The following is a 55,482-nucleotide window of genomic DNA, read 5'->3' as shown; positions in this document are numbered from 1 at the left end:
TATTGGGCAAGACCGGCGGTCTTGATTCAGTGCGCTACATTATTCAGCGGGTGCAGGCATTTTACCTGCCGGCGCGTTGCGTTCTGTCAGATGCTTCTCAAAATTGGCATTGAACTGTTTTTTCTGCTCTGGGGTCAGAATGTTGTAGATCTTGTTCTGCGTTTCCAGGCGGGACAGCGCCATCGCTTTGTGCTGCGCTTCCATCTTATCGATCTGCGCTTCCGCTTTCGCCTTGTCGAAGGTATCGCTGGCGATCAGCTCGTGCATCGCGCGACGTTCGTCAAGGGACGGACGCTTCATGTTTTCGCGCTGGCTCTTCATGATGTCGCGGATCTGCTGCTTCTGCGCATCGGTCAGGTTCAGCCCTTTAAACATCATGTCATGCTGACCCGGGCCGCCTTTATGATGCATCATCATCGGCTTGCTGTCGCTCGGCGCGGTGGTGGTATCGGCGGCGTGTGCCAGGTTAGCCGCGCCCAGAGCCAGAGTAGAGGCAACAAACAGTGCAGTGAGTTTCTTCATCATTCAATCCTTACTTTACGTTATTCTTACGGCGCGTTGCCGTGTTGACGAGATTAACTTTACGACGTTAATCGTCAATTAGTCAGAGCAAGAGTAAAACAATGAAAGTGTAAAAAACGGTTTCTCACCAATTATGGAGAAAATAAGGAATTTGACGGAAGAATTGCAATAAAAAATAAATAACTTACTGTTTTGAAGAGTAATTACGGAGAGTATAAAGAAGAGGAGATTAAAAACAAAGCATTTTACCAGGAATAATCTGCAAATTTACACTGGCGCACGAAAAAATAAGAAGATGAATAACGACGCGCGAAATAAAGCAGGCCGCCCGGCGGACGGCTTGCCCTCAGGATAATTTTTCCAGCATCAGGCCAGCGCGCAGCCCCCTGGCCACCGCCGGATTGGGAAACAGAACATACTCCGGCTCTGCCCCCACCACATACCGCGTCTCCCCCTCCTCCGCCAGCAGCGTGCCTGGGGCGAAGGGGGTGAAGTTCAGCGTCTGTTCCGCCATATGCAAGCGGAAATCATCGCTATGGCGGGTGATCTGCTGCACCACCCGGTAGCGCAGCGGCGCCGGGGCGTCGGCAATGGCCAGATCCCCCACCAGCAACCGGGAGATAGCCCCCTCGGCGGCGGCAAACTGCGTTAGATCGTTTTCCCCCAACGGCAGCGCTTTGCCCAGTTCAAGAGTGCAGGCCAGCGCCGCGAACCGTTCGCAGCTGAAATGGGTGAAGGTCCCGCCCGGCTGGCGATGAAACACCAGCGCCTCCAGCCCGGCGCCGCCCAACCAGTGAAGAAAATCCTCCTCCCAGGGCGTATCGCGGGCCGGGAGCACGCCGAAGCGCGGATGCAGCGACCCGCGGATCGCGGTATGCAGATCGAGGTGCCAGCGCGGACCATCATGGTCGCGATAGAAGCGGGCCACCGCCTGCTCCAGCCGCTGCGCCCGCTGCGTCTCCTCGCTGGCCGGGAACTGCCGCCAGCGCTCGCCAAACATCCGGTTCATATCGCTGTGCAGATAGCGTTTATTCGCCCGCAGCGCCGGCGGGTTACCGACGATCACCAGCAGCCGCCAGCGCAGGGGGAGTGCCTCCCGGACCAGCCGCTGCACCAGCCGGTCGACAATCTCCACCGGCGCCGTTTCGTTGCCATGGATGGCGCAGGAAAGCACCAGCCCGCGCTCGCAGCGCGCATGCGGCGTCAGCTCGAGGATCCCCTCGCCGAGCCAGTGCCAGCGGAAATGGGCCGTCTCGCCGTGAAAGTGATGGGGCAATCGCCCCGCCAGGGTTAATGCCAGAAAGTGTTCCACCGCGCCCCCTTATTGCTGAAATGGATAAACCGAACCGAGCTGCAGGATCTGGGTCAACCGATCCAGCGCATCGCGCCCTTCCCGCAGCAGCTGTGGGTCGGCGAGGTCGGCCTGGGTGAGGCGGTCGCGATAGTAGCGATCCACCCAGTCATTGAGGGCGGCAAACAGCGTATCGTTCATCAGGACGTGCGGATTGACCGCCTGATACTCCTCGGCCGTCAACACCACCCGCAGGCGCAGGCACGCCGGACCGCCGCCGTTGGCCATACTCTCGCGCAGATCAAACACCTGCAGCGCGGCGATGGGGTTATCTGCGGCCAGCAGCTCATTAAGATAGTTCCACACGCCCGGATGCGCCTGGGCTTCCTGGGGCAGGATCAGCGCCATGCTGCCGTCCGCCCGGCTCAACAGCTGACTGTTGAACAGATATGTAGCAACCGCCTCTTCCACCGTGACCCGGCTGGCGGGAACCACCAACGGGGTAAAGCCCGGCACCTGCTGCGCAAGCTGCTGCAAAACCGCGTCCTGGTCGGCAAAGGCCTGCTCATGGCAGAACAGGACCTGACGGTTGCTCACCGCGATGACGTCGTTATGAAAAACCCCCTTGTCGATCGCCGCCGGATGCTGGCGGGCGAAGATCAGCTGGCGGGGATTGACCTGATTGAGGCGCGCCACCGCCTGGCTTGCCTCAAGGGTTTGCCGCGCCGGATAGCGACGTGGCGCCTCCTCGCTTCCCCGACGGCGGCCATAGACAAATAGCTGGACGCCGGGGGCGCCATATTCGCCGCCGAGACGGTTATGGTTCGCCGCCCCTTCGTCGCCAAACCAGGCAGAGGCAGGCAGCGCCGGGTGGATGGCAAATCGCGTGCGGTCCGGGAATATCGCCTGCAGCAGCGCCCCGGTGGTGGGGGCTTCACTGGCGCGGTGGAATTTATCCTGCAGATTCGCCACCGTCAGGTGCACCAGGCCATCCAGCGAATCGGCGGAGGGACAGACGGTCGCGGCGTTCGCCACCCACATCGCCGAGGCCGAACTCACCGCCGACAACAGATCCGGATCCTGCTGGGCCGCACGGGCCACCACCTGCTCATCGCTGCCGCTAAAGCCCAGCTGACGCAGGAGCGGCACGTTGGGTCGTTCCTGAGGGGGGATCACCGCCTGCGGATAGCCGGCGTCGGCAAGGGCTTTCATTTTTTTCAGCCCCTGCTTCGCCGCCAGCTGCGGATTCGACACCTGATAGCGGTGCCGGGTGGAGGCCTCATTGCCAAAGGAGAGCCCTGCGTAGTGATGGGTCAGTCCGGGCAGACCGTCAAAGTTGACTTCGCGGGCGGTCATAACGCCTCCCCGGCCCGGAAGTCGAGCCCCGGATTGAGACTGGCGGGCAGCGTCAGGGTCGGCGATTCGAGACTGGCCATCGGCCAGGCGCAATAATCTGCGGCATACCAGGCCCCGGGGCGATGATTGCCTGAGGCTCCGGTGCCGCCGAACGGCGCGGTACTCGCCGCCCCGGTCAGGGGTTTGTTCCAGTTGACTATCCCGGCCCGTGCCTCAAGCAGCAGCCGATCGAACTTCTCTCGTTCCGGGGAGATTAACCCGCAGGAGAGGCCGAAGCGGGTGGCGTTGGCCAAGGCAATCGCCTCTTCGAAAGTATCGTAGCGCCAGACCCCAAGCAGCGGGCCGAACACCTCTTCATCCTCGACCTGGGCCATGTCGCTCATGTTGACAATCCCCGGCGTCAGCAGCGACGTCCCGGCCTGCAATAACCGCGGCTCCAGCAGGGTGACCGCGCCAGTAGCGACCCGCTGCAGCCAGGCCTGATGCACTTTCTGCGCGGCCTGTTCAGAGATAAGCCCGCCGAGAAACGGCTGCGGCTCAGCGTCCCACGCCGCGGGGATCAGCCGTTGGCTGACCGTTACCAGCCTGGAGAGGAAGGCATCCCCCGCCTCTCCGCGCCGGACCAGCAGACGTCGGGCGCAGGTGCAGCGCTGGCCGGCGGTAATAAAGGCGGACTGGATGGTCAGATGCACCGCGGCATCGACGTCCCGTGGGTCGTCAACGATCAGCGGATTATTGCCGCCCATCTCCAGCGCGAGGATCTTTTGCGGCTGCCCGGCCAGCTGGCGATGCAGATGAAAACCGGTGGTCGAGCTGCCGGTAAACAGCAGCCCATCGATGTCCGCCTGGCCGCTGAGCGCCTCGCCGGTTTCCCGACCGCCCTGCAGCAGGTTGAGCACGCCGGCGGGCAGGCCAGCTTGCTCCCACAGCTTCACCACCGCTTCGCCGCTGTGCGGGGTTAATTCGCTGGGTTTAAATACCACGGTATTGCCCGCCAGCAACGCCGGCACGATATGCCCGTTCGGCAGATGGCCGGGAAAGTTATAGGGACCAAAGACCGACAGCACGCCATGCGGCCGGTGACGCAACGTCGCGGCGCCATCGGGCAGATCGCTGTGCTGTTCACCAGTGCGGGTGTGATACGCCTTCACCGAGATCGCCACCTTGTTGATCATCGCCGTCACTTCCCCGGCCGCCTCCCAACGCGGCTTTCCGGTCTCGGCGCCGATAATCGCCGTCAGCTCCGCCTTGCTGGCCTCCAGCAGGCTGGCAAACTTTTCGACGATGGCCTGGCGGTCGGCAAACGGCAGCCGCGCCCAGGCCGGGAACGCCTGGCGGGCAGCCGCGACCGCCTCGGCAACCTGCCCGGCATCCGCCGCCTCGCCCTGCCAGACAATCTTCAGGTTGACCGGATCCTGTTTGCTGAAGCGCGGCCCATCGCCGGGCCGCCATTCGCCGTTAATCCACAGACTCATGCGGTTTTCTCCTCAGGGATCAAGCGCACCATGCGCACCTGGTCGCCAGCATGACACTTCAGCATATCCAGCTCGCGGGCGCTGAGGGTCAGGGTGTCGCCATCCGGGTCGGCATGCACCAGCAGGGCGCGGAACTGGTGATACTGTTCGTTCGCCACGAGGCACAACGGCCAGTCGCCGGGTGGCGTTTCGCCGGCCTCGGTGGTCACCAGACGGCTTTTGCGGATCGCCCGCACCCGGTCGATATCGCACTCCAGGGTCGGGCCTCCGTCGAAAATATCGATGTAGTTCAGGTAGCGGAATCCCTCTTTCTCCAGCACCGTCCGGGCCGGGGCGGTCTGCGGATGGACCTTGCCGATCACCGCCTGCGCCTCGGGGGTGAGGAAATCGATATACAGCGGATGCTTGGGCATCAGGGCGGCAATGAAAGCCTTTTGTCCGGTGCCGCACAGGTAGTCGGCGCGGGAAAACTCCATGGCGAAAAAGCGTTTGCCCAGGCTCTCCCAGAACGGGGAATAGCCGTGTTCGTCAATCACCCCGCGCATCTCGGCGACCACCTTCTCATTGAAGCGCTCGCGAAAAGCGGCCATAAATAAGAAGCGCGATTTCGACAGCAGATAGCCATTGCCCTCTTTGCGCCACTGCGGGTCGAGGAACAGGGTGCACAGCTCACTGCTGCCGGTGTGGTCGTTGCTGAGAAACAGCGTCGGCAGCGCCTGGTAGACGTTAAGCTCCTTCGAGGCATGGACCTGAGTGCCGACCCGGTAGTTGTACCAGGGATCGTTGAGGCCCACCGCCACCTCTATCGCGCAGATGCCCACCACCGTGCCGCTCTCGCTCTCCTCCAGCACAAAGACATAGCCCTGCTCGCTTTTCGGCAGCTCGCCGCGCCAGGTTTGCTGCGAGCGGGCGATCCGCGCCGCGAGGGTCGCTTCATCCACCGGCAGCGAGGTCAGCCCGCCGCCGGTCTCCGCTGCCAGCTTCAGCAGCCCGGGCAGATCGCCCGGCTCCACCGGTCGAATAACCATCATGATGAGACTCCCGCCAGGAAACGTGCGCAGGCCCGCTCGACGCGATCCAGACCGCTGTTCACCTCTTCTTCACTGACGTTCAGCGCCGGAGCGAAACGCACCACGTTGGCGCCGGCGATCAAGATCATCACCCCCTCTTCCGCCGCCAGGTTGCTGAGGGCTTTCGCCTTCCCGGCCCAGGCGTCGTTCAGCACGCAGCCGAGCAACAGCCCCAGGCCGCGGATCTCCTTGAACAGGCCATAGCGGGCGTTGATCGCCTGCAGACGTTCGCAAAACCACTGATGGCGCTGTCTGACGCCGGAGAGCACTTCCGGAGTGTTGACGATCGACAGCAGCTCGCCGGCCACCGCCCCCGCCAGCGGGTTGCCGCCGTAGGTGGTGCCGTGGGTGCCGACGGTCATCACGCTGGCGCAGGCCTCTGTGGCCAGCAGCGCGCCGATGGGGAAGCCGCCGCCCAGCGCTTTGGCGGTAGTCAGCACATCGGGCGTCACGCCGTAGTGCATATAGGCGTACAGCTCGCCGGTGCGCCCGACCCCAGTCTGCACTTCATCGAAAATCAGCAGGGCGTTGTGCTGGTCGCAAAGCTGACGCAGGCCGCGTAAAAACTCGACGCTGGCCGGCACCACGCCCCCTTCACCCTGCACCGGCTCGACGATCACCGCGCAGGTTTGGTCATTGATCAAGGCCTTTGCTGACTCGAGATCGTTAAACACCGCATGCTGGATCTGCGGCGGCAGCGGGGCAAAATCCCGGGAGTAGGCTGGCTGACCGCCCGCCGAAACGGTGAACAGCGTCCGCCCGTGGAAAGCGTTCTGGAAGGCGACGATGCCGCTTTTCTCGCTGCCAAAGCGATCGTGGGCATATTTACGCGCCAGCTTGAGCGCCGCCTCATTGGCCTCGGCCCCGGAGTTACAGAAGAAGACCCGGTCGGCGAAAGTGGCATCAATAAGCATTTTGGCCAGCCGCAGGATCGGCTCATTCGTATAGCCGTTGCCGGTATGCCAGAACTTGCCCGCCTGCTCGGTGAGGGCCTGCACCAGACGCGGATGCGCATGCCCCAGCGCGTTCACGGCGATGCCGCCGGCAAAATCGATATACTCTTTGCCCTGCTGATCCCACAGCCGCGACCCGGCGCCCCGCACCGGAATAAACGCCGCTGGCGCGTAGACCGGCATCATCCATTCATCAAAGTGGTTACGCGTAATTGACTGAGACATATCGACCTCTTCCGGTAAATTAAAAGTAGCAATAATGTTAATAAATATGAGTTATTACGCTGTAAATGTAGATTGCACGGTTCGTGCCAGCCAGCGATAAAAATGCATAAACCGGATGAGATAACGCAATATCAACGAGTTACAACCTAACGCTATTCATATAAAATGCATATTTAGTGAATAACTATCCGATAAAGGAGGATGAACAGTGATTAAAGAAGATAAATTATGCAACGGTAAGATATAATTCTGTAATTGTGATCTTCTGCGAAATTTATCGTAGATATTTGCCCTTTTTTGGCGCGGCGTGCCCGCAAAAGGGGCACCCACGGCACGATCATGCGCAGCGATTGGCAGAATGACGCATCGGATGGCAGCCAGCCTGGCGAATTTCTGCTACCATCCCTGCACTATTCACCTTGCACAGTGGCAGCGACTATGAAATTCGTCTCTTTTAATATCAACGGCCTGCGCGCCCGCCCACACCAACTGGCCGCCATCGTCGAAAAACACCAGCCGGACGTGATTGGCCTGCAGGAAACCAAAGTTCACGACGACATGTTCCCTCTCGAAGAGGTCGCCAGACTCGGCTATAACGTCTTTTATCACGGCCAGAAAGGCCATTATGGCGTCGCGCTGCTGACCAAAGAGACGCCGATTGCCGTCCGCCGCGGTTTCCCTAACGATGGCGAAGAGGCTCAGCGCCGCATCATCATGGCGGAGATCCCGTCGCCCTTCGGTAACGTCACGGTGATTAACGGTTATTTCCCGCAGGGTGAAAGCCGCGATCATGAGACCAAATTCCCGGCCAAAGCGGCGTTCTATCAGAATCTGCAGAACTACCTGGAGAGCGAGCTCAACAAAGAGAATCCGGTACTGATCATGGGCGATATGAACATCAGCCCTACCGATCTCGACATCGGTATCGGTGAAGAGAACCGCAAACGCTGGCTGCGCACCGGCAAATGTTCCTTCCTGCCGGAAGAACGGGAATGGATGGATCGCCTGCTGGGCTGGGGCCTGGTAGATACCTGGCGTCAGGCTAACCCTGACAATCATGAGCACTTCTCGTGGTTTGATTACCGCTCCAAAGGCTTTGACGATAACCGTGGGCTGCGCATCGACCTGCTGCTGGCCAGTCAGCCTCTGGCCCAGCGCTGCGTGGAGACCGGGATCGATTATGAGATCCGCGGGATGGAAAAACCATCAGACCACGCGCCGGTGTGGGCCACCTTCCGGCCGTAAGTCACGTCCTTCTCTCGCCTCCCGCCGCGCGGGGGGCAGAATTTCCTGAGCAAAATCAACAAAGCGACGGTAAACCATTGTGACCGTCGTCGGAACAGGATACTGTCGCGCGCACTTTTTGACGTCCACCGCGTCCAGGCTGTACAGGAGACCCCTTCATGAAAAAGAAGCCATCATCCGGCCATTGGTAAAGGGCTGGTACTTCTCGCGCTGGCGGCCACGCTGGCCGTTATCAGCCACCGCGCTGGTCTCCACGATCTGCTGACTCACCTGCATCTGTTGCAGGAGACCCTCCGCCATCATGGCGCCTGGAGCTATCTGGTCTATGTTGCGCTATTTATCACTGCCACCCTGTGCCTGATCCCCGGCAGCCTGCTGGTGATCGCCGGCGGGGTGCTTTTCGGCCCGCTGACCGGCTCTCTGCTCTCGTTTGCCGCCGCCACCGTCGCCTCTTCGTTGTCGTTTTTGATCGCCCGCTGGCTGGGGCGCGATCTGCTGCAGCGCTATGTAGGCCATACCGCCGTCTTCCAGGCCATTGAGCGCGGTATCGCCCGCAGCGGCAGCGATTTCCTGATCCTCACCCGCCTGGTGCCACTCTTTCCCTACAACATTCAGAATTACGCCTACGGCCTGACGGCGATCCCCTTCTGGCCTTTTACTCTGATCTCCGCCGTGGCCACCCTGCCGGGCCTGGTCATCTATTCGGTGATGGCCAGCGAACTGGCCCGCGAAGGAGCGACCCTCGCTTTCGCGCTCAAGTTGAGCCTCGCCGGCGGGCTGCTGTTTGCCCTGGTGCAGATGGGCAAACGGTTTGCCCGCGCCCGCCGTGTGGCAACGCCCGGCGAGGAGGTGCGCCATGACCCGACCTGATCGCCGTCACCTGCGCCGCGCCAGGCTGGCCCTTGCCGTGGTGGCTGTCGCCGGGCTGACCGCCTGGCTGTGGTTCCCCGACGGGCGAGCCTTTCTGCAACACAGCCTGACGGCGTTAGCGTCGCTGGATCCCCAGTATGTCAAAGACTTTATCGCCGCCTGGGGGACGCAGGCGGCGCTGGTCTCTTTTGCGCTAATGATCCTCCAGGCGATCGTCGCCCCGCTGCCGGCCTTCCTGATCACCCTCGCGAACGCCGCGCTGTTCGGCGCCTTCTGGGGAGGCATGCTGTCGTGGTTCAGCGCCATGGTCGGGGCCGGGCTCTGCTTTTGCATCGCCAGAGCGCTGGGGCGCGAGATGGTGGAGAAGCTCACCGGCCGCACGGTGCTGCGCAGCGTCGACGGCTATTTCGCCCGCTATGGCGCGCAGACGATCCTGGTCTGCCGCCTGCTGCCGTTTGTCCCTTTTGATCCGGTCAGCTATGCCGCCGGACTGACCTCGCTGCGCTTCTGGCCCTTTATGCTGGCCACCGGCGTGGGCCAGCTGCCGGCGACCATCGTCTATTCCTGGGCCGGGAGCCTGCTGACCGGAGGCGCTTTCTGGCTGGCCACCGGCCTTTCGCTGCTTTTGGCCCTGGCGGTGGCCATCTCCATCGCCAAAAATATTTACCGTGAACGTCATAAGAGATCGTCGCCATGAGCTTACCCCCGCTGGATACTGTCCCCCTGATCCTTCGTCCGCAGGCCTGGCTGCACCGCCGGCATTACGGCCAGGTGCTGAGCCCCATTCGCTGGTGGGGACGGATCCCGTGGCTGTTTTACCTGGTTTCGCTGTTCGTGGGCTATATTGAACGCCGCCGCTCACCGTTGGATCCGGTGTTGCGCTCGCTGGTCAGCGCCCGCATCGCCCAGCTGTGCCACTGCGAATTCTGCATCGATATCACCAGCATGACCCTCGCGGCGCGGAGCGGGAGCCAGGACAATCTGCTGGCGGTCGCCGACTGGCGCAGCAGTAAGCTGTTCAGCGAAAAAGAGCGTCTGGCGCTGGCCTATGCCGAAGCCGCCACCCAGACGCCCCCGGCGGTGGATGATGCCCTGCGTAGCGCGATGGCCGCGCATTTTGACGCCCGGGTGCTCACCGAGCTGACCGCCCTGATTGGCCTGCAAAATTTATCGGCGCGGTTCAATGCCGCGATGGCGATCCCTGCCCAGGGGCTGTGCAAGATACCTGGTTCTTCCCCGCACCATAAGGAGTAACGATGCGCCGTTTGCGTGATTTCAGCCTCTGTCTGTGCCTGCTGCTGCTCTGGCCGCTGGTGGTTCAAGCCGACGACAGCTGGCGGCAGACCCAGACGGAAGCCCGCGGCCAGACCGTCTGGTTTAACGCCTGGGGTGGAGACCCGGCCGTCAACCGCTATCTGGCGTGGGTCAGCGAGGAGGTCAAACGCCACTACGCGATCGACCTGCGTATTGTCCCTATCGCCGATGCCGCCGACGCGGTGAAACGCATCCAGACTGAGGCGCAGGCCGGCCGTCGCCGCGGCGGGTCGGTGGATCTCCTGTGGATCAACGGCGAGAACTTTCACACCCTAAAACAGGCCAACCTGCTGCTCACCGGCTGGGCAGAATCGCTGCCCAACTGGCGCTATGTCGATCTGCAAAAACCGGTTCAGGAAGATTTTTCTGTCGCCACCGAGGGCGCGGAGTCGCCGTGGGGCAGCGCCCAGTTGACGTTTATCGCCCGCCGCGGGCAAACGCCGCAGCCACCCACCAGCCCGCAGGCGCTGCTGGCCTTCGCCAGAGCCCATCCCGGCAGCGTGACCTACCCGCGGCCGCCGGACTTTACGGGTACCGCCCTGCTGGAGCAGCTGCTGATCGCCCTCACCGACCAGCCTGCCGCCCTGCGCCAGCCGCCGGAGACGGCGACCTTCTCGGCGGTCACCGCCCCGCTGTGGCGCTATCTCGATGCGCTGCACCCGACGCTGTGGCGGGCGGGTAAGGATTTCCCGGCGTCGCCGGCGCGGATGGACGCCATGTTCAACCAGGGCACCCTCCGCCTGTCGCTGACGTTTAACCCGCTCCATGCCCGCCAGAAGGCCGTCAGCGGGGAGTTACCGGCGGACAGCTACAGCTTCGGCTTTACCGGAGGGACCCTCGGCAACGTCCATTTCGTTACCATCCCGGCCAACGCACGCGCCGTCGCCGCGGCCAAAGTGGTCGCCAATTTCCTGCTTTCCCCTGAGGCGCAATTGCGCAAGGCGGATGCCGCCGTCTGGGGCGATCCAAGCGTACTGGACCCGCAGCGTCTGCCTGACAAACAGCGTCAGGCGCTGGCGGCCACCCTGCCGCAGGATCTGCCGCCGGTGCTTGCCGAGCCACATGCGGCGTGGGTTGACGCGCTGGAGCAGGAATGGCTGCGCCGCTACGGTACCCACTGATCCTGCTGGCCTGGGGGACGATGGCGGCGATCTATCTGCCCTTATTCCCCGCCGCCGCAGGGCTGGTGTGGCCGGCGCTCTCCCCGGCCCACTGGCGGGCGCTGTTCGCCGATCCGCAGCTGGGCCAGGCGCTGGCCGCCACCCTTGTTTCCACGCTGCTGTCGGTCGGCGGTGCGCTACTGATCGCCCTGACCATCGTCGCCGCTCTCTGGCCTTCGGCCCGCTGGCGGCGGCTGGCTTCCCGCCTGCCTTTGCTGCTGGCGGTGCCCCATCTTGCCCTGGCGACGGCGGCGCTGCTGCTGTTCGCCGAAGGCGGCTGGATCTGGCAGCGGCTGCCGTTTTTGACGCCGCCGGTCGACCGGTACGGCATCGGGCTTGGCCTGACGATGGCCCTCAAAGAGAGCGCCTTTGTGCTGTGGGTGATCTACGGCCTGCTGGGGGAGGCGCGCCTCGCCGACCAGGCGACAGCGCTAAAGAGCCTCGGTTACGGCCGCTGGCAGTGCCTGCGCTGGCTGGTGCTGCCTGCGCTGCTGCCCGCCCTCGGCATGGTGCTGCTGGCCGCCGCGGCCTGGAGCCTGTCGACGGTAGACGTCGCCCTGGTGCTGGGGCCCGGCAATCCGCCCACCCTCGCCGTGCTGGCGTGGCAGTGGTTAAGCCAGGGCGATGACATGCAGCAGGCGAAAGGGGCGCTGGCCAACCTGCTGCTGCTGGCGATCCTCGGCGGGCTGGCGCTGGTCGCCTGGGGCGGATGGCGGCTACAGCGTCGGCGTCTGCCCGATCTGCGCGGCATTCGGCATCCCCATCCCCACGCCCTGCCCGGCCGCCTGCTGGCGAGTGCCCTGCCGCTGAGCGGCCTGCTGTGCGCGCTATTGCTGGCGTGGCTGGCGCGCTCGGCGCCGCCGCAGATGGATGCCCTGGGCAACAGCCTTGGCCTCGCGCTGATGGCTTGCGCCCTCGGCGCGGCCGTCTGCCTGCTGTGGCTGGCCTGCGGCCCGAAGCGGGGAGATGGCTGGGTCTGGCTGCCGCTGGTGCTGCCGGCCCTGCCGCTGGCCGATGGCCAGTACCGGCTGGCGCTGTACGCCTGGCTAGACGGCGAATGGTGGACCGTCCTGTGGGGCCATCTGCTGTGGGTGGTGCCGTGGATGCTATTTATTTTGCGCCCGGCCTGGCGCCAGCGCGATCCGCGGATGACGGTGATCGCCCGCACGCTCGGCTGGGGACCCACGCGTATTTTCTGGCTGTTGACTCTGCCCTCGCTGACCCGCCCGCTGCTGACCGCCCTGGCGGTGGGCTTCTCGGTGAGCATCGCGCAGTATCTGCCAACGCTATGGCTGGGGGCAGGCCGTATCCCGACGCTCACCAGCCAGGCGGTGGCGCTCAGCAGCGGCGGCGAGGCGCAGACGCTTGCCGCCCAGGCGCTGTGGCAATTACTGCTGCCGGCGGTATGCTTTATCCTGACGGCCCTGCTGGCCTGGCTGGCAGGCCGCTATCGACGAGGACTTCGCTAGTGCTAACCGTAAACCATCTGACCCTGAGCGTGAACCGTCAGCCGCTGCTGCGGGAGGTCGACTTTTCGGTGGCCCCGGGTGAAGTGCTGACGCTGATGGGCCCTTCCGGCAGCGGAAAATCGACGCTGTTTGCGTGGATGATTGGCGCCCTGGCCGGCGACTTCCGCGCCGAGGGCGAGCTGTGGCTCAACGGGCGGCGGTGCGATACGCTGCCCACGGAGCGCCGGCGCATCGGCATCCTGTTTCAGGACCCGTTGCTGTTCGACCATTTCAGCGTCGGGCAAAATTTACAGCTGGCGCTACCGGAAAGCGTGCGCGGCGAGGCGCGAAAAGCCGCGGTGGAGCAGGCGCTCAGTCGCGCCGGGCTGCATGGCTTCGCCGCGCGCGACCCGGCCACGCTCTCCGGCGGACAGCGGGCGCGGGTGAGTCTGCTGCGCGCCCTGCTGGCGCGCCCCGAGGCGCTGCTGCTGGATGAACCCTTCAGCCGCCTGGATGCCGCCCTGCGCGCCGCGTTCCGCCGCTGGGTATTTGAGGAACTGGCCCGCCAGGCCATTCCGGCGATCCTGGTGACCCACGATCGCGAGGACTGTCCGCCGACGGGGCGCTGCCTGACGATGGAGCGCTGGCAATGAAGAGCAATAGCGTGCAAACCTGCGTTACCGCAAAGAAATCAACGCCTGGCAAGCGGAGAATACGCCCTCCACTTTTTACCGTCGGGCATTTCGATGAAACGTGTTTCTCAATTGACCGCACTCGCCCTGTTCATGGGGCTTGCTGCTTCCACCACCTTCGCCGCTGAAACCATGCCAGCGCTCACTCTTTCCCACCTGCAACAGCAGCACGGCGTGGCCATCGACACCCGCCTGAGCGCTTATTACAACGGCTGGCCGCAGCGCGCCAACGGCCCGGAAGGGCATGAGCCGCAGGCGCTGAATCTTTCCGCCCGCTGGCTCGGCGCCATGAGCGACGAGCAGCTCCGCGGCTGGGCTAAGCAGCACCAGCTCCAGGCCGATACCCCCCTCGCGCTGTACGGCAGTCCTGAGGATAACGCCAGCGTCGCGGCGCGACTGAAACAAGCGGGCTTCACCCGGCTCAACACCCTGAGCGACGCCCTGAGCCAGGGAGACCGTCTGCAAAAGCTGCCGCACTTTGAACAGCTGGTTTATCCGCAATGGCTGCACGACCTGCAGCAAGGGAAAAGCGTGGCCGCCGCCCCGGCCGGTGACTGGAAAGTAGTTGAGGCCGCCTGGGGGGCGCCGAAGCTCTATCTGCTGAGCCATATCCCGGGTGCGGGCTATATCGATACCAATGAGGTGGAGAGCGAACCGCTGTGGAATAAAGTGTCCGATGCGCAGCTGAAGGCGATGCTGGCGAAGCACGGCATCCGCCATGACACCACGGTGATCCTCTACGGTCGCGACGTTTACGCCGCGGCGCGTGTGGCGCAGATCATGCTGTACGCCGGCGTCAAAGACGTGCGCCTGCTGGACGGCGGCTGGCAGACCTGGTCCGACGCCGGTCTGCCGGTGGAGCGCGGCATGCCGCCGACGCCGCAGCCGGCGCCAGATTTTGGCGCGCCGATCCCCGGCCAGCCGCAGCTGATGCTGGATACCGAGCAGGCCCGCGGCCTGCTCCACCGTCAGGACGCCTCGCTGGTCAGCGTCCGCTCGTGGCCGGAGTTTATCGGCACAACCAGCGGCTACAGCTATATCAAACCGAAGGGCGACATCGCCGGCGCCCGCTGGGGCCATGCCGGAAGCGACTCCACGCACATGGAAGACTTCCATAACCCGGACGGCACCATGCGCAGCGCCGACGATATCGCTGCCCTGTGGCGCCAGTGGAACATCCTGCCGAACCAGCAGGTGGCGTTCTATTGCGGGACCGGCTGGCGGGCCTCGGAAACCTTCATGTATGCCCGGGCCATGGGCTGGCCGCACGTCGCTGTCTATGACGGCGGCTGGTACGAATGGAGCAGCAACCCGCACAATCCGGTCGCCCGCGGCGAGCGCGGCCCGGAAAGCAGTCAGTAACACACCCCACCAGCGCGCGTCCCCAGCCGGCGACGCGCGCTTTCCCGCTCACGCCACCCGCTTTAATGTCTGGTAGCCGCTGGCGATACGCGTCGCCGTCGTCAGCCAGCATAGCGCGCCAAACAGCCACGCCAGCCAGGCAAAATGTGCCGGAAACAGGCAGCTGAGGACAAACAGCAGGATGGTTTCCGTCCCCTCCGTCAGCCCCCCGAGGTAGTGCAGCGATTTATGGGCATAGCCGGGATTGGCGATCTGGTGCTTTGCCGCCAGCGCGGCAAAGGCGAGAAAGCTGCTGCCGGTGCCGATAAAGGCAAACAGCAGCCAGCCGCCCGCCAGAGCGTTATTCTGCGGATCCGCCAGGATAAAACCGAACGGCACCAGGGCATAGAAGAGAAAATCCAGTGAGATATCGAGAAAACCGCCGGCGTCGCTCAGCCCGCGCCGCCGCGCCAGGGCGCCGTCCAGGCCGTCCAGCAGGCGGTTGAGAAGAATGGCCGCCAGCGCCGCGCCATACCACCCTAATGCCAGAAATGGCAGAGCCAGCACGCCGATGGCAAACCCGAGCAGCGTCAGCCTGTCTGGTGAAATACCCGGGCGGTCAAGCGCGCCGGCGACAGCGTTAAGCAGGGGTTTGAGGCGAGGATGCAGGTGGCTATCAAGCACGAGGGTCTCCAGCAGAGTTGGCGGTTGTCAGTGAAGGTCTATGGCGGTGATAATAGGCCAGTTTGGCCTTATTAACGTTGATGCTTATGCTAAAAATGATTGAAGTTGTCGCCGCCATTATTGAACAGGATGGCAAAATTCTGCTGGCGCAGCGCCCGCCCCACGCCGACCAGCCGGGAATGTGGGAGTTCGCCGGCGGCAAAGTGGAGCCAGGTGAAAGCCAACCGCAGGCGCTGACCCGGGAACTGCAGGAGGAAATGGGCATCATCGCCCACCCGGCATGCTATATCGCCAGCCATCAGCGGGAAGTCTCCGGTCGTCAGATCCATCTGCACGCCTGGTGGGTGCCGGATTTTCAGGGCGTGCCGCTGGCCCACTATCACAGCCAGCTGCGCTGGTGCCTTCCTGCCGACGCCTTAACCCTCGATCTCGCCCCGGCCGATATCCCCCTCCTGCACGCCTTTATCGCTCAGCGCCCGTCCCTTTCCCTCCGCTGATCCGCTCGCCGCCTCGTCATCGTTTTTAGTTATGACGGGCGGGCAATTATAAATTTTGCTGACGGCTTAATTTTTCCTTGCTTGCCTAAGGATTAGCGGTGTTATAGTCGGAAAATCGGTTTTTTCAAGGACCGAATCATAATAAATACATGCAACCACAACCATAAGGGGAACTTATATCTATGGATCAGACGTGCACTCTGGAAGGCTTTCTCACCCGCGTTCAACAGCGCGATCCTCATCAAACCGAATTTGCTCAAGCCGTCCGGGAGGTCATGACCACCCTGTGGCCTTTCCTTGAGGAAAATCCGCGCTATCGTCAGCTTGCTTTGCTGGAACGTCTGGTGGAACCGGAGCGCGTGATCCAGTTCCGCGTGGTGTGGGTGGACGACCGCAATCAGGTCCAGGTCAACCGCGCGTGGCGCGTGCAGTTCAACTCGGCCATCGGCCCGTATAAGGGCGGAATGCGCTTCCACCCGTCGGTAAACCTGTCGATTCTCAAATTCCTTGGCTTCGAGCAGACCTTCAAAAACGCCCTGACCACGCTGCCGATGGGTGGCGGGAAAGGCGGCAGCGATTTCGATCCTAAAGGCAAGAGCGATGGCGAAGTGATGCGCTTCTGCCAGGCGCTGATGACCGAGCTTTATCGCCATCTGGGCCCGGATACCGACGTACCGGCGGGCGATATCGGCGTCGGCGGCCGCGAGGTCGGCTTTATGGCCGGAATGATGCGTAAGCTCTCCAACAACAGCGCCTGCGTCTTCACCGGTAAAGGCCTCTCATTCGGCGGCAGCTTGATCCGTCCGGAAGCCACCGGTTACGGCCTGATCTACTTCACCGAAGCGATGCTCAAACGTCACGGCCTCGGCTTCGAAGGCGCTCGCGTGGCGGTTTCCGGCTCCGGCAACGTCGCGCAATACGCCATTGAGAAAGCGATGGAGCTTGGCGCGCGGGTGGTCACCGCCTCCGACTCCAACGGCACCGTCGTTGACGAAGCGGGCTTCACCAAAGAAAAACTGGCCCGCCTGATCGACATCAAAGAGCGTGCCCACGGCCGGGTGGCCGACTACGCCCGCGAATTTGGCCTCACCTATCTCGAAGGCCAGCAGCCGTGGTCAGTGCCGGTGGATATCGCTCTGCCTTGCGCCACCCAGAACGAACTGGATGCCGACGCCGCTCGCCAGCTGATTGCCAACGGTGTGAAGGCCGTGGCGGAAGGCGCCAACATGCCAACCACCATCGCCGCGACCGATCTGTTCCTTGAAGCTGGCGTGCTGTTTGCCCCGGGCAAAGCGGCCAACGCCGGCGGCGTGGCGACGTCCGGTCTGGAGATGGCGCAGAACGCCGCGCGCATGGGCTGGAAAGCGGAAAAAGTGGATGCCCGTCTGCATCACATCATGCTGGATATCCACCATGCCTGCGTGCAGTACGGCGGTGAAGCGAAGCAGACCAACTACGTGCGCGGCGCCAATATCGCTGGTTTCGTCAAGGTGGCGGACGCCATGCTGGCCCAGGGCGTGATTTAACCTCCCCTTACACCATCCCGGCGGCTGCCCGCCGGGATGTCTCTCACGATGTCATCGTGATCACCACTTTCCCCAGATGCTGACCACTGTCCAGACAGGCATGCGCCTCGGCAATTTCCGCCATCGGGTAGCTGGCGTAGATCATCGGCTTGCATTTCCCAGCCTCAAGCAGCGGCCAGACGTGGCGCCGCAGCGCCTCGGCAATCTCCTGTTTCTCCGCCGCCGTCCGGCCGCGCATGGTGGAGCCGGTGACGGTGGCCCGCTTGAGCATCAGGGTCTGAATGTCGACCTCATGGGCCATTCGCCCGCCCATAAAGCCGATGATGACCAGCCGCCCGTCCTTTTTCAGCAGCCCCAGGTTGCGGTTAAAGTAAGGGCCGCCCACGATATCCAGAATGACATCCACCCCTTCATCGTTGGTCAGCTGATGAATTTTCTCAGCGAAATCTTCGGTTTTGTAGTTGATCGCCGTGGCGTAGGGCCGCAGCGCGGCAATTTTTTCGTCCTGGCCGACGGTGGCATAGACGGTCATCCCCAGCGCGTGACACAACAGGATCGCGGTGGTGCCAATCCCGCTGGCGCCGCCGTGGATCAGAATGCTCTCGCCGGGCTGCAGCTTACCGAGCTGGAAAACGTTAGCCCACACCGTGAAGAAGGTTTCCGGAATGGCGGCCGCTTCGCTAAAGCTGAGGCCCGCCGGGATCGGCAGCGTCTGGCCTGCCGGGACGGCGCAGTATTCGGCATACCCGCCGCCGTTGGTCAGCGCGCAGACGCGATCCCCGGGGGCAAAGGCCGCGACCTGCGCACCAACCTTCACGACCACGCCCGCCACCTCGAGGCCGGGCACGGGGGTAACCCCCTCAGGCATGGGATACAGACCCTGGCGCTGCAAAATATCCGGCCGGTTGACGCCCGCCGCTTTCACCTCGATGAGCACCTCATGCTCCCCGATAGTGGGGATCTCACCTTCGCGGATCTGTAAAACCTCCGGGCCACCCGGTTGGCTGATAGCGATATATTTCACGGGTCCTCCTTATCGCCTGTGAGAGAATTAAGCAAGGCATCGGGAAGGGCAATGGGCGCCCCCGTTCTGCGGGGCGATCGTCCCCCCCTTCCCGGCTGTTTAGTGTAGACCATTGACCAGTCTGGCGGAGAAACGGCGGCCGTGGGGAATGACCTCCTCACGGCCGCCGGGCGGGTTATTGCGGCGGCGGCGCGGCATCCTCTGCCGCTTTTTTGCCTTTCGCTTTGCCTTTGCCTTTACTGAACGATTTTTTCGCCCCGCCCGGCGCCACCAGACCGCGGAACTGGCGCACCGGCGTGCTGCGCGCCTGCTCGATTAGCTGATACAGCGTGCCCACCAGCGGCTGCATAAAGTCCTGATAGCGGCACTGTTTCTCGCTGATTTGCGTCAATACCGACTCCCAGTGGGCGGTCATGTCCGGTCGACCGGCCATCTCCGGCAGGGAATGAATCAGCGCCCTTCCGGCCTCCGAGGAGTGGATATAGCGCCCCTTTTTAGTCAGGAAACCGCGCTTAAACAGCAGCTCGATAATCCCGGCGCGGGTTGCTTCGGTGCCGAGGCCGTCGGTGGCGCGGAGGATCTTCTTCAGATCTTTATCCTGCACGAAGCGGGCAATCCCGGTCATCGCCGACAGCAGCGTGGCGTCGGTAAAGTGGCGCGGCGGCTGCGTCTGGCGCTCCACCACTTCGCCCCTCTCGCACAGCAGTTCATCGCCTTTGGCCACCACCGGCAGCGGCGTGCCGTCGTTCTCTTCATCGCGCTCTTTGCTGCCAAGCAGCGTCCGCCAGCCCGCCTCGGCCAGAAAACGCGCTTTGGCGACAAACTTACCGTTGGCGATCTCGAGGTCAATCTGGCATTTACGGAACACCGCGTCCGGGCAGAACTGCATCAGATACTGGCGGGCGATCAGGGTATAGACCTTCGCTTCGTTATCGGTGAGTTTGACCTGGCTGCTGCGGGCGGTCGGGATAATCGCATGGTGCGCGTCGACCTTTTTATCATCCCAGCAGCGGTTGCGGATCTCCGGATCCACCACCGGCTGCGGCAGCAGATCCGCCGCATGGACGGCAATCGCATTCAGCACCGCATGGCGGCCGGCGAAATGTTCTTCCGGCAGGTAGCGGCTGTCCGAACGCGGATAGGTGATGAGCTTGTGGGTTTCATACAGCTTCTGGCAGATATCCAGCACGTTTTGCGCGCTGAAGCCGAAACGTTTGGCCGCCTCAATCTGCAGCGCCGACAGCGAAAACGGCAGCGGCGCGGGTTCGGAATCGCGCTTATCGTTATAGCCGGTCACCAGCGCCGGCTGGCCTTCAATACGCTTAACCACGTGCTCGGCCAGCGGACGATGCAGCAGGCGCCCTTCTTCATCCTGGTAAGGTTCGCAGGCTTCACTCGGCACCCAGGTCGCGACAAAGCGCTCCTCCTGCGGCGTGACGATATGCGCTTTGACATCGAAGAAGTCTTTGGCGACGAAGTTTTCAATCTCTTCATCGCGGCGCACCACCAGGCCGAGCACCGGGGTCTGCACCCGCCCCACGGAGAGCACCCCCTGATAGCCGGCGTTGCGCCCCAGCAGGGTATAGGCCCGGGTCATATTGATGCCGTACAACCAGTCGGCGCGCGCCCGCGCCAGCGCCGACACGCAAAGCGGCACAAACTCGCTGTTAGCGCGCAGGCGGTTGATCGCCCGCTCAACCGCCTGCGGGTTGAGATCGTTTATCAGACAGCGCTGCACCTGCTGACGCTTCTCCGGCGCCAGCTGCAGGTAGTCGAGCACCTCATCCACCAGCAGCTGCCCCTCACGGTCGGGGTCGCCAGCGTGGATAACCTCCTCGGCCTCGCCGAGCAGGCGCTTGATGACATTCAGCTGTTTGGTGACCGAAGGTTTTGGCTGCAGCTGCCATTTCTCCGGCACAATTGGCAGATCGGTGAGATTCCAGCGGGCATAGCGGCTGTCATAGACGTCCGGCTGCGCCTGCTCCAGCAGGTGACCGATACACCAGGTGACCACCTGCCCGTTGCCGCACTCAATAAAGCCATCGCCTTTGCGATGCGGTTTAGGCAACACATCGGCGATAGCCCGACCGAGACTCGGTTTTTCTGCAATAAACAACCGCATCGAATCAACGGATCTCGATCATGGGTCGTCCGCCGCGGGCGGTCACCAGCTCGCCGATGGCGGCCAGCTTAATACCGAACTCCGCCGCGGCAGCCTGCACTTCCGCCTCCGCCTCCGGGGTCACCGCCAGCAGCAGACCGCCGGAGGTCTGCGGGTCGCAGAGCAGATCGCGCCACTCCGTCGGCATCTCGCCCATCAGATGGCCGTAGCTGGCAAAGTTGCGCCCGGTGCCGCCCGGCACCGCGCCGGCGGCGATATACTCCTCCACCCCCGGCAGTTTAGGGATATCGGCATAGCGCAGTTGCGCCTGCACGCCGGCTCCGCGGCACACTTCGCTGAGGTGGCCGAGCAGGCCAAAGCCGGTGACGTCGGTCATCGCCTTCACCCCGTCGATAGCGGCAAACGCGGCGCCAGCGAGGTTCATCTGGCACATGGTCTCCGTCGCCAGCCCCTGATGCTCCGGCTTGAGCAGCGATTTTTTCTCTGCGGTGGTCAGCACGCCGATCCCCAGCGGTTTGGTGAGATACAGTTTGCAGCCCGCCTGCGCGGTGCTGTTTTTCTTGATGCGCTCGGTGGGCACCACGCCGGTGACCGCCAGACCGAAGATCGGTTCCGGGGCGTCAATGGAGTGGCCGCCCGCCAGCGCGATCCCGGCCTGCTGGCAGGCAAAGCGCCCGCCCTCCACCACCTCGCGGGCGATTTCCGGCGCCAGGGTGTTGATCGGCCAGCCGAGAATGGCAATCGCCATAATCGGTTTCCCGCCCATGGCGAAAATATCGCTGATGGCGTTGGTGGCGGCAATGCGGCCAAAGTCGAACGGATTATCGACAATCGGCATAAAAAAGTCGGTGGTGCTGACGATTGACGTGCCATTACCGAGATCGTAAACGGCGGCATCATCGCTGGTTTCGTTGCCGACAAGCAGGTTCGGGTCGACGAACTTCGCCTGCTCGCTATGCAGGATGGTTTCCAGCACTTTCGGGGAAATTTTACAACCACAACCGGCTCCGTGGCTGTATTGCGTTAAACGAATGGCTTGCTCGCTCATGGACATCTCCTGTCATTGCAATCCCGCTATGTTAGCGCCCAAACGCCAGGGTGGTAAGTACGACAGTCTGAAATCGCGTATGGTTGCTCATTAAGCAGACAAAAAGCCGTTTTTGCGAGACGCGGCAATTTTTTCCCGACCATTTTCACTTTTACTTAAAGATGACAGAAATGTGACAACACAGGACTGTCTTCTCTGGAATGATTATGACGTAAGGAAATTCTAATGAAAAAGCGTGTTCTTGCCCTTTGCCTGGCCAGTTTTTTCTCCGTTAACGCCTTCGCACTGGTTCCCCCCGGTAACGATGTCACCACCAAGCCCGATCTCTACTATCTGACCAATGCCCAGGCCATCGATAGCCTGGCGCTGTTGCCGCCGCCGCCGGCGGTGGGCAGTATCGCGTTCTTAAACGATCAGGCGATGTATGAGCAGGGGCGCCTGCTGCGCAACACCGAGCGCGGGAAGCTGGCGGCAGAGGATGCCAACCTCAGCGCGGGCGGCGTGGCTAACGCCTTCTCCAGCGCCTTTGGTTCGCCGATCACCGAAAAAGACGCGCCGCAGCTCCATAAGCTGCTGACCAATATGATTGAAGACGCCGGCGATCTGGCGACCCGCGGCGCGAAAGAGAAGTATATGCGCATTCGGCCGTTTGCCTTCTACGGCGTCTCCACCTGCAACACCACCGAGCAGGACAAGCTGGCGAAAAACGGCTCTTACCCATCCGGGCATACCTCCATCGGCTGGGCCACCGCCCTGGTGCTGGCGGAGATCAACCCGCAGCGGCAGAACGAAATTTTGAAGCGCGGCTATGAGCTTGGCGAGAGCCGGGTGATCTGCGGCTATCACTGGCAGAGCGATGTCGATGCGGCGCGCATCGTCGGCTCCGCGGTGGTCGCCACGCTGCACACCAACCCGGCCTTCCAGCAGCAGTTGCAGAAAGCCAAAGACGAATTCGCCAAAACGCAGAAGTAACGTCATCGCCGTTGAACTCCCGGATACGGCGCCTGGCGCGCCTTGTCCGGGCGACAAAAACCGCGATTGATTCGAATGGTAGGGTTTGAAGGCCGGGTCAGGCGCCAGCCGCCGCCCGGCATAGATGCGGCTCCGAGCTTGCTGCCGTCGCCCGGCGGCGCTGCGCTTGCGCGGCCAGCCGGATGGTTCCCTCTCCCTCCGGGAGAGGGCCAGGGTGAGGGGAAGCACTGCAGTGTGGTTGTTTATGTTATCGGTGGCTTCAGCGTAGTTTGCGCTCCCGGTTAATCGTCTGCGTTATGTCACTCATGGCGCCGGGAGCGCACAGGGGGCGGCCAGTCGCCGCCGCCCCCTGTACCCCCGGGCTCCGGCCAGCAAAATCGCCGCTACGCGGTGCCTTCGACTTATCCCTGCAGGCTTCGGGTCGGGCCGAGGCAGCGTCCATGCAAAACACGGCCCTCAGCCCGCATCCATGCGGGCTGCCCCGGCCTGCCGGGAACGTCTCAGCGATTTTGAGGCCGCCAGCACCGGCAGTTTCAGCAAGAAAAGTGAATAAATTAACGACAGGTCGTACGAACGTAGGCCGGATAAGGCGCAAGCCTCAGCCCGGCATAACACCCGCTGACTCAGAATCGCGTCACAAACGGCGCGGTATCCGGCAGGGCAATGGTGGTTGAGGCTTTCAGCTGCGGCGTGCCCAGATAGAGGAAACCGACGATTTTATCCTGCTCGCGGCACTCGAAACCGGCGCGCACCACCGGGCTCTCGGTCAATGCTCCGCTGCGCCAGATGCCGTTGAATCCCTGAGCCAGGGCCGCCATTTGCATCGCCATCACCGCGCAGCCAGCGGACATCTCCTGCTCCCAGCGCGGCACCTTCGGGTGGTCTTCACAACGCGCCACGACGGTAATGATCAGCGGCGCACGGAACGGCGCATTGCGGGCTTTCTCTATGCCCTTCTCATCCTGGCCGGCCTCCCTGGCCCCCTTTTCCAGCAGCTGACTGAAGCGTTCGCGGCCGTCATCGGCGATAATGAAAAAGCGCCACGGCTGCAGGGTGCCATGATCCGGGGCGCGCAGCCCGGCACGCAGAATGTTTTCCAGCTGTTCGCCGGCCGGGGCCGGTTCCGCCAGGCGGGAAGCGCTGCGGCGATTAAGCAGTAGGTCGAGAGCATCCATCTGTATAACTCCTGTGATGTCATTTTGCATAAAATTAACATGCACAAGGATTTTGTTACAGCGCGGTCGGTGATTCCTGCTGACAACCGACGGCTCACTCTTTAGGATAGCCAGACGCGGCGGCCCCTGCGGCCTGCCCATTTTTAGATAACGTTAGGGAGAAGACATGCGAACCCTTTGGCGACTGATTGCCAGCTTTTTTAAATGGACGTGGCGGATACTCAACTTTATTCGCAAACTGGCCCTCAATGCGATCTTCCTGGTGCTGGTGCTGGTGTGTATCGGCATCTGGAGCCAGTTTAGCAGCACCACCAGCGAACATACCGCCCGCGGCGCGCTGCTCCTGGATATTACCGGCGTGGTGGTGGATAAACCTTCCGCCAGCAGCAAACTCGGCGTGATAGGCCGCCAGCTGTTTGGCGCCAGCTCGGACCGTTTGCAGGAGAATTCTCTGTTCGATATCGTGCAGACCATCCGTCAGGCGAAGGATGATCGTAATATCACCGGTATTGTGCTGGATCTGAAAAACTTCGTCGGCGGCGATCAGCCGTCCATGCAGTACATCGGTAAAGCGCTGCGCGAATTCCGCGACAGCGGCAAACCGGTCTATGCCGTCGGCAGCAGCTACAGCCAGGGCCAGTACTACCTGGCGAGCTTTGCCAACAAAATCTGGCTCTCGCCGCAGGGCGAGGTAGACCTCCACGGCTTCGCCACCAACGGGCTGTATTACAAGTCGCTGCTGGATAAGCTGAAAGTCTCCACCCATGTCTTCCGCGTCGGCACCTATAAATCCGCCGTCGAGCCTTTCATTCGCGATGACATGTCCCCTGCCGCACGCGAAGCGGACAGCCGCTGGATTGGCGAACTGTGGCAGAACTACCTCAACACCATTGCCGCCAACCGGCAGATCACCGCCCAGCAGCTCTTCCCGGGCGCCCAGGGCATTATCGATGGCCTGCGTAAAGTGGGCGGCGATACGGCGAAATATGCGCTGGACAATAAGCTGGTGGATGAGCTGGCGACCTCCACGGAAGTGGAAAAGGCGCTGACCAAACAGTTTGGCTGGAGCAAAGCGGATAACAATTATCGGGCGATTAGCTATTACGACTACAACGTGAAGACGCCGTCTGACCAGGGTTCCGCTATCGCGGTGATCTTCGCCAACGGCGCCATCATGGACGGCGAGGAGACCCCGGGCAACGTCGGCGGCGACACCACCGCAGCGCAAATTCGCGATGCGCGCCTCGACCCGAAAATTAAGGCCATCGTTCTTCGCGTGAACAGCCCTGGCGGCAGCGTGACCGCCTCGGAAATCATTCGTGAAGAGCTGGCGGCAGCCAAAGCCGCGGGTAAACCGGTGGTCGTTTCAATGGGCGGCATGGCGGCGTCCGGCGGCTACTGGATCTCCACCCCCGCGGATTACATCGTGGCGAACCCAAGCACCCTCACCGGCTCCATTGGCATCTTTGGGGTGATCAACACCGTGGAAAATACCCTCGGGTCGATTGGCGTCCACACCGACGGCGTCGCCACGTCGCCGCTGGCGGATATCTCCAGCACCAAAGCGCTGCCGCCGGAAGTGCAGCAGCTGATGCAGTTGAGCATTGAGAACGGCTATCAGCGCTTTATCACCCTGGTGGCTAACGCCCGTAAGAGCACGCCGGAGAAAATCGACCAGATAGCCCAGGGCCACGTCTGGACCGGGGAAGATGCCAAAGCCAACGGTCTTGTCGACAGCCTCGGCGATTTCGACGACGCGGTGGCCAAGGCCGCCGAGCTGGCGAAGCTGAAAACCTGGCACCTTAACTACTATCAGGAAGAGCCAACCTTCTTCTCGATGGTGCTGGACAGCCTGACCGGCTCGGTACGCGCCTCGCTGCCGGCCGCCATTCAGGCCTGGCTGCCTGCGCCGGTGGCCGCGGCGGCCGAGACGGTGAAAGCGGAAAGCGACAAGCTGGCGGCGTTCAACGACCCACAGAACCGCTATGCCTTCTGCCTGACCTGCGCCAACATTCGTTAATACGCAGCGGCTGCCCCGTCTCGCGGGGCAGCCTTTTTTCCGCACCTGCCAGCGCCGCCACAAAGCGAGCGGCCAACACTGTATTTTTTCCTCCGTCTCTTTATACTGCGCCTGTCTACGACCAACCTAAGCGATGCTATGCAAAAAAAATCGATTTACGTTGCCTACACCGGTGGGACCATCGGTATGCAGCGCTCCGAACACGGCTATGTACCCGTTTCCGGCCATCTGCAGCGTCAGCTGGCGCTGATGCCGGAGTTCCATCGTCCGGAGATGCCGGACTTCACGATCCATGAATACCATCCGCTGATGGATTCATCCGATATGACCCCCGAGGACTGGCAGCACATCGCCGACGATATCCGCAGCCATTACGCGGAGTATGATGGCTTTGTGATCCTCCACGGTACCGACACCATGGCGTTTACCGCCTCAGCGCTGTCGTTCATGCTGGAAAATCTCGGCAAACCGGTGATTGTGACAGGGTCACAAATTCCGCTGGCCGAGCTGCGTTCCGACGGCCAGATCAACCTGCTCAATGCCCTGTACGTCGCCGCCAACTATCCGATTAACGAAGTGGCGCTGTTCTTCAACAATCGACTGTTCCGCGGCAACCGTACCACTAAAGCCCATGCCGACGGCTTTGACGCCTTCGCCTCGCCCAACCTCGCGCCGCTGCTGGAGGCCGGGATCCATATTCGCCGTCTCGGTACCCCGCCGGCGCCGCAGGGCCGTGGGGAGCTGATTGTGCACCCCATCACCCCGCAGCCGATTGGCGTGGTGACGATTTACCCCGGCATCTCCGCCGACGTGGTGCGTAATTTCCTGCGCCAGCCGGTGAAAGCGCTGATCCTCCGCTCCTACGGCGTCGGCAATGCCCCGCAGAATGGCGAGTTTATTCAGGTGCTGGCGGAAGCCAGCCAGCGCGGCATTGTGGTGGTCAATCTGACGCAGTGTATGTCCGGCAAAGTGAACATGGGCGGCTATGCCACCGGCAATGCCCTCGCCCAGGCGGGTGTCATCAGTGGTTTCGATATGACGGTGGAAGCGACGCTGACCAAGCTACACTATCTGCTGAGCCAGCAGCTGGACGTTGACGCCATTCGCGCGGCGATGCAGCAGAATCTGCGTGGCGAACTGACCCCTGACGAAGCTTAAGGAGGACGTATGGCACATCGAGCGCTGTTACTGGTTGATTTGCAGAACGACTTCTGCGCCGGCGGCGCGCTGGCGGTTCCCGAAGGCGACAGCACCGTCGAGGTGGCCAACGCGCTTATCGACTGGAGCCTGGCGCGCGGCGAGCCCATCGTCGCCAGTCAGGACTGGCATCCGGCGGATCACGGCAGCTTCGCCAGCCAGCACCAGGTGGAGCCCTACACCGTGGGCGACCTGGACGGCCTGGCGCAAACTTTCTGGCCGGATCACTGCGTTCAGCACAGCGAAGGCGCGGCGCTGCATCCCCTGCTCAAGCAGCAGGCGATCGCCGCCGTGTTCCACAAAGGGCAAAACCGGGTCATCGACAGCTACAGCGCTTTTTTTGACAACGGTCACCGGCAGAAAACCGAACTGGACGGCTGGCTGCGTGGTCAGGGGATCGTGGAGCTGACCGTTCTCGGCCTCGCCACCGATTACTGCGTCAAGTTCACCGTGCTGGATGCTCTGGCGCTCGGCTACGCGGTCAACGTCATCACCGACGGCTGCCGCGGGGTGAACCTTCAGCCGCAGGACAGCAGCCAGGCGTTTATGGAGATGGCCGCCGCGGGCGCCACGCTCTATACCCTTGATGACTGGCGGGAAACCCACGCCTGATCCTTCACCCGGCGCTTCCGCGCCGGGTCTTCTTCTGCCGCTTCGTTATCGTCCATAAATTGAACTCTCTCGCAGTTTCAACAAGTTATTGCTGGTAGTCTGGCAAGGCTGTTTTTTCGCCACGCCATTTCCGTGGCGCGGTTATTTTTTTATGTCAAAGAGGAACCACTATGAAACGTTTGCCCTTGCTGGCAGCCTTGCCCCTGCTTTGCGCTTCCGCGCTCTCTGCCCAACCGCTGATGTCCGTCGGCTATTTTAACGGCGGCGGCGACGTCACTGCCGGGCCGGGCGGGGATATCGACAAGCTGGACGTCCGGCAGATCACCCATCTCAACTACTCGTTTGGCCTTATCTATAACGATGAAAAAGACGAGACCAATGCGGCCCTGAAGGATCCTGACCATCTGCACGAGATCTGGCTGTCGCCAAAGGTACAGGCGGATCTGCAAAAGCTCCCTGCCCTGCGTAAACAGAACCCGGACCTCAAGGTCCTGCTTTCGGTCGGCGGCTGGGGGGCGCGCGGTTTCTCCGGCGCGGCGGCAAGCAAAGAAACCCGTAAGGTGTTTATTCAGTCTGCGCAGGAAATTGTTGAAAAATATGGTCTGGATGGGATTGACCTCGACTGGGAGTTTCCGGTCAACGGCGCGTGGGGGCTGGTTGCCAGTCAACCGGCCGATCGCGATAACTTCACCGCGCTGTTAAAAGAGCTGCGCGCAGCGTTTGGTACGAAGAAACTGGTTACTATTGCCGTGGGCGCCAACGCCGAGAGCCCGAAAAGCTGGGTGGATGTCAAAGCGGTGGCCCCGGTGCTGAACTACATCAACCTGATGACCTACGACATGGCCTACGGCACGCAGTACTTCAACTCGAACCTGTATGACTCCAGCCACTGGCCGACGGTTGCCGCGGCGGATAAATACAGCGCCGATTTTGTGGTCAACAATTACCTGGCCGCCGGGCTTAAACCCAGCCAGATGAACCTCGGGATTGGTTTTTATGGCCGGGTACCAAAACGGGCGGTCGAGCCGGGGATTGACTGGAGTAAAGCGGATGCGCAAAAGAACCCGGTCACCCAGCCCTATTTTGGTCCACAGCAGATCGCGCTGTTTGCCTCGCTGGGCTATGACCTGAGCAAAGACACCTACGTGAAATACAATGATATCGTGGGCAAATTGCTCAACGATCCGCAGAAACGCTTTACCGAGCACTGGGACGATGAGGCGAAAGTCCCGTGGCTGTCGGTGCAGTCCGCGGAGGGCAAGCCGCTGTTCGCCCTCTCCTATGAGAACCCGCGCTCGGTAGCCATTAAGGCGGACTACATCAAGGCGAAGGGCCTCGCCGGGGCGATGTTCTGGGAGTATGGCGCCGATGACCAGAACCAGTTGGCCCGCCAGCTGGCGGAATCCCTGGGGATCAAACACTAATCGCGGCTGTTCCTCCGCCGCATCGTCGCCGCCGGGCGGCGTGACGCAGGCAGCATCGCCTGCAATGCAGGTATATCGCGCCGCCCGGGATAGGTTATGATGCCTGTTATCCGCTGCGCCAGGGGCTGGCGCAGCTTAACCGTTTGACAGGAGGCAGGGGGCCATGGCCTATATCCCCAAAAATTACGCACGTCTGGAAGTGGGTTATCGCGAAAAGGCGCTCAAGCTCTTTCCCTGGGTATGCGGACGCTGCTCGCGGGAGTTTGTCTACTCCAATCTGCGCGAGCTGACGGTGCACCATATCGATCACGACCACTCCAATAACCCGGAAGATGGCAGCAACTGGGAGATGTTGTGCCTCTACTGTCACGATCACGAACACTCCAAGTACACCGAAGCCGATCAGTATGGCTCCACGGTGGTGGCCGGCGAAGATGCGCAAAAGAGCGTCGGCGAGGCCACCTACAATCCGTTTGCCGACCTGAAAGCGATGATGAACAAAAAGTAAGCGAAGCGGCTGACCGCCGGGCGCGGTCGTAGACGCTGACCCTTCCGGCGCCGGATCACCTGACGCCGGAACGACTCCCCGCCGGCCGGCGGTTTATTGCAGCTTCACGGTGGCGATCGGCTTCGGCACGATACCGAAATCTTCCTTCAGCTGCTGTTTGCTCTTCATCACCATCTGCCCGCGAGTATCGATGGTCATATGCTGGGCGTCGGTGTTATACCGGGCCTGCCACAGCATCACCAGCTGCAGGCTATTTTCCTTCTGCTCCGGCGTCAGCGCCACGCCATCCGGCCATTTTCCCAGCTCCACCGCCGTCGCCAGACGCTGATACACTTCCGGGGTCATGCTGTCGATAATTTGCTCAATATCCATCTTTCGCTCACCTCCACCTGGAATAATTTGCTGAATCGTTTCTTCAACCCTTGATCTGCTCGCCGTTCTGCTCATCGGTGAAGCTGAGCGACGCCGAATTCACACAATAGCGCTCGCCGGTCGGCTGCGGGCCATCCGGAAACACGTGACCGAGGTGGGCATCACAATTTCCGCAGCGGATCTCTATGCGCTGCATGCCGTGGGAGCTGTCGTCCAGATAGCGAATGGCCTCTTCGCTTACCGGCTCGTAGAAGCTCGGCCAGCCGCAGCCGGAGTCGTACTTGCTCTGTGAGTTGAACAGCGGCGCATCGCACACCAGGCAGTGATACACGCCATTTTTCTTGTTGTGCAGCAGCCGTCCGGTGAAAGGCGGTTCGGTGCCATGATGTTGGGTCACGTAAAACTGCATTTCGCTCAAGCCGTTTTTCAGCTCTTCCGGGGAGGGTTTATTTGCCATGGGCTTACATCTCGCTTTGCAATGGACAACTTTCGCCCCAATTCTAACAAAACATTAACAATGAAGCGTACACTTTTGTTCTAAACTTATCCGGTGCCCACAGGCAGCCAGATAATTGTGACTTAAATCACGTTTTTATCTTAAATGCCCTTTAAAATTCCGCGCGCAGCCCCCATATGGAATTGGGCTCAAAGGGAGAGTGAGGCAAATCAATCGCGCAAAGGTCTGCTCAGGATTGATTTGTCGCAATGATTGACACGATTCCGCTTGACGCTGCGTAAGGTTTTTGTAATTTTACAGGCAACCTTTTATTCACTAACAAATAGCTGGTGGAATATATGACTATCAAAGTAGGTATCAACGGTTTTGGCCGTATCGGTCGCATTGTTTTCCGTGCTGCTCAGAAACGTTCTGACATCGAGATCGTTGCAATCAACGACCTGTTAGACGCAGAGTACATGGCTTACATGCTGAAGTATGACTCCACTCACGGTCGTTTCGACGGCACCGTTGAAGTGAAAGACGGTCATCTGGTCGTTAACGGTAAAAAAATCCGTGTTACCGCTGAACGTGACCCGGCTAACCTGAAGTGGGACGAAGTTGGTGTTGACGTTGTTGCTGAAGCAACCGGTATCTTCCTGACCGACGAAACCGCTCGTAAACACATCACCGCTGGCGCGAAAAAAGTCGTTCTGACTGGCCCGTCCAAAGACAACACCCCGATGTTCGTTCGCGGCGCTAACTTCGACACTTACGCTGGCCAGGACATCGTTTCCAACGCATCCTGCACCACCAACTGCCTGGCGCCGCTGGCTAAAGTCATCAACGACAACTTCGGTATCGTTGAAGGCCTGATGACCACCGTCCACGCTACCACCGCTACCCAGAAAACCGTTGATGGCCCGTCTCACAAAGACTGGCGCGGCGGCCGCGGCGCAGCTCAGAACATCATCCCGTCCTCTACCGGCGCTGCTAAAGCAGTAGGTAAAGTACTGCCAGAACTGAACGGCAAACTGACCGGTATGGCGTTCCGCGTTCCGACTCCGAACGTATCCGTTGTTGACCTGACCGTTCGTCTGGAAAAAGCAGCGTCCTACGAAGAAATCAAGAAAGCTATCAAAGCCGCTTCTGAAGGCGCAATGAAAGGCGTTCTGGGTTACACCGAAGACGACGTTGTTTCTACCGACTTCAACGGCGAAGTTTGCACTTCCGTGTTCGATGCTAAAGCGGGTATCGCACTGAACGACAACTTCGTTAAACTGGTTTCCTGGTACGACAACGAAACTGGCTACTCCAACAAAGTTCTGGACCTGATTGCCCACATCTCCAAATAAGTTGAGATGAAAAAGTAATCTGTAAGAGCGACTTCGGTCGCTCTTTTTTTTGTCTGCAGAGATAGGATTGCACAATGATAAATAAAATTTTTGCTCTCCCGGTGAATGAAACCATTTCGCCCGTTATCTCCCGTCGCCAGCTGGACGACCTGGAGCTGATTGTCATCGACCATCCGCAGGTGAAAGCCTCTGTGGCGCTGCAGGGGGCGCATCTGCTCTCCTGGAAACCCGCCGGTGAAGAAGAAGTCCTGTGGCTGAGCAACAACACCCCGTTTAAACAGGGCGTCGCCCTGCGCGGCGGCGTGCCGATTTGCTGGCCCTGGTTTGGCCCATCGGCGCAGCAGGGCCTGCCGTCGCACGGCTTTGCCCGCAACCTGCCGTGGACCCTGGAAGGCCATGATGAAGACGACGGCGGCGTAATGTTGACCTTTGCGCTGCAGAACAGCGCCGAAACCATGAAGCTGTGGCCGCATGAGTTCACCCTCTATGCCCGCTTCAAGCTGGGCAAGACCTGCGAAATCGAGCTGGAAGCCCACGGCGAATTTGAGACCACCTCTGCCCTGCACAGCTACTTCAACGTCGGTGATATCGCGGCGGTGAAAGTGAGCGGTCTTGGCGAGCGCTATATCGATAAAGTGAAAAATGCCGAAGAAGGTGTTCTGAGCAACGGCGTGCAGACCTTCCCGGATCGTACCGACCGCGTCTATCTCGACGCCGAAGGCTGCAGCGTGATCCACGACGACGCGCTCAGTCGCACTATCGACGTGGTGCATCATCATCAGCACAACGTGGTGGCCTGGAACCCGGGCCCGGCACTGTCCGTCAGCATGGGCGACATGCCGGACGATGGCTACAAAACCTTCGTGTGCGTCGAAACCTGCTGCGTGACCCAGCCGCAGAAAGCCAGTGAAGAGACCCCGTCTCGCCTGGCGCAAACCATCAGCGTGAAAAAACGCTAAGCGCAAAAAGCCCCGTTTATCACGGGGCTTTTTCTCTTCTCCACCAGGATGCGCTGTGGGTTAAACCATATCCAACCGGGTTTTCCGCGGCGGCGGTGGATAGAGGCGGTCCAGCTGCGCAAGCTCTTGCGGGCTGAGAACGAGATCAAGCGCGGCGGCATTCTGCACCACATGTTCAATACTGGCCGCTTTCGGGATCGCCAGCATTCCCGGATGACGAATCACCCAGGCCAGCAGCAGCTGCGCCACCGTCACGCCCCGCTCGTTAGCCATTTTGATGATATCGGTATGCTGAAAAAGTCCATCGCGTAAGCGCCCCGCCTGCGCCAGCGGACAATAGGCCATCACCGGCAGGGTGTGCTGCTGGCACCAGGGCAGGAGATCGTATTCAATGCCCCGCGACGCGAGATGATAGAGCACCTGATTGGTGGCGCAGCGTTCGCCACCCGCCGTGCGCCACAGCGCCTGCATATCGTCGGTGTCCAGATTGGAGACGCCCCAGCGGCGGATTTTACCCTCGGCCACCAGCCTTTCCATCGCCTCGACCGTCTCCTCTAGCGGGATATCGCCCCGCCAGTGCAGGAGATACATATCCAGATAGTCGGTCTGCAGCCGGCGCAGACTGTTTTCACAGGCGCGGCGCATCGCCGCGCCGCCGGCGTGCCAGGGATAGACTTTGGAGACCAGCACCACCCGGTCGCGCAGGCCGCGGACCGCCTGGCCCACCACCTCCTCCGCCCCGCCGTCGGCATACATCTCAGCGGTATCGATTACCGTCAGGCCATGGTCGATGCCCGCGCGCAGTGCAGCCACCTCCTGCTGACGCTGCGCCGCGTTCTCGCCCATATACCAGGTCCCCAGCCCGATGGCCGGAACTGCCGCCTGCTCGCCAAAGCATACTGTTTTTTTCACCATCGTCTCCTCCTTAGCGCCCTGCACCACCATAAAGCAAAACAGGGCACGAAGCCCTGTTTTGATGCATAAAGCGCACTGTAATAATGCACAATCAGAAGGTGTAAGTGATCCCGGTTGAGATCAGACCGCTCCAGGATTTGTCCACCATCGGGCTATCGGTAATTTCATCCGACAGACGGGTGTAGCGCGCAATACCGTATACGCTCCAGTCGCCGAGGAAGCGATAGTTGGCCGACAGCTCCAGATACGGGTTCCAGCTGCTGTCCGGATCGTAGCTGCGCATGCCGCTGCGACGGGACTCATGCTGCGAGACGCCATAATAGTATTCGTTCTGATTGTCGCTGTTCCACTCCACGCCGATGCCCGGCGTCAGCGTCAGGTTCCCGTTGGTGTAGCGGTACAGCCAGGCGAGATCCCAGTTGATGCCGTTGCTGTTATCCAGCGTATCGCCGGCAATCGTCGTGCGCAGGAAACCATAGGGCGTGTTGTGGACATAAGAAAGACCGGCCATCACGGTCGATTTACGTTTATCCAGGCGACGCATTTGTTCGCTATCGCTGTCGCCCGGCTTGAAGTACATCGGCGACCAGTAAGCCGTTATCGACAGCTTATCATTGGTGTCATTCCACAGGTAGTAACCCCCACCCAGACCGTGGAACCAGAAGTTATCGCTCTCATAACTAATGACCGGCACCGGATACACATCCGCATCATACTGCTTGTACGGATGCTCAACGATGCCGACGCCAGCGCCAAGCGTGAACTTCCCATCGGCATGCGCCGCGCTGGCGGAGGTCGCAATCAGCACGCCGAGTGCCAGAAGTTTGATTTTAGTCACAATCCATATTCCCGTTGTCAAATAATCAGCCCGTGCAGTTTACCGTCGTAGGTCTCATGCCTCAAATTCTTTACCCGATATGACACAAATCGTTCACTTTCCCACCCTTCTCTTACCATCTGGTGACAGCCCGATGACAGCTTCACGTCCCGGCGAAGCAAAAAGCGTCTTTTTCAGGATGAGTTATTGATATGTCATTGAAATTGATTTTCTGCGTCATGCAAGATTTCTAAATGCATCTACGCTTAAATTTAGAAGGTGTAATTGCAGGGCACATTCACGCTACCCCACCCGCAACCTGGCATAAGGGTTGCTGGATACCAGGAGAGCGATGTTCAGCTTATGTCTTCCGGGGGCCCCCACTATTCATATGAACGGCTCTCAACCTGTGCTAAAAAACGAAAGGACGGCATGCCATGAATATATTCGATCACTATCGCCAGCGCTATGAAGCTGCCAAGGACGAAGAGTTCACACTGCAGGAGTTTCTTACCATCTGCCGGCAAGATCGCAGTGCCTATGCCAATGCGGCAGAACGTCTGTTGATGGCCATTGGTGAACCCGTCATGGTTGATACGGCTCTCGAGCCGCGGCTATCCCGTCTCTTTTCAAACCGGGTTATCGCACGCTATCCGGCGTTTGAAGAGTTTTACGGTATGGAAGACGCCATTGAGCAGATCGTTTCCTACCTCAAGCATGCCGCCCAGGGGCTGGAAGAGAAGAAACAGATCCTCTATCTGCTGGGACCGGTGGGCGGGGGTAAATCATCGCTGGCTGAACGGCTGAAAGCCCTGATGCAGCGCGTGCCTATCTATGTGCTGAGCGCCAACGGCGAGCGCAGCCCGGTTAACGATCACCCGCTGTGCCTGTTCAATCCGCAGGAGGATGCGCAGATCCTTCAGAAAGAGTATGGCGTCCCTACCCGCTATCTCGGCACTATTATGTCGCCATGGGCGGCCAAACGCCTGCATGAGTTTGGCGGCGATATCACGAAATTCCGCGTGGTCAAAGTCTGGCCATCGATTCTCGAACAGGTCGCCATCGCCAAAACCGAACCGGGCGATGAAAACAACCAGGATATTTCGGCGCTGGTGGGTAAAGTGGATATCCGCAAGCTGGAACACTATGCGCAGAACGACCCGGACGCCTACGGCTACTCCGGTGCTCTGTGCCGCGCCAACCAGGGGATCATGGAGTTCGTCGAGATGTTTAAAGCGCCGATCAAGGTGCTGCATCCGCTGCTGACCGCGACCCAGGAGGGTAACTACAACGGGACCGAAGGGATCTCCGCCCTGCCGTTTAACGGGATCATCCTTGCCCACTCTAACGAATCGGAATGGGTGACCTTCCGTAATAACAAAAACAATGAGGCCTTCCTCGACCGCGTCTATATCGTCAAAGTGCCTTATTGCCTGCGGATCTCCGAAGAGATCCGTATCTATGAAAAACTGCTCAACAGCAGCGAGTTGACTCATGCGCCATGCGCCCCGGGCACTCTGGAAACGCTGGCGCGCTTCTCGATTCTGTCGCGCCTGAAAGAGCCGGAAAACTCGAGCATCTACTCGAAAATGCGGGTCTATGACGGCGAGAGCCTGAAAGATACCGACCCGAAAGCGAAATCCTATCAGGAGTATCGCGACTATGCCGGGGTGGATGAAGGGATGAACGGGCTCTCCACCCGCTTTGCCTTTAAGATCCTCTCAAGGGTGTTTAACTTCGACCATGTTGAAGTGGCGGCCAACCCGGTGCATCTGTTCTATGTCCTGGAGCAGCAGATTGAGCGCGAACAGTTCCCGCAGGAGCAGGCCGAGCGCTATCTGGAGTTCCTCAAAGGCTATCTGATCCCGAAATACGCCGAGTTTATCGGCAAAGAGATCCAGACCGCCTATCTGGAATCCTACTCCGAGTATGGGCAGAACATTTTCGATCGATATGTCACCTACGCTGACTTCTGGATCCAGGATCAGGAATACCGCGATCCGGACACCGGCCAGCTGTTTGACCGTGAATCGTTGAATGCCGAGCTGGAGAAAATTGAGAAGCCGGCCGGGATCAGCAACCCGAAAGACTTCCGTAATGAAATCGTCAACTTTGTGCTGCGCGCCAGAGCCAACAACAGCGGACGTAATCCGAACTGGACCAGCTATGAGAAACTGCGCACGGTTATTGAGAAGAAAATGTTCTCCAATACCGAAGAGCTGTTGCCGGTCATTTCGTTTAACGCCAAAACCTCAACCGATGAGCAGAAAAAACACGACGACTTTGTCGACCGCATGATGGAGAAAGGCTACACCCGCAAACAGGTTCGCCTGCTGTGCGAGTGGTACCTGCGGGTTCGTAAATCGTCCTGATGCGTCCAGCCCGGCGGTGCGCCGCCGGGTCAACTGCAGCTGAATGATGATAAGTAAAGTTGGCTAATGCAGTACAGGAGGGCATATGACCTGGTTCATAGACCGACGCCTGAACGGGAAAAACAAAAGCGCCGTCAATCGTCAGCGCTTTTTGCGCCGTTATAAGGCGCAGATTAAACAATCAATCTCCGAGGCCATCAACAAGCGCTCGGTGACCGATATTGAGAGCGGAGAATCCGTCTCGATCCCGACGGACGATATCAACGAGCCGATGTTTCATCAGGGTCGCGGCGGACTACGCAACCGCGTCCACCCGGGCAATGACCATTTCGTGCAAAACGATCGGATCGAACGCCCGCAAGGGGGCGGCGGCGGCGGTGGCGGCGGTCAGGGGCAAGCCAGCGCCGATGGCGAAGGGAAGGATGAGTTTGTCTTCCAGATTTCAAAAGATGAGTACCTGGATCTGCTGTTTGAAGATCTCGCCCTGCCGAACCTGAAGAAAAATCAGCACCGGCAGCTAAACGAGTTTAAAACCCATCGCGCGGGTTTTACCTCTAACGGGGTGCCGGCCAACATCAGCGTGGTGCGTTCGCTGCAGAACTCGCTGGCCCGCCGGACGGCGATGACCGCCGGCAAGCGCCGTGAACTGCGCGCTCTGGAGGAGGATCTGGAGACCATCAGCCGCAGCGAGCCGGTGCAGCTGCTGGAGGAGGAGCGCCTGCGCAAAGAGATTGCCGAGCTGCGGGCTAAAATTGAACGGGTGCCGTTTATCGACACCTTTGACTTACGCTACAAAAATTACGAAAAACGGCCGGAGCCCTCCAGCCAGGCGGTAATGTTCTGCCTGATGGACGTCTCAGGCTCGATGGACCAGGCCACCAAAGACATGGCCAAGCGCTTTTATATCCTGCTGTATCTGTTCCTCAGCCGGACCTATAAAAACGTCGATGTGGTCTATATCCGCCACCATACCCAGGCGAAAGAGGTGGATGAACACGAATTCTTCTATTCTCAGGAAACCGGCGGCACCATCGTTTCCAGCGCCCTCAAGCTGATGGATGAGGTGGTGCAGGCGCGTTATGACCCGGCGCAGTGGAACATCTACGCCGCCCAGGCGTCGGATGGCGACAACTGGGCCGATGACTCCCCACTGTGCCACGAACTGCTGGCGAAGAAAATTCTGCCGGTGGTGCGTTATTACAGCTATATCGAAATTACCCGCCGGGCGCACCAGACCCTGTGGCGCGAGTATGAACACTTGCAGGCGACCTTTGATAATTTCGCCATGCAGCATATTCGCGACCAGGAGGATATCTACCCGGTATTCCGCGAACTGTTTCACAAGCAGTCCTCTAAAAGTGAAGCGTAGTTAAATAAAATCAGCCAGTTAGCGTCACCTGCTGGCTGATTTATTTTTTAAATGCTATTAATTCTCTATTAATCAATACGCTCATTTTTTGTGCAGAACAGATGCAAATGCCTCATCGCAAAATGCTTCTTTCCCCCATGTTGTACATTCCAGGTACAAATCCCTAACCCTGTGTATTATAACTGCCTAATCTGCTTCAAACATTCACGCGATCGTCAGCGTTGCACTGTTTCCATTCTCAGGAGCCTGCTATGACCCCTTTTTATCAATTGACCGCCACCCGCCTGCGCGGCCAACCTCTCTCCATGGCTGACTATGCTGGCAAGGTGGTTCTGGTGGTGAATACGGCCAGCCATTGTGGCTTCACGTCACAGTATGCTGGTCTGGAAGCGCTCTACAAAAAGTACGCGGCTCAGGGGCTGGTGGTGCTTGGTTTTCCGTGCAACCAGTTTGGCAAGCAGGAACCCGGCGGTGCGGATGAAATCGAGCAGACCTGTCACGTTAACTACGGCGTGAGCTTCCCGATGTTTGCGAAAGTGGACGTCAACGGCCCCGCTGCACACCCGCTGTTTCGTTATTTGAAACAAGCGTTGCCCGGCGTGCTCGGCGGACGGATCAAGTGGAATTTCACCAAGTTCCTCATCGGTCGCGACGGCACACCCCTCACGCGTTTTGCGCCGTTCACGACACCGGAGAAAATGGAGGCCTCCATTGTTGCCGCCCTCAAGCGCTGAGTGTGCAGTCATTTCACGTTCACCCAACGGTGGCTGGCTGCCCATACAAGATAGATGTTGGTTCCTGGCCTGTAGCCGACCGCGCCAGCTGTCGCCGGAACGCCCTATTTCACGTCAGGGGCTGTAAACGCGCAAAACCGTAAGATGCTATATGCGAAGCGCCTGTTTCTGGTTGACGAACTTATCAGTTGCGGGAGAATAATGCTGACAAACGCATGCCAGCTTATTCCCGTCAGGATCGCGCAGGTAGGCCACATAAAAGTCGGGGCCATAGGCGGGGCGTGTGCCCGGTGCGCCTTCATTTTGCCCTCCTGCAAGAAGGCCAGCGGCATGGAACTGTCTGACAATCTCTGCGTTATCAGCCTGGAATGCAAACATTGTCCCGTTTCCCGCCGTTGCGGAATGTCCGTCAAAAGGAGGGCAAATACAAAAGCTGAACGCCTTATCCGGATTATTTTTATCTCCCCACATTGCCCAGCTTTCTGTCCAGGCCGGCAGACGTGAGTAGCCAAGAACATTAAAAATAGCGTCATAAAAATCTACTGAGCGCTGAAAATCATTGGTACCTATCGTGATATAAGCCAGCATCTTATGACATCCTCTTTGCCGTTTCGCAGAACAGGCAGGATACCTCTTAACGTAACAATAAACGATTTCCTCTGATGCGCCTGACGCCGTTTTGCCGTCTGAGCATCGGCGGTTTCGACATAGCCCGACCTGTTAAACGCTGGCGCAGTTGACCGGTCCAGGGTTAATTAACCGGTGACGTCAGTCGATGTCACGCGGCCAGCAACCGTCTGTTGCTGGCCGATCTTCCACCTGCCCGGTCATCAGTCTACAGCGGCGACACGGCCTCAACTTCATGCTGAAACACGTAGGGGTCGGAGAGGAGTTCGAATACTTCATCGTCCGGATAGGTGACCGCGACGTGATAGTCTTCGCCTGCGAAGGCTTTAACCGCCGCGAGATCCTGCCAGTAGGTGGCGAGAAAGAAATGCGCCCATTCGCCCTGGTTTTCCCGGCGCACCAGGGCGCCTCTGTTGCCGGCGATGCTCTGAGCGTGTTCCACGCCGGTCCGCTCGAGGTGGCGGGCAACCCCCTCAGCATGCTGCAATGGCACACAGCCGTGCCAGGTCCTGACAATCATTTGCGTTCTCCTGTGGTGATAAACATCTCACCCTAACATCGACAGGCATTTCTGGGGGAGCGCAACAATGCGGCGTTGGCCACAACACAAAATTATTTTGCCGGACGGGGATATCCTCTCACTCTGCACTATTTTTGACTGCGGAGCAGCATTGGGCCGAATATTGCGCGGCGAGTATCGCTGTTAGCTGGTGCGGAAAAAATCGTGGCTCGTCAGCCTCGGGCAGTCGTATCGCTACACGCCCAAGCCGCGCCCCTTCAGGGCATCGCCAGCCGATCTTGATGGGCCGCAAAGAGGGTGATGAGATGGTCGGCGATAACCCGCACGCGTCTGGACCCGGCCAGGTCGGAATGCATCACCAGCCAGAGAGTCTGATCCGCGCCGATCTCCGGCTGCAGGCACTGCAGGCCGCTGGCCCGTGCCATAAAGTGCGGCAGAACGCCCAGTCCGAGGCCCGCGGATACCGCGGAAACCTGGGCCACGAGCGTATTGGCTTCGACTTTACACGGCCGGCCGCGCAGGGTGCGCGCGATCCATTGGGCGGCCGGCAGGTGCTGGTGAGTTTCCGGCCACCCCACAAAGTCCGCCTCGCTCAGCGACAGGCCGTCCGCACCGGCCAGATAGCCGGCGGCGCCATAGACGCCAAACCCCACCGTCCCCAGTCGCTTTAACGTCAAATGCCCGGCCTCAGGCTTGACCATGCGGATCGCCAGATCGGCATCCCGACGGTGCAGGTTCACCGGCTGCACGCCGCTCAGCACCTCCACCCGCAGCTCGGGATAATGGTCCAGGAGCCCTTTCAGGGAGGGCAGAATAAAATGCGTGGCCAGGTTATCCGAGGTGGCCAGGCGGACAACCCCGGCGACATGCCCCTGCAGTTGCGCCGCTTCGCCAAACGCCAGGCCTGCGTATTCCAGCGCCTCGGCCCGCGCGAGCAGGGCTTCGCCATCATCGGTCAGGCGATAGCCGCTCTGATGGCGGCTGAAGAGCGGAACGTTCAACGCTTGCTCCAGCCGATCCAGCCGGCGGGAGACCGTGGCTATCCCCATGTTCATCTTGTCGGCGGCGCCGCTCAGCGTTCCCGCCCGGGCGATGGCGAGGAATATGCGCGCATCATCCCAGTTAAATTCTGCGGTCATCTGTTTTCCATTTATGGAAAACGACTCTCCGTTTTCCGCTATTTTTTATCAGTTTCGCAGGGATGATACTGCACGCCACTCGCGGAGACAACCAGGCCATCCGGTCGCCTGCTCTCTCCTCACCTGAACGTCCGTGTACCGCGCGGAACGCTCCTTTCCTAAGGATACGCCTGATATGAAAGAGATTGCTTTACCCCTCCACCCGGCGCCGGCGCGCGTCTGGATAGCCGTCGTTGCGCTCGGGATCTGCGCCTTTTCAATCGTCACCAGCGAACTGGCGCCGGTGGGCATGCTCAGCGCCCTGGCGGCGGATTTTCACCAGACTGAATCTGGCATGGGTCTCGCCGTCACCGCCTATGGCTGGGTGGGCGCCCTGGCGGCTCTGCTTTCCGGCGCAATGCCGGCGCGTATTTCCCGCAAGGCGCTGCTGGTCGGGCTGATGCTGATCCTCGCGCTTTCCTGTCTCGCCGCAACCCGGTCTTATTCGATGTTCGCCCTGATGAGCGCCCGCATGATTGGCGCCCTGGCGCATGGCGCCTTCTGGGCCTTAATTGGCATCGTCGCCGCGCAGCTGGTGCCGCCGCACCGGCTGGGGCTGGCCACGGCGATCATTTTTGGCGGCGTGTCGGCGGCAAGCGTAGTGGGGGTGCCGCTGGCGAGCTTTATCGCCACCCTGGCGGGCTGGCGATACGCGTTTATGGCGATGGCCTTGCTGTCACTGGCCGCCGCTGCGGTGCTGTGCTCGACGCTGCCCGCGCTGGCCGCCCTAGCCCCCGTCAGGCTGCGCGTTTATCGTGATATTTTCCGCAATCCGCTGCTCGGTGGCCTGTATGGCGCCACGGCATGCATCATTACCGCTCACTTTGCCGCCTTCACCTACATTGAACCGCTGCTGATAAATCTGCAGGGAGTCCCGACGACCGCCCTTTCCGGCCTGCTGCTGCTGTCAGGGGTTTCCGGGCTGCTGGGTAACGTTATCGCGGGGAAGCTCATCGATCGTCATCTGAAGGGGCTGATTTTCGCTGCGCTGCTGCTGAGCGGGGGCGCGCTGGCGATCCTTGGCTCCGCCCGTTTTGCGCCACTGCCATTCTGTTTTAGCGGGCTACTGTTAGCCCTGTGGGGCGCCGGCATCGCGATTGTGTTCGTCGGCTTACAGACCTGGCTACTGCGCAGCGCGGGCGCGGTCGCCCAGCCAGCGTCAGCCATTTACGTGGCCATTTTTAATGCCGCCATCGGCACCGGGGCGCTTGTCGGCGGCCAGCTGATCGCCTCAGCTGGCCTGTCGGGAATGGTGTGGCTGGCGGCGGGGATCATGGTGGGCAGTACGCTGCTGATCGCTCTGCTGAAAGCGCCCTCGGGCCGCTAAACGCTGCCCTGTAAAACCGCGTTTTCACGGTCCAGCGTGAAGACCTGCCACACGACGCGGGTCGCGCTCAAGGTAAAAATGGCCGTCGCCAGCGTATTTTCCTCATCCGGATCGTCGGGAGACAGCCGGTAAATCGGTAACAACGGATCCTGCTGGTCGGAGAGCATCGCTTTCGCTGTCACGCCATCCAGCGGCGGGTTCGTCGCCAGCCACGCGTCCAGGCGCCGCTGGCGCGAGCCGGAGCTGCCGGTCACGATCTGTTCAATAGCCGCAAGCTGGGGATGGATCAGATGGTTGGCATGCCCGCTGGTGGCGGACAACGCGAGCACCGAGCTGCCGGAGCCGGTGGCTTCCACGCTAAACAGACGGCTATCGCCCATCTGGCCCAGGGTGTGGTGAAACGCGCCCGCGCGCGGCGTGGCGCTCAGCAGAGTGACGGCTTCCTCTAAGGTGGTGGCGTTCAGCGAGGCGCGGGCCAGAATCTGGCGCGGCATCCCGTCCGGACGATGCACGGCGCGAATATTGTTGACCGTATTGACTATCCCCTTCTCATTCACTGCGAAGGTATGTCCGCACAGGGAGCCGGGATAGGCGAAGCTGGTAAAGGCGAGGCCCACGTCCGGGGTTATGCTGACGATGGCGCAGTCTTCACGCAGCTGCGGGAAGCCGTCTTCATTGTGCGCAATGATCAACTCGCCCTCTGCGCTTCTCCCCGCCAGAGTGGTGCAGCCATCCGACGTCGAACGTACCAGATCGCCGCGACAGTTCCAGGCGAACACCTCATCCACCGGCGCCTGCAGCCCCTCCGCCATGCCCTCCAGCTCCTGCCAGATCAGCGGGAACTGAGCCTGCACGGCTGCGCGCATGCGCTGGGTCTGTTCCGTCGTTTTCAGGGCGGCCACCGTTTGCCACAGCGCCGTTTGCCTGATTTTTGTCTGCCAGGCCTCACGACCAAACGCGCCAAGCTGCTGACCGACCGCAAAAGCGGAACCTCGGATTGCGATTGTTTTCATATTGTCATTATTCACTTATGTTCAGGATACGTGTTGCAAAAACTCTTGCAGACGCGGATTGCTGCTGGCCGTGAGCAGCGCCTCAGGTGAACCATCTTCGGCAATAGTGCCGCCATCAATAAAAATCACCCGGGAAGCCACCTCTCTGGCAAAGCCAATCTCATGGGTCACAATCACCATCGTCATGCCCTCGTCGGCCAGCGAACGCATGACCTTTAACACCTCATGCCGCAGTTCAGGATCAAGGGCGGATGTTGGCTCATCAAATAACATCATTTTGGGTTTCACCGCCAGGGCGCGAGCTATCGCCACACGCTGCTGCTGACCGCCCGAGAGCTCGGCAGGATAGTGGTTAGCGTGTTCACGCAGCCCCACGCGATCCAGCAACGCCAGCGCCTGCTCCCGCGCTGTGGCCTTGCTCTGCTTGCGCACGCGAAGCGGACCGAACATGACATTCTCCAGGGCGGTCAGATGCGGGAACAAATGAAACTGTTGAAACACCATACCGGCTTCGCGGCGAATATCACACTCATTCGCGTGCGGATCCGTAATATGCATGCCCGCCACCAGCAGCGTGCCCGAGGAGATCTCTTCCAGTTTGTTAATACAACGCAGCAGGGTCGATTTTCCCGAGCCGGAAGGACCGATGATCACCACCACCTCGCCCGCTTCAATCTTTAAATTGATATCGTGCAGCACCTGAGTGGCGCCGAAGTTTTTCGCCACCGCGCTAAATTCAACCATGCTCATAAAATATGGATCCTTTTCTCAACTTGTTTTAGCAGGAAGCTCAGGCACAATGTCAAAAACAGATAAATCATCGCCACCGCCGTCCACACCTCCAGCGCCCGAAAGTTGCCGGCAATAATCTCTTGTCCCTGACGGGTTAATTCTGCCACGCCAATCACAATAAACAGCGACGTATCTTTAATACTGATAATCCATTGATTGCCTAATGCCGGGATCATCCGCCGAAAAGCCAGCGGCATAATGACATGCCACAGGGTGCTGCGCGGCGATAACCCCATCGCGAGGCTGGCTTCTTTAAATCCTTTATTGATCGACAGAATCGCGCCCCGGGTGATCTCCGCTATATAAGCCCCGGAGTTAATCACAATGGTGATAATGGCGGCAGGAACCGGGTCAATACGCACCGGCAACACCATCGGCAGGGCGAAGTAGATAAACATCACCTGCACCATAATTGGCGTCCCGCGGATTAATTCCACAAACACCAGCGATACCGTTTTGGATATTGCCCCGCCTAATGCGCGGCAGGTCCCGGCCAGCAAGCCAATGATTAATCCACCTAACAAACCTGATAACGAAATAATCAGCGTCAGCTGCAAGCCTTGCATCAGCAGCGGCAATGCATCCCAAATATAGCGACTGTCAAAATTCATGCTTCTACCCGTAAAGAAAATATGAGGTCGGATCGCTCCGACCTGGCAGGGTTATTTCGGCTGTTTAGCAAACCACTTTATGTAAATCTTGTCGTAGGTACCATCGGCGCGCAGGGCCTGCAGGGCCTGGTTGACTTTTGGCGTCAGGCTGCTGTTTTTCTGCATCGCAAAGCCATACTGCTGTGGCAGAATGCTGTCCGTCTCACCAGTGGATTTGACCTTGCCATTACCCGCCGTCTTCACGTAGTAAAGGACATTCGGCGAATCATGAACGACGGCATCGAGATTACCGGCCTGCAGGTCAAGGTAAGCGTTATCGATATTCGGGAACTCGATATAATTCGCTTTATATTTGCTTTTCATAAAGCTGGCTGCCGCCGTCCCCTGCTTAAGGCCGACTTTTTTCCCGGTCAAATCACTGAATTTAACAATGGAATTGTCGGTACTTTTCACGGCTATTAACAGGTCGGCATTATAATATCCTTCACTGAAGTCCACGACCTGCTTGCGCGCATCGGTAATCGTTATTCCCGCCATCGCCACGTCCAGATTACGCGACTGCAGACCGGGGATCAGGCCGCCGAAATCCATCGGCCTTAATTCGTAGCTGATATGCATTTTCTTCGCAATCGCGTCCCACAGATCGATATCAAAGCCGACATATTTATCGCCTTGTTTAAATTCAAATGGAACAAAGGCAGTATCGACACCCACCGTTATTTTATCTTCTGCTGCTGTAACAAAACTCGCTGAACAAATAACTAATGCCAGCGTCAGCTTTAATTTCTTAAATAATCCACTCATAATTACCCTCAGCGTCAGTGAAATAGCCTACAACGAACGTCACCCTGCGAAATATCTCGCCGGAAGAACCAATAACAAGAGCTGATATACCGGGCGCAGTTTTATGCGCCCGAATAAAAACGATAACTTATGCAGAAAACAGAGAGTCAGAGGTAGCCGGTGCTGGCGTCTGGGCGCTGTTCATCACCATGGAGAGAAAACTGTAATAACCGTTTATTCCAATCAGATCCACCACGCCCTTCTCGCCCCATAACTCAATGGCTTGTTGCCAGGTCTCATCGCTGACCTTTTGCTGTTGATGCAGCTGCTGACAGAAGTCATAGACCGTCTGCTCATCGGGCCGGAGATCCACGGGCCGGCGCCTTTCCTTAATCGCCTGCACCGCCGCGGCAGCGATCCCTTTCTCGCGTGCTATCGGCGCATGGATCGCCCACTCAACCGGCTGCGACCAGTGCCGCGCGGTCAGCAAAATCGCCAGTTCAGAAAGACGCTGGCCCAGCGCGCTGCGATAGCGCAGGTACTCCCCCATACGCTGGGCATGGGCCATCAGCTCGGGGCTACGCAGTAGCGGTTCAAAGGGCGGCAGCAAGGCGCCGCGCGGTCCGTTGATAATCTCTTGCGCTAACTGACGCTGCTGAACGTCCCATTCCTGTTCCGCCAGGGGCGGTAAACGATTGCTCATAATTTCCCCGTCTCTTCACGGATCACGCAGTTCAGGGTATCGACCACAAAATCGAGCTGCGCCGGGGTGATGATAAACGGCGGTGCAATCAGAATGTGGTCGCCAGACTGGCCATCGATGGTGCCGCCCATGGGATAGACCATCAGTCCACGCGCCATGCAGTTTGCTTTGATCGCAGCGTGCAGCTTCAGGGAAGGATCGAACGGCGTTTTGTCGTCTTTATCACGCACCAGCTCGACCCCCGCAAACAGGCCGCGTCCGCGCGTATCACCGACATGTGGTAACTCCCCCAGCACCTCGCGCAGCGCCTTGTGCAGATAGGCGCCCTGCTGTTTGACGGCGTCCAGCAAATTATCCCGCGCGATCACTTGCTGCACCGCCAGGGCTGCCGACGCGGCGGTGGCATGACAAATGTAAGTGTGACCATGCTGGAACAACCCGCTGCCCGCCTTTAGCGCGGAGACGATAGTCTCACTCGCCAGCACCGCCCCAATCGGCTGATAGCCTCCGCCGAGTCCTTTGGCGATGGTCACTAAATCGGGCACCACGTCATCCTGTTCAAACGCATGCAGCGTCCCGGTCCGCCCCATACCGCACATCACCTCATCCGCGATGTACAGGATGCCGTATTTGTCGCACAGGCGGCGGACCCCTTGCAGATAGCCCGGCGTCGGCGGCGTGGCTCCCGTCGTCGCCCCCACCACGGTTTCGGCACAGAAACCGATGATCGTTTCCGGGCCGGCCTCAAGGATGGCTTGCTCCAGCTCATTGAGCAGGCGCTCGGTATATTGCTGTTGAGTCTCGTCAGCCCGACGATCGCGGTACTCATTGCAGGCGGAGACGCGGATAACATCCATTAATAAGGGAGCAAACTGACGACGGCGCCATTCATTCCCCCCCACCGCCAGCGCGCCCAGCGTATTGCCGTGATAGCTCTGTTTACGGGCGATAAAGCGGGTGCGCGATGGCTGGCCGATCTCCACAAAGTACTGCCGCGCCATCTTCAGCGCCGTCTCTACCGCCTCAGAACCGCCCGAGACAAAGTAGGCGTAGTTAAGCTCGCCGGGCGCCGTGCGGGTGAGATGTTCGGCAAGCTGCTCGACGGCATCGCTGGTGAAAAAACTGGTATGCGCATAGGCCAGCCGATCGATCTGGCGGTGCATCGCCGCCAGCACATCAGGATGCGCGTGTCCGAGGCAGGAAACCGCCGCCCCGCCGCAGGCATCAAGATACGGTTTTCCCTGGGCATCAAAGATATAGGCCCCTTGCGCACGTGAAGCCACCATCGGCGTGCTACGCAGGCTGCGGTGAATGACATGACTCATACTGGGTTCTGCTCCTGAATCCGCTACATGAATTGAGCGTATCTTGCAGGATCCATTTGGATCACGTCAACGAATTAAAGATATAAATGCATCCGTTATTCTTATAATTGATACATTTGAATCATTTATCAGGACTTACCGGGGATCACGTAGGCGCCAGACTCAATAAGATAGCGTTCGGCATTTTCAATTTTACTCACCGCCTCCCGACCGTGGCGCACCACCAGCATCGCCAGCAGGCACTCCGCCAGGCCCATGCCGGAGACCACGGAAGGGAAAAATGACGGACTGTCGATGGAGAACAGCAGCGTGCAGTCTGCCGCCTGCGCTAAGGGGGAAACCGGCGAGTCGGTAATGGCGAGGATCTTCGCCCCGGCCTGCCGGGCTGCCTGTAAAACATCCAGTGATTCGCGTGAATAGGGAGCAAAGCTGGTGAGTAAGACGCAGTCCCGGGCGGTTAGTTCGCGGGTAAAAACTTCGATATTGCTGGCCAGGCCATCGATCAATGACACCTGGCGGTTAAACAGTCGATAGACATAGAACAGCGACCACGCGATCGGAAAGCTGGCGCGGAATCCGCAGATATAGACATTCTCCGCGCTATCGAGCAAGGTCACCGCCTGCTCCATCTCCTGGGCATTTTCATTTTGCGTAAAGGTCAGATTCGCCTGATGCGCCTGAAAAACCTCTTTATACAGCTGTGTTTGCGTCCCGCGGGCCATCATTTTTTCCGCTTTTGATACGTATGTATCATTGCGCAGCCCCAGATCGTCAATGAAATCACTTTTCAGCTCGCTCCAGCCGCGGTAGCCCAGCCGCTGCGCCAGACGCAGCAGCGTCGCCGGTTTTACCCCGGCTTCCGCCGCGAAGGCACGCATTGATAACACCACCAGCTGACTGGCATTTTGCAGTGAGAACTCGGCGGCGCGTTGCAGCTCGGGCGACAACCCGCCGAATTCATTAATGATTTTTTCCCTGAGATTCATGGCAGCCACTGACTGGTTTTAAGTGAAAGCTATCTAATCATATTTGAGATCAAGACTCTATAGGCTGGTCTAACACCCGGGGGCCATCCTTTGCGCTCCTGAGCATGGCGAACCGCCCTGCCCGTCACTTCTCCAGCCAGTCGATAAAAAACGCCATAAACGCCGACACCTGCGGCGGTTGCAGCTTTCGCTGGGGAAAGACAAACTGCAGCCCAACCTCCTTGCGGTCTAAGGGGCTGAATCCGGTGAAGCGACCGGCAAACAGCACCTGAAGCCGCCCCTCCTCGACATCCCTCTTCACATCCCACCATGATTTACCGGCGATCCCCGCCCCGCTGAGCGCCCACTGCCGCAGCAACGCCCCATCGTCGCAGACCATCGCCGGCGTCACCCGGATGATCTGCTCTTTTCCCGCCTCCTCAAAGCGCCACTCGTTCATCACCACACCATGCCGCTCCAGCGCCAGGCAGCGGTGATGATGCAGCGCCTCGGGCGAAGCCGGCGTTCCACGGGCGGCAAGGTAAGCCGTCGAGGCCACCAGCACCCGGTGGTTAGGACGGATGTGGCGGATGGCCAGGCTGCTGTCCGGCAGATTACCGACGCGAATGCTCATATCCAGCCGGTTGGCGACCAGATCCTCCACGCGCTCGCCTAAGTAGACGGAAAAGGTCACTTCCGGGTGACGGCGGGTAAAGTCGACGATGGCCGGGCTAAGGTATTGTCGGCCAAAGTCGGAGGGGGCGGAAAGGCGAATATCGCCGCTCAGGACGCCCTCTTTTTGCGTCAGCAACGACTCGGCGTGGCGCGCCTCCTCCAGTACGCGCCGCGCGGCATGATAAAAATCTTCCCCCGCGTTGGTCAGGGTGATAGCGCGCGTGGAGCGATGGAACAGGCGGGTCTGGTAACGCTCTTCCATCGCCTTCAGGCGGGCCGTCATGGTGGCCGGCGAAAGCGACAACCGTCTACCGGCGGCGGAGAGTCCCCCCGCCTCGGCGACTGCCACCAGTAGCGCCATATCTTCCAGCTTGCCCATTTTTCGTATATCCCGAAAAGTGAATCTATTTTTCGTCTAATTATCAAAATCAGGTCCCGACTGTAAAGTGATTTCCATTCCACTCGCAAGGGACACCACTATGAACACGCTCTCACTTTTTGATCGTCATCGCATCGGTACGCTGCCGCTGAAAAACCGTATCGTCATGGCTCCCATGACCCGGGCGCGCGCGCTGCAGCCGGGAAATATCCCCTCCGCGCTGATGGCGGAGTATTACCGCCAGCGCGCCAGCGCGGGATTGATCGTTACGGAAGCGACGCAAATCTCTCCCGAGGGACAGGGGTATTCCTGGACGCCCGGCCTGCATTCCGCAGACCAGATTGCCGGCTGGCAGTTGACGACCCGCGCCGTACATCAGGCCGGCGGCGTTATTTTTTCTCAGCTCTGGCACGTGGGACGCATGTCGCACGCCCGTTTTCATGCGGATGGTCAACCCGTGGCCCCCTCGGCGCTGGCGCCGGACGCCCAGGTCTGGGTGGTGGATGAGCAGGGCCGGGGCCAGATGGTGGACTGTTCACCCCCGCGGGCGCTCTCCCGGTCGGATATCCAGCGTATTGTCGCCGATTACCGTCAGGCGGCGCGCAATGCGATCGCGGCGGGGTTTGACGGCGTGGAAGTACACGGCGGCAATGGCTATCTGATCGACCAGTTCCTGCGGCGGACCGCCAACCAGCGTACCGATGAGTACGGCGGCAGCCTGAACAACCGGATCCGTTTTGCCCAGGAGGTACTGACCGCCATCAGCGACGCAATCGGCCGCGAGCGGACGGGCATCCGCCTTTCCCCCTTCATTACCCAGCGCGGGATGAATGACCCGCAGGTGATCGACGCCATCCTTGCCCTGGCGGCCTGGTGCGAACAGCAGGGCATCGCCTTTATCCATCTGGCGGAGGCGGACTGGGACGATGCCCCAGCCGTTCCCCGACACTTCCGCGACACGCTGCGCGCGACCTTCAGCGGCACGCTGATCGTGGCCGGGAATTACGATCAGCAGAAGGCGGAGCGCATTCTTGACGCCGGTCTCGCCGACCTCGTGGCTTTCGGCCGGCCGTTTATTGCCAATCCCGACCTGCCGCAGCGGCTTCTGCATCGCTGGCCGCTGGCTACCGTCAGCGATCCCGGCACGCTGTTTGGCGGCACGGAGGCGGGCTATACCGACTATCCCTTCTATACGGAGCATAAAGAGTGAAAATGACCCGCAAAATGTTACCTGCCGGCCGTGGTGTCGCGGTTGCCCGCACGCTGGCCAGACGCGGCCTCATTCGCCGTCGCTGCGCCACAGCGCTGCTGCTTGTCGCAATGTCCGGCTCCGCGTATGCAGCCCAACAGGATCTGCTGAAGCCGGCGCAACTCATCGCTGACGGCAGCCTTCCCGCGGCCACACGCGCCGCCAATGAATATGTCGCCAGGCAGTATGCCACGTTCTGGAATACCGGTGATGACGCGCTGGCCCGGGCGGCGCTGGCGAAGAATTTTATCGATAAAACGCCCCCGGAAGGCCGCCGACAGGGGCCGGAAGGAGCGATCCTCGCCTCCAGAGCGTTTCGCCAGGCGGTGCCGGATTTACGCTGTGATGTCGAACAAATGATCGTGGCCGGTGACCGGGTGGTCTCACACTTACATTTTCATGGCCACTTTACCGGGACCTTCGGCACCCGGCAGGGTAAGGGACAAAATATCGATTTTATCGCCACCGATATCTATCAGATCCGCGGCGGTAAAATTACCGCCAACTGGCATATTGAAGATAACCTGACGCTGATGAAACAGCTGGGCGCGCAATAAGCTGCCTCCGGACGGTGCGTCAGCGATCGCCAACACGGCGAGCCGCCCCGGTCTCCGCTGGGACGACTCGCCTGGCGTCAGCCGGCGCTTAGATTTGCGCCAGCCCGCCGTCGACATAAATCTCTGCGGCGTTAATAAAGCTCGACTCATCCGACGCTAAAAACACCACCGTCCGGCCAATCTCCTCCGGCTCGCCCAGCCGCCCGAGCGGTACGCCGGCGGCCAGAGCATCGAACAAGCCCTGGCGATCCGCCTCCGCCACCAGCCCTCCCAGACCCGGGGTACGTACCGGCCCCGGGCTGACCACATTGATGCGGATCCCGCGGTCGCTAACCTCCAGCGCCCAGGAGCGCGCCAGGCTGCGTACTGCGGCCTTACTGGCGCTATAGATGCTGAAGTTAGCCGTCCCTTTTACCGCCGCCGTAGAGCCGGTCAAAATCACCGAGGCGCCGTCGGTGAGCAGCGGCAGCGCTTTCTGCACGGTGAACACCACCCCGCGCACGTTAGTGGCAAAAATCCGGTCAACGTGCGCTTCGGTAACGGCGCTGAGCGGCAGCATGTCTCCGCCGCCGGCATTGGCGAACAGTACATCCAGCCGGCCGGACTCGTCGGCAATGGTCGCAAATACCGCGTCAAGGTCGCTTAACACGCCGGCATCAGCGCGGATCCCGCGGGCGGCGGGTCCGATGAATCTTACCGCCGCATCCAGCTCCTCCTGACGGCGGCCGGTGATGTACACCTTCGCGCCCTGCTCCGCCAGCGCTTTCGCCGACGCCAGGCCAATCCCGGCGCTGCCGCCGGTGACTAACGCCACTTTATCCGCAAGTTTTTTGCTCATGGTGCATTTCCTTGGTTAGAGTATAAACAGGCCAGGCTCGCGAAAGCGCCCCGCCGGGTATGGAAAGCACTGTAATCGCCCCGGCGAGGCGGAAAAATGGCCTAATCTGAAAAACACTCTTCCCCTCGGTGGATAATGACCTCCAGTAACCAGGATAAAGCGAATAATGGACCGGTTTTCAGCTCTTAAAGCCTTCACCCGCGTTGTCGAAGCCGGCAGCTTTACCCGCGCCGCGGACTCGCTGAATATGCCCAACGCCACCCTCAGCAAAACCATTCAGCAACTGGAGGCGCATCTTGGGGTTTCCCTCCTGCAACGCACTACGCGGCGTATCACCGTGACGCCGGAAGGACGGGAATACTATGAAAAGGCCCGGCGCCTGCTGGAAGACCTGGAAGAGATCGACGCCGCCTTCAATACCGCCCGCAATAAGCCAAAGGGCCATCTGCGGATCGCCATCGGCGGGTCGACCGCGCGCGATGTGCTGATCCCGCTGCTGGCGGACTTTATGACCACCTGGCCGGATATCCGTATCGATTTGCAAGTGGCCGATAAGCCCTCGGACCTGATCGGCGGCAATATTGACTGCGCCATCCGCGGCGGACCGATGGAAGACTCGACGCTGATTGCCCGTAAAATCGGCGAGGCGGCGCTGGTTACCTGCGCCACCCCGGGCTATCTTCAGCGCTATGGTACGCCCGCCTCACCGGATGAACTGAACCATGGCCACCGGCTCATCAGCTACCTGTCGCCGGCCAGCGGCAGAGCGTTTCCGTTTCGTTTTGCCCGTCACGGCGTCAGCACCGAGCTGAAGACGGAGCACCATCTCGGCATCAATGAGAGCAACGCGCATATTGCCGCCGGCGAGGCGGGCTTAGGCATTGTGCAGACCTTTACCTATTCGCTGAAACCGGCGCTGGCGAGCGGCAAGCTGGTGGAGATCCTCAGCGCCTGGCGCCCGGCCCCCTATCCTTTTCACGTTGTCTATGCCCGGCACCGGCACGTCCCGCCCCGGCTCCGCGTCTTTATTGACTGGCTGGCGGCGGTTTTTCCGTCTGCGGTGCAGGGATAGCGCGCGTTATCTGACGCGGAGCAGGTCGCCGTATCGCGTGGTGTAGCGCGGCGATAGCATCTCTCGCTTCATCTGCCACTGCTGCTGGACCCCCTGGCCGGCAAAATAGAGCGCCCCCCTGCCGTTTTTCGCATTCAGCTGGTCGAGCACCTGCATCAGCCTGGCGCTGTTCTGCCGCGGGGCAAGCTCGTCGAACAGGTTCAGCTGGGCGACGCCCTGGCTGTAGAAATCGCCGAGCATCACCCCGGCCTTCTGATAGCGATGCCCCGCTTTCCAGATGGCGTCCAGGCAGTTTGTCGCCGCGGCGATAATATCCCGGGAATCCTGCGTCGGCGTCAGCAGCTTCAGTGAGGCGCTGTTGCCGTAATAGGGTTCATTCAGCGCGAAGGGGCTGGTTTTGACAAAGGCGGAGACGAACCGGCAGTACTGATGCTCACCGCGCAGCTTTTCTGCTGCCCGCGCGGCATAGCTGCAGATCGCCTGGCGCATATCCTCATAGGCCGTAATGCGATCCCCGAACGAGCGGCTGCAGATAATTTCCTGCTTAGCGGGAGCAAACTCCTCCAGCGCCAGGCAAGGCTCGCCGCGCAGCTCCCGTACCGTTCGCTCAAGCACCACCGTGAAGTGCTTGCGGATAAAGCGGATATCGCTCTCCGCCAGCTGGAGTACCGTGCCGATCCCCATTGCCTCGAGCTTTTTACCGATCCGCCGCCCGATGCCCCAGACCTCACTCACCGGCAACAGCGCCATCAGCTTCCGCTGCCGCTGCGGACAGGATAAATCCACCACCCCGCCCGTCTGCCGCTGCCACTGCTTCGCCGCGTGGTTGGCCAGCTTCGCCAGGGTTTTGGTCGGGGCGATCCCGACGCCCAGCGTCAGATGGGTGCGCTGCTGCACCGTGGCGCGGATTTCCCGGCCAAAGTCGGTCAGATCTTTGCAGTGGCGCACGCCGCTGACATCGCAAAAGGCTTCATCGATACTGTAAATTTCGCAGCGCGGGGCGAGCTCTTCCAGGGTGGTCATTACCCGGTTGGACATGTCGGCGTACAGCTCATAGTTGCTGCTGAACGCCACGACGCCGTGGCGAAGAAACGCCGCCTTCTGCTTAAAGTAGGGTTCGCCCATTTTCACAAACGGCTTCGCCTCCGCCGAGCGGGCGATCACACAGCCATCGTTGTTCGACAGCACCACCACCGGCCGCCCCTTCAGGTCTGGCCGGAAGGCGGTCTGGCAGCTCGCATAAAAGGCGTTCACATCACAGTGCGCGAACATGATCAACCCGCTGCCTTGATGATGTAGGTCACCACGCCGAAAATATCGAGCGTCTCCTCGCGGCCGACCACGATGGGTGAATAGGCCGGGTTCATCGGGTTAAGCTGCACCCGGGGTAGAAGTTGCAGCTTTTTTACCGTAAATTCGCCGCCGACGGCGGCAATGACGATATCGCCATGCTCCGCTTTACGCGCGCTGTCCACCACCAGCAGATCGCCTTCGTCAATGCCGGCATTGATCATGCTGTCGCCTGCGGCTTTGACAAAATAGGTCGCGCTGGGATGCTGCACCAGCAGCTCGTTGAGGTCGATTCGCTTCTCGACATAGTCCTGGGCCGGGCTGGGAAAGCCGCACTGCACCAGGTCGGCAAAAAAGGGAAAGGAGACAATCTGACGTAGCTCAACCGGCGTGTAAAAGTTCATTTTTTAACCCACCACATAATGTCGCGGTAGGGATACCCGTTACCGGGTACCCCCCGCACAGATCCCGGCGTGCG

At 60.2% G+C, this 55,482-nt stretch carries 56 protein-coding genes; 26 read left to right on the top strand and 30 right to left on the bottom strand.

The genetic code is table 11. The features are described from left to right. Positions 1–39 precede the first annotated feature (39 nt). From spy to ABLU50_RS03655, 6 genes are all read right to left on the bottom strand, one after another. On the bottom strand, positions 40–525 hold the full coding sequence (gene spy, locus ABLU50_RS03680) for an ATP-independent periplasmic protein-refolding chaperone Spy (protein ID WP_072096650.1): 486 nt from the start codon (positions 523–525) through the stop codon (positions 40–42). Positions 526–868: 343 nt separating this feature from the next. Continuing rightward, on the bottom strand, positions 869–1,834 hold the full coding sequence (gene astE / locus ABLU50_RS03675) for a succinylglutamate desuccinylase (RefSeq protein WP_004203816.1): 966 nt from the start codon (positions 1,832–1,834) through the stop codon (positions 869–871). A gap of 9 nt (positions 1,835–1,843) precedes the next feature. After that, entirely contained in the window at positions 1,844–3,169 is a 1,326-nt protein-coding gene (astB, locus tag ABLU50_RS03670) for an N-succinylarginine dihydrolase (protein ID WP_087832796.1), read from the bottom strand. Next, positions 3,166–4,644 carry a succinylglutamate-semialdehyde dehydrogenase gene (astD, locus tag ABLU50_RS03665; protein ID WP_087832795.1) on the bottom strand — a complete coding sequence of 493 codons (1,479 nt, stop codon included), beginning with the start codon at positions 4,642–4,644 and terminating at the stop codon, positions 3,166–3,168. The genes astB and astD overlap by 4 nt, the downstream gene beginning before the upstream one ends. After that, on the bottom strand, positions 4,641–5,675 hold the full coding sequence (astA, locus tag ABLU50_RS03660) for an arginine N-succinyltransferase (protein ID WP_023318013.1): 1,035 nt from the start codon (positions 5,673–5,675) through the stop codon (positions 4,641–4,643). The genes astD and astA overlap by 4 nt, the downstream gene beginning before the upstream one ends. After that, positions 5,672–6,892: an aspartate aminotransferase family protein gene (locus tag ABLU50_RS03655; protein ID WP_004203812.1), complete on the bottom strand. Its 1,221-nt coding sequence runs from the start codon at positions 6,890–6,892 to the stop codon at positions 5,672–5,674. Before ABLU50_RS03655 ends, astA begins: the two co-directional genes overlap by 4 nt. Before the next feature lie 438 nt (positions 6,893–7,330). On the opposite strand from ABLU50_RS03655, the gene xthA reads away from it, so the two are divergent. Further along, on the top strand, positions 7,331–8,137 hold the full coding sequence (xthA, locus tag ABLU50_RS03650) for an exodeoxyribonuclease III (protein WP_004203811.1): 807 nt from the start codon (positions 7,331–7,333) through the stop codon (positions 8,135–8,137). Between the two features lie 156 nt (positions 8,138–8,293). Here xthA and ABLU50_RS03645 read toward each other — a convergent pair whose 3' ends face one another. Continuing rightward, a complete protein-coding gene (locus ABLU50_RS03645; protein ID WP_022065130.1) occupies positions 8,294–8,437 on the bottom strand; it encodes a hypothetical protein in 144 nt (47 codons plus the stop codon). Between ABLU50_RS03645 and ABLU50_RS03640 the strand changes: the two genes are divergently transcribed. The 7 genes from ABLU50_RS03640 to ABLU50_RS03610 all read left to right on the top strand — a co-directional run bounded on the left by ABLU50_RS03640 (position 8,369) and on the right by ABLU50_RS03610 (position 14,983). Further along, positions 8,369–9,007 carry a TVP38/TMEM64 family protein gene (locus ABLU50_RS03640; protein ID WP_227502982.1) on the top strand — a complete coding sequence of 213 codons (639 nt, stop codon included), beginning with the start codon at positions 8,369–8,371 and terminating at the stop codon, positions 9,005–9,007. The genes ABLU50_RS03645 and ABLU50_RS03640 overlap by 69 nt on opposite strands. Next, positions 8,994–9,704, top strand: a complete 711-nt coding sequence (locus ABLU50_RS03635; protein ID WP_087832794.1) for a TVP38/TMEM64 family protein — start codon at positions 8,994–8,996, stop codon at positions 9,702–9,704. Before ABLU50_RS03640 ends, ABLU50_RS03635 begins: the two co-directional genes overlap by 14 nt. Beyond that, positions 9,701–10,261, top strand: a complete 561-nt coding sequence (locus tag ABLU50_RS03630) for a carboxymuconolactone decarboxylase family protein (protein WP_087832793.1) — start codon at positions 9,701–9,703, stop codon at positions 10,259–10,261. Before ABLU50_RS03635 ends, ABLU50_RS03630 begins: the two co-directional genes overlap by 4 nt. Positions 10,262–10,263: 2 nt before the next feature. Next, on the top strand, positions 10,264–11,442 hold the full coding sequence (locus tag ABLU50_RS03625) for an ABC transporter substrate-binding protein (RefSeq protein WP_087832792.1): 1,179 nt from the start codon (positions 10,264–10,266) through the stop codon (positions 11,440–11,442). Beyond that, positions 11,415–12,950, top strand: coding sequence for an ABC transporter permease subunit (locus tag ABLU50_RS03620; protein WP_087832791.1), 1,536 nt, complete (start codon positions 11,415–11,417; stop codon positions 12,948–12,950). Before ABLU50_RS03625 ends, ABLU50_RS03620 begins: the two co-directional genes overlap by 28 nt. Further along, positions 12,950–13,582, top strand: a complete 633-nt coding sequence (locus ABLU50_RS03615) for an ATP-binding cassette domain-containing protein (RefSeq protein WP_004203804.1) — start codon at positions 12,950–12,952, stop codon at positions 13,580–13,582. Before ABLU50_RS03620 ends, ABLU50_RS03615 begins: the two co-directional genes overlap by 1 nt. A gap of 93 nt (positions 13,583–13,675) precedes the next feature. Then, entirely contained in the window at positions 13,676–14,983 is a 1,308-nt protein-coding gene (locus tag ABLU50_RS03610) for a sulfurtransferase (RefSeq protein WP_004203802.1), read from the top strand. Positions 14,984–15,031: 48 nt separating this feature from the next. Here ABLU50_RS03610 and ABLU50_RS03605 read toward each other — a convergent pair whose 3' ends face one another. After that, positions 15,032–15,646 carry a CDP-alcohol phosphatidyltransferase family protein gene (locus ABLU50_RS03605; protein ID WP_004203800.1) on the bottom strand — a complete coding sequence of 205 codons (615 nt, stop codon included), beginning with the start codon at positions 15,644–15,646 and terminating at the stop codon, positions 15,032–15,034. A gap of 86 nt (positions 15,647–15,732) precedes the next feature. Between ABLU50_RS03605 and ABLU50_RS03600 the strand changes: the two genes are divergently transcribed. Both ABLU50_RS03600 and gdhA read left to right on the top strand, forming a co-directional pair. Next, on the top strand, positions 15,733–16,143 hold the full coding sequence (locus ABLU50_RS03600; protein WP_057216769.1) for a pyrimidine (deoxy)nucleoside triphosphate diphosphatase: 411 nt from the start codon (positions 15,733–15,735) through the stop codon (positions 16,141–16,143). A 182-nt stretch (positions 16,144–16,325) separates the two neighbouring features. After that, the gene (gene gdhA, locus ABLU50_RS03595; RefSeq protein WP_004203797.1) at positions 16,326–17,669 is read left to right on the top strand and encodes an NADP-specific glutamate dehydrogenase; all 1,344 of its coding nucleotides are present in this window, start codon (positions 16,326–16,328) and stop codon (positions 17,667–17,669) included. 43 nt (positions 17,670–17,712) lie between these two features. Here the strand turns inward: gdhA and ABLU50_RS03590 are convergent, their stop codons facing one another. The 3 genes from ABLU50_RS03590 to selD all read right to left on the bottom strand — a co-directional run bounded on the left by ABLU50_RS03590 (position 17,713) and on the right by selD (position 21,863). Continuing rightward, positions 17,713–18,693 (bottom strand): NAD(P)H-quinone oxidoreductase, encoded by a 981-nt coding sequence (locus ABLU50_RS03590; protein WP_023318004.1) that lies wholly within the window; start codon positions 18,691–18,693, stop codon positions 17,713–17,715. 175 nt (positions 18,694–18,868) lie between these two features. Then, positions 18,869–20,815, bottom strand: a complete 1,947-nt coding sequence (locus ABLU50_RS03585; protein WP_023318003.1) for a DNA topoisomerase III — start codon at positions 20,813–20,815, stop codon at positions 18,869–18,871. A gap of 4 nt (positions 20,816–20,819) precedes the next feature. Beyond that, positions 20,820–21,863 (bottom strand): selenide, water dikinase SelD, encoded by a 1,044-nt coding sequence (gene selD, locus ABLU50_RS03580; RefSeq protein WP_023318002.1) that lies wholly within the window; start codon positions 21,861–21,863, stop codon positions 20,820–20,822. A 225-nt stretch (positions 21,864–22,088) separates the two neighbouring features. Between selD and phoC the strand changes: the two genes are divergently transcribed. After that, positions 22,089–22,835, top strand: coding sequence for an acid phosphatase PhoC (gene phoC, locus ABLU50_RS03575; protein WP_004203793.1), 747 nt, complete (start codon positions 22,089–22,091; stop codon positions 22,833–22,835). A gap of 623 nt (positions 22,836–23,458) precedes the next feature. Here the strand turns inward: phoC and ABLU50_RS03570 are convergent. After that, the gene (locus tag ABLU50_RS03570; RefSeq protein ID WP_004176531.1) at positions 23,459–24,010 is read right to left on the bottom strand and encodes an NAD(P)H nitroreductase; all 552 of its coding nucleotides are present in this window, start codon (positions 24,008–24,010) and stop codon (positions 23,459–23,461) included. A 166-nt stretch (positions 24,011–24,176) separates the two neighbouring features. On the opposite strand from ABLU50_RS03570, the gene sppA reads away from it, so the two are divergent. The 5 genes from sppA (at position 24,177) to yajD (ending at position 29,771) form a co-directional block, all read left to right on the top strand. Beyond that, entirely contained in the window at positions 24,177–26,030 is a 1,854-nt protein-coding gene (gene sppA / locus ABLU50_RS03565) for a signal peptide peptidase SppA (RefSeq protein WP_049117586.1), read from the top strand. Between the two features lie 138 nt (positions 26,031–26,168). Continuing rightward, on the top strand, positions 26,169–27,188 hold the full coding sequence (ansA, locus tag ABLU50_RS03560; RefSeq protein ID WP_004203791.1) for an asparaginase: 1,020 nt from the start codon (positions 26,169–26,171) through the stop codon (positions 27,186–27,188). Between the two features lie 9 nt (positions 27,189–27,197). Continuing rightward, on the top strand, positions 27,198–27,839 hold the full coding sequence (gene pncA / locus ABLU50_RS03555; RefSeq protein ID WP_004203790.1) for a bifunctional nicotinamidase/pyrazinamidase: 642 nt from the start codon (positions 27,198–27,200) through the stop codon (positions 27,837–27,839). Between the two features lie 170 nt (positions 27,840–28,009). Beyond that, positions 28,010–29,263, top strand: coding sequence for a glycoside hydrolase family 18 protein (locus tag ABLU50_RS03550; protein ID WP_004203789.1), 1,254 nt, complete (start codon positions 28,010–28,012; stop codon positions 29,261–29,263). 163 nt (positions 29,264–29,426) lie between these two features. Next, positions 29,427–29,771 carry an HNH nuclease YajD gene (yajD, locus tag ABLU50_RS03545; protein WP_002901254.1) on the top strand — a complete coding sequence of 115 codons (345 nt, stop codon included), beginning with the start codon at positions 29,427–29,429 and terminating at the stop codon, positions 29,769–29,771. Between the two features lie 93 nt (positions 29,772–29,864). On the opposite strand, the gene ABLU50_RS03540 is transcribed toward yajD, so the two are convergent. Both ABLU50_RS03540 and msrB read right to left on the bottom strand, forming a co-directional pair. Further along, positions 29,865–30,143 carry a YeaC family protein gene (locus ABLU50_RS03540; RefSeq protein WP_004203787.1) on the bottom strand — a complete coding sequence of 93 codons (279 nt, stop codon included), beginning with the start codon at positions 30,141–30,143 and terminating at the stop codon, positions 29,865–29,867. 43 nt (positions 30,144–30,186) lie between these two features. Beyond that, complete coding sequence (msrB, locus tag ABLU50_RS03535) at positions 30,187–30,600, bottom strand: peptide-methionine (R)-S-oxide reductase MsrB (RefSeq protein ID WP_023317991.1); 414 nt, start codon at positions 30,598–30,600, stop codon at positions 30,187–30,189. 338 nt (positions 30,601–30,938) lie between these two features. On the opposite strand from msrB, the gene gapA reads away from it, so the two are divergent. Together gapA and ABLU50_RS03525 are read left to right on the top strand one after the other, a co-directional pair. Further along, complete coding sequence (gapA, locus tag ABLU50_RS03530; protein ID WP_004203784.1) at positions 30,939–31,934, top strand: glyceraldehyde-3-phosphate dehydrogenase; 996 nt, start codon at positions 30,939–30,941, stop codon at positions 31,932–31,934. Between the two features lie 74 nt (positions 31,935–32,008). Continuing rightward, positions 32,009–32,893: a D-hexose-6-phosphate mutarotase gene (locus ABLU50_RS03525; RefSeq protein ID WP_004203783.1), complete on the top strand. Its 885-nt coding sequence runs from the start codon at positions 32,009–32,011 to the stop codon at positions 32,891–32,893. Positions 32,894–32,953: 60 nt separating this feature from the next. On the opposite strand, the gene ABLU50_RS03520 is transcribed toward ABLU50_RS03525, so the two are convergent. Continuing rightward, entirely contained in the window at positions 32,954–33,808 is an 855-nt protein-coding gene (locus tag ABLU50_RS03520) for an aldo/keto reductase (RefSeq protein ID WP_023317989.1), read from the bottom strand. A gap of 91 nt (positions 33,809–33,899) precedes the next feature. Beyond that, positions 33,900–34,646, bottom strand: coding sequence for a MipA/OmpV family protein (locus tag ABLU50_RS03515; protein ID WP_004203780.1), 747 nt, complete (start codon positions 34,644–34,646; stop codon positions 33,900–33,902). 416 nt (positions 34,647–35,062) lie between these two features. On the opposite strand from ABLU50_RS03515, the gene yeaG reads away from it, so the two are divergent. The 3 genes from yeaG to ABLU50_RS03500 all read left to right on the top strand — a co-directional run bounded on the left by yeaG (position 35,063) and on the right by ABLU50_RS03500 (position 39,100). Next, entirely contained in the window at positions 35,063–36,997 is a 1,935-nt protein-coding gene (yeaG, locus tag ABLU50_RS03510) for a protein kinase YeaG (protein WP_004203779.1), read from the top strand. A gap of 85 nt (positions 36,998–37,082) precedes the next feature. Beyond that, positions 37,083–38,366 carry a YeaH/YhbH family protein gene (locus tag ABLU50_RS03505; RefSeq protein WP_012968476.1) on the top strand — a complete coding sequence of 428 codons (1,284 nt, stop codon included), beginning with the start codon at positions 37,083–37,085 and terminating at the stop codon, positions 38,364–38,366. Positions 38,367–38,617: 251 nt separating this feature from the next. After that, positions 38,618–39,100, top strand: coding sequence for a glutathione peroxidase (locus ABLU50_RS03500; RefSeq protein WP_004203776.1), 483 nt, complete (start codon positions 38,618–38,620; stop codon positions 39,098–39,100). 147 nt (positions 39,101–39,247) lie between these two features. On the opposite strand, the gene ABLU50_RS03495 is transcribed toward ABLU50_RS03500, so the two are convergent. Together ABLU50_RS03495 and ABLU50_RS03490 are read right to left on the bottom strand one after the other, a co-directional pair. Continuing rightward, positions 39,248–39,688 carry a VOC family protein gene (locus ABLU50_RS03495; RefSeq protein ID WP_048294513.1) on the bottom strand — a complete coding sequence of 147 codons (441 nt, stop codon included), beginning with the start codon at positions 39,686–39,688 and terminating at the stop codon, positions 39,248–39,250. 247 nt (positions 39,689–39,935) lie between these two features. Then, the gene (locus tag ABLU50_RS03490; protein WP_087832789.1) at positions 39,936–40,247 is read right to left on the bottom strand and encodes a hypothetical protein; all 312 of its coding nucleotides are present in this window, start codon (positions 40,245–40,247) and stop codon (positions 39,936–39,938) included. Between the two features lie 67 nt (positions 40,248–40,314). Between ABLU50_RS03490 and ABLU50_RS03485 the strand changes: the two genes are divergently transcribed. Then, positions 40,315–40,434: a hypothetical protein gene (locus tag ABLU50_RS03485; protein WP_032425956.1), complete on the top strand. Its 120-nt coding sequence runs from the start codon at positions 40,315–40,317 to the stop codon at positions 40,432–40,434. A gap of 70 nt (positions 40,435–40,504) precedes the next feature. Here the strand turns inward: ABLU50_RS03485 and ABLU50_RS03480 are convergent, their stop codons facing one another. Continuing rightward, positions 40,505–41,386 (bottom strand): LysR family transcriptional regulator, encoded by an 882-nt coding sequence (locus ABLU50_RS03480; protein WP_017898598.1) that lies wholly within the window; start codon positions 41,384–41,386, stop codon positions 40,505–40,507. Positions 41,387–41,561: 175 nt separating this feature from the next. Here ABLU50_RS03480 and ABLU50_RS03475 point away from each other — a divergent pair, with 175 nt between their 5' ends. Next, positions 41,562–42,752 (top strand): MFS transporter, encoded by a 1,191-nt coding sequence (locus ABLU50_RS03475; RefSeq protein ID WP_087832788.1) that lies wholly within the window; start codon positions 41,562–41,564, stop codon positions 42,750–42,752. On the opposite strand, the gene ABLU50_RS03470 is transcribed toward ABLU50_RS03475, so the two are convergent. The 8 genes from ABLU50_RS03470 to ABLU50_RS03435 form a co-directional block, all read right to left on the bottom strand. Then, on the bottom strand, positions 42,749–43,765 hold the full coding sequence (locus ABLU50_RS03470; protein ID WP_043522477.1) for an acyl-CoA--6-aminopenicillanic acid acyl-transferase: 1,017 nt from the start codon (positions 43,763–43,765) through the stop codon (positions 42,749–42,751). The genes ABLU50_RS03475 and ABLU50_RS03470 overlap by 4 nt on opposite strands. A 21-nt stretch (positions 43,766–43,786) precedes the next feature. Further along, positions 43,787–44,509: a glutamine ABC transporter ATP-binding protein GlnQ gene (glnQ, locus tag ABLU50_RS03465; protein ID WP_087832881.1), complete on the bottom strand. Its 723-nt coding sequence runs from the start codon at positions 44,507–44,509 to the stop codon at positions 43,787–43,789. 2 nt (positions 44,510–44,511) lie between these two features. After that, positions 44,512–45,168 carry a glutamine ABC transporter permease GlnP gene (gene glnP, locus ABLU50_RS03460; RefSeq protein WP_062913803.1) on the bottom strand — a complete coding sequence of 219 codons (657 nt, stop codon included), beginning with the start codon at positions 45,166–45,168 and terminating at the stop codon, positions 44,512–44,514. A gap of 51 nt (positions 45,169–45,219) precedes the next feature. After that, positions 45,220–45,972, bottom strand: coding sequence for a glutamine ABC transporter substrate-binding protein GlnH (gene glnH / locus ABLU50_RS03455; protein ID WP_069603206.1), 753 nt, complete (start codon positions 45,970–45,972; stop codon positions 45,220–45,222). Between the two features lie 127 nt (positions 45,973–46,099). Further along, positions 46,100–46,654, bottom strand: a complete 555-nt coding sequence (locus ABLU50_RS03450) for a carboxymuconolactone decarboxylase (RefSeq protein ID WP_087832787.1) — start codon at positions 46,652–46,654, stop codon at positions 46,100–46,102. Beyond that, a complete protein-coding gene (locus tag ABLU50_RS03445; protein WP_017898604.1) occupies positions 46,651–47,979 on the bottom strand; it encodes an aspartate aminotransferase family protein in 1,329 nt (442 codons plus the stop codon). The genes ABLU50_RS03450 and ABLU50_RS03445 overlap by 4 nt, the downstream gene beginning before the upstream one ends. Before the next feature lie 128 nt (positions 47,980–48,107). After that, entirely contained in the window at positions 48,108–48,965 is an 858-nt protein-coding gene (locus ABLU50_RS03440) for a MurR/RpiR family transcriptional regulator (protein ID WP_004203760.1), read from the bottom strand. A gap of 124 nt (positions 48,966–49,089) precedes the next feature. After that, positions 49,090–49,998 (bottom strand): LysR family transcriptional regulator, encoded by a 909-nt coding sequence (locus ABLU50_RS03435; protein WP_064150280.1) that lies wholly within the window; start codon positions 49,996–49,998, stop codon positions 49,090–49,092. 100 nt (positions 49,999–50,098) lie between these two features. Here ABLU50_RS03435 and ABLU50_RS03430 point away from each other — a divergent pair, with 100 nt between their 5' ends. Together ABLU50_RS03430 and ABLU50_RS03425 are read left to right on the top strand one after the other, a co-directional pair. Continuing rightward, positions 50,099–51,208, top strand: coding sequence for an alkene reductase (locus ABLU50_RS03430; RefSeq protein WP_087832786.1), 1,110 nt, complete (start codon positions 50,099–50,101; stop codon positions 51,206–51,208). Between the two features lie 2 nt (positions 51,209–51,210). Further along, a complete protein-coding gene (locus ABLU50_RS03425; protein WP_087832880.1) occupies positions 51,211–51,804 on the top strand; it encodes an ester cyclase in 594 nt (197 codons plus the stop codon). An 88-nt stretch (positions 51,805–51,892) separates the two neighbouring features. Here the strand turns inward: ABLU50_RS03425 and ABLU50_RS03420 are convergent, their stop codons facing one another. Then, complete coding sequence (locus tag ABLU50_RS03420) at positions 51,893–52,642, bottom strand: SDR family oxidoreductase (protein WP_023317977.1); 750 nt, start codon at positions 52,640–52,642, stop codon at positions 51,893–51,895. A 166-nt stretch (positions 52,643–52,808) separates the two neighbouring features. On the opposite strand from ABLU50_RS03420, the gene ABLU50_RS03415 reads away from it, so the two are divergent. Next, positions 52,809–53,714 (top strand): LysR family transcriptional regulator, encoded by a 906-nt coding sequence (locus tag ABLU50_RS03415; protein ID WP_080837485.1) that lies wholly within the window; start codon positions 52,809–52,811, stop codon positions 53,712–53,714. A 6-nt stretch (positions 53,715–53,720) separates the two neighbouring features. Here the strand turns inward: ABLU50_RS03415 and ABLU50_RS03410 are convergent, their stop codons facing one another. Next, a complete protein-coding gene (locus tag ABLU50_RS03410) occupies positions 53,721–54,986 on the bottom strand; it encodes a Y-family DNA polymerase (RefSeq protein ID WP_004203752.1) in 1,266 nt (421 codons plus the stop codon). A gap of 2 nt (positions 54,987–54,988) precedes the next feature. Continuing rightward, positions 54,989–55,408, bottom strand: a complete 420-nt coding sequence (locus ABLU50_RS03405) for a translesion error-prone DNA polymerase V autoproteolytic subunit (RefSeq protein ID WP_004203751.1) — start codon at positions 55,406–55,408, stop codon at positions 54,989–54,991. Positions 55,409–55,482 lie beyond the last annotated feature (74 nt).

It is taken from the genome of Klebsiella sp. GG_Kp173 (assembly GCF_040062415.1).
Taxonomy (GTDB): domain Bacteria; phylum Pseudomonadota; class Gammaproteobacteria; order Enterobacterales; family Enterobacteriaceae; genus Klebsiella; species Klebsiella quasipneumoniae.
This window is presented reverse-complemented; position numbering and strand designations above follow the sequence as displayed.

Bases quoted from the DNA above. Each gene is read 5' to 3' on its own strand.
- ABLU50_RS03620 (WP_087832791.1), top strand. From the start codon at position 11,415: ATGGCTGCGCCGCTACGGTACCCACTGATCCTGCTGGCCTGGGGGACG.
- xthA (WP_004203811.1), top strand. From the start codon at position 7,331: ATGAAATTCGTCTCTTTTAATATCAACGGCCTGCGCGCCCGCCCACAC.
- ABLU50_RS03415 (WP_080837485.1), top strand. From the start codon at position 52,809: ATGGACCGGTTTTCAGCTCTTAAAGCCTTCACCCGCGTTGTCGAAGCC.
- ABLU50_RS03425 (WP_087832880.1), top strand. From the start codon at position 51,211: ATGACCCGCAAAATGTTACCTGCCGGCCGTGGTGTCGCGGTTGCCCGC.
- ABLU50_RS03525 (WP_004203783.1), top strand. From the start codon at position 32,009: ATGATAAATAAAATTTTTGCTCTCCCGGTGAATGAAACCATTTCGCCC.
- phoC (WP_004203793.1), top strand. From the start codon at position 22,089: ATGAAAAAGCGTGTTCTTGCCCTTTGCCTGGCCAGTTTTTTCTCCGTT.
- astD (WP_087832795.1), bottom strand. From the start codon at position 4,644: ATGAGTCTGTGGATTAACGGCGAATGGCGGCCCGGCGATGGGCCGCGC.
- ABLU50_RS03430 (WP_087832786.1), top strand. From the start codon at position 50,099: ATGAACACGCTCTCACTTTTTGATCGTCATCGCATCGGTACGCTGCCG.
- ABLU50_RS03630 (WP_087832793.1), top strand. From the start codon at position 9,701: ATGAGCTTACCCCCGCTGGATACTGTCCCCCTGATCCTTCGTCCGCAG.
- ABLU50_RS03635 (WP_087832794.1), top strand. From the start codon at position 8,994: ATGACCCGACCTGATCGCCGTCACCTGCGCCGCGCCAGGCTGGCCCTT.
- ABLU50_RS03585 (WP_023318003.1), bottom strand. From the start codon at position 20,815: ATGCGGTTGTTTATTGCAGAAAAACCGAGTCTCGGTCGGGCTATCGCC.
- pncA (WP_004203790.1), top strand. From the start codon at position 27,198: ATGGCACATCGAGCGCTGTTACTGGTTGATTTGCAGAACGACTTCTGC.
- ABLU50_RS03405 (WP_004203751.1), bottom strand. From the start codon at position 55,408: ATGAACTTTTACACGCCGGTTGAGCTACGTCAGATTGTCTCCTTTCCC.
- ABLU50_RS03410 (WP_004203752.1), bottom strand. From the start codon at position 54,986: ATGTTCGCGCACTGTGATGTGAACGCCTTTTATGCGAGCTGCCAGACC.
- glnH (WP_069603206.1), bottom strand. From the start codon at position 45,972: ATGAGTGGATTATTTAAGAAATTAAAGCTGACGCTGGCATTAGTTATT.
- sppA (WP_049117586.1), top strand. From the start codon at position 24,177: ATGCGAACCCTTTGGCGACTGATTGCCAGCTTTTTTAAATGGACGTGG.
- ABLU50_RS03540 (WP_004203787.1), bottom strand. From the start codon at position 30,143: ATGGATATTGAGCAAATTATCGACAGCATGACCCCGGAAGTGTATCAG.
- ABLU50_RS03435 (WP_064150280.1), bottom strand. From the start codon at position 49,998: ATGGGCAAGCTGGAAGATATGGCGCTACTGGTGGCAGTCGCCGAGGCG.
- ABLU50_RS03505 (WP_012968476.1), top strand. From the start codon at position 37,083: ATGACCTGGTTCATAGACCGACGCCTGAACGGGAAAAACAAAAGCGCC.
- astB (WP_087832796.1), bottom strand. From the start codon at position 3,169: ATGACCGCCCGCGAAGTCAACTTTGACGGTCTGCCCGGACTGACCCAT.
- astA (WP_023318013.1), bottom strand. From the start codon at position 5,675: ATGATGGTTATTCGACCGGTGGAGCCGGGCGATCTGCCCGGGCTGCTG.
- spy (WP_072096650.1), bottom strand. From the start codon at position 525: ATGATGAAGAAACTCACTGCACTGTTTGTTGCCTCTACTCTGGCTCTG.
- ABLU50_RS03450 (WP_087832787.1), bottom strand. From the start codon at position 46,654: ATGAGCAATCGTTTACCGCCCCTGGCGGAACAGGAATGGGACGTTCAG.
- ABLU50_RS03500 (WP_004203776.1), top strand. From the start codon at position 38,618: ATGACCCCTTTTTATCAATTGACCGCCACCCGCCTGCGCGGCCAACCT.
- ABLU50_RS03520 (WP_023317989.1), bottom strand. From the start codon at position 33,808: ATGGTGAAAAAAACAGTATGCTTTGGCGAGCAGGCGGCAGTTCCGGCC.
- selD (WP_023318002.1), bottom strand. From the start codon at position 21,863: ATGAGCGAGCAAGCCATTCGTTTAACGCAATACAGCCACGGAGCCGGT.
- gapA (WP_004203784.1), top strand. From the start codon at position 30,939: ATGACTATCAAAGTAGGTATCAACGGTTTTGGCCGTATCGGTCGCATT.
- ABLU50_RS03470 (WP_043522477.1), bottom strand. From the start codon at position 43,765: ATGAAAACAATCGCAATCCGAGGTTCCGCTTTTGCGGTCGGTCAGCAG.
- ABLU50_RS03445 (WP_017898604.1), bottom strand. From the start codon at position 47,979: ATGAGTCATGTCATTCACCGCAGCCTGCGTAGCACGCCGATGGTGGCT.
- ABLU50_RS03645 (WP_022065130.1), bottom strand. From the start codon at position 8,437: ATGGCGGAGGGTCTCCTGCAACAGATGCAGGTGAGTCAGCAGATCGTG.
- ABLU50_RS03600 (WP_057216769.1), top strand. From the start codon at position 15,733: ATGCTAAAAATGATTGAAGTTGTCGCCGCCATTATTGAACAGGATGGC.
- ABLU50_RS03610 (WP_004203802.1), top strand. From the start codon at position 13,676: ATGAAACGTGTTTCTCAATTGACCGCACTCGCCCTGTTCATGGGGCTT.
- glnQ (WP_087832881.1), bottom strand. From the start codon at position 44,509: ATGGTTGAATTTAGCGCGGTGGCGAAAAACTTCGGCGCCACTCAGGTG.
- ABLU50_RS03655 (WP_004203812.1), bottom strand. From the start codon at position 6,892: ATGTCTCAGTCAATTACGCGTAACCACTTTGATGAATGGATGATGCCG.
- ABLU50_RS03420 (WP_023317977.1), bottom strand. From the start codon at position 52,642: ATGAGCAAAAAACTTGCGGATAAAGTGGCGTTAGTCACCGGCGGCAGC.
- ABLU50_RS03475 (WP_087832788.1), top strand. From the start codon at position 41,562: ATGAAAGAGATTGCTTTACCCCTCCACCCGGCGCCGGCGCGCGTCTGG.
- ABLU50_RS03485 (WP_032425956.1), top strand. From the start codon at position 40,315: ATGCGGCGTTGGCCACAACACAAAATTATTTTGCCGGACGGGGATATC.
- yajD (WP_002901254.1), top strand. From the start codon at position 29,427: ATGGCCTATATCCCCAAAAATTACGCACGTCTGGAAGTGGGTTATCGC.
- yeaG (WP_004203779.1), top strand. From the start codon at position 35,063: ATGAATATATTCGATCACTATCGCCAGCGCTATGAAGCTGCCAAGGAC.
- ansA (WP_004203791.1), top strand. From the start codon at position 26,169: ATGCAAAAAAAATCGATTTACGTTGCCTACACCGGTGGGACCATCGGT.
- ABLU50_RS03570 (WP_004176531.1), bottom strand. From the start codon at position 24,010: ATGGATGCTCTCGACCTACTGCTTAATCGCCGCAGCGCTTCCCGCCTG.
- glnP (WP_062913803.1), bottom strand. From the start codon at position 45,168: ATGAATTTTGACAGTCGCTATATTTGGGATGCATTGCCGCTGCTGATG.
- ABLU50_RS03440 (WP_004203760.1), bottom strand. From the start codon at position 48,965: ATGAATCTCAGGGAAAAAATCATTAATGAATTCGGCGGGTTGTCGCCC.
- ABLU50_RS03625 (WP_087832792.1), top strand. From the start codon at position 10,264: ATGCGCCGTTTGCGTGATTTCAGCCTCTGTCTGTGCCTGCTGCTGCTC.
- ABLU50_RS03550 (WP_004203789.1), top strand. From the start codon at position 28,010: ATGAAACGTTTGCCCTTGCTGGCAGCCTTGCCCCTGCTTTGCGCTTCC.
- msrB (WP_023317991.1), bottom strand. From the start codon at position 30,600: ATGGCAAATAAACCCTCCCCGGAAGAGCTGAAAAACGGCTTGAGCGAA.
- gdhA (WP_004203797.1), top strand. From the start codon at position 16,326: ATGGATCAGACGTGCACTCTGGAAGGCTTTCTCACCCGCGTTCAACAG.
- ABLU50_RS03495 (WP_048294513.1), bottom strand. From the start codon at position 39,688: ATGCTGGCTTATATCACGATAGGTACCAATGATTTTCAGCGCTCAGTA.
- ABLU50_RS03490 (WP_087832789.1), bottom strand. From the start codon at position 40,247: ATGATTGTCAGGACCTGGCACGGCTGTGTGCCATTGCAGCATGCTGAG.
- ABLU50_RS03480 (WP_017898598.1), bottom strand. From the start codon at position 41,386: ATGACCGCAGAATTTAACTGGGATGATGCGCGCATATTCCTCGCCATC.